This is a genomic window from Pseudomonas sp. CBZ-4, from assembly GCF_000346755.1.
Taxonomy (GTDB): Bacteria; Pseudomonadota; Gammaproteobacteria; order Pseudomonadales; family Pseudomonadaceae; genus Aquipseudomonas.
In genome coordinates this window covers 1-51,191 of sequence record NZ_ANNV01000162.1, presented here as the reverse complement: position 1 = coordinate 51,191, position 51,191 = coordinate 1, and the positions used below count along the sequence as shown (strand labels likewise).

General features: G+C 63.0%; 34 protein-coding genes. 12 read left to right on the top strand and 22 right to left on the bottom strand.

What is annotated here, in order from left to right; all coding sequences use genetic code 11:
• Positions 1-50: 50 nt before the first annotated feature.
• From B348_RS0123630 to B348_RS0123600, 7 genes are all read right to left on the bottom strand, one after another.
• Entirely contained in the window at positions 51-557 is a 507-nt protein-coding gene (locus tag B348_RS0123630; RefSeq protein ID WP_017738504.1) for a GNAT family N-acetyltransferase, read from the bottom strand.
• Complete coding sequence (locus B348_RS0123625; RefSeq protein ID WP_017738503.1) at positions 554-1,192, bottom strand: LysE family translocator; 639 nt, start codon at positions 1,190-1,192, stop codon at positions 554-556. Before B348_RS0123625 ends, B348_RS0123630 begins: the two co-directional genes overlap by 4 nt.
• A 24-nt stretch (positions 1,193-1,216) precedes the next feature.
• Positions 1,217-1,630 carry an NUDIX domain-containing protein gene (locus B348_RS0123620; RefSeq protein ID WP_017738502.1) on the bottom strand — a complete coding sequence of 138 codons (414 nt, stop codon included), beginning with the start codon at positions 1,628-1,630 and terminating at the stop codon, positions 1,217-1,219.
• Positions 1,631-1,816: 186 nt separating this feature from the next.
• Entirely contained in the window at positions 1,817-3,157 is a 1,341-nt protein-coding gene (locus B348_RS0123615; RefSeq protein WP_017738501.1) for an HD domain-containing phosphohydrolase, read from the bottom strand.
• Positions 3,158-3,329: 172 nt separating this feature from the next.
• Positions 3,330-3,635, bottom strand: coding sequence for a HigA family addiction module antitoxin (locus B348_RS0123610; protein ID WP_017738500.1), 306 nt, complete (start codon positions 3,633-3,635; stop codon positions 3,330-3,332).
• A gap of 8 nt (positions 3,636-3,643) precedes the next feature.
• Positions 3,644-3,922: a type II toxin-antitoxin system RelE/ParE family toxin gene (locus tag B348_RS0123605; RefSeq protein ID WP_017738499.1), complete on the bottom strand. Its 279-nt coding sequence runs from the start codon at positions 3,920-3,922 to the stop codon at positions 3,644-3,646.
• A gap of 167 nt (positions 3,923-4,089) precedes the next feature.
• Complete coding sequence (locus B348_RS0123600) at positions 4,090-4,362, bottom strand: type B 50S ribosomal protein L31 (protein ID WP_017135901.1); 273 nt, start codon at positions 4,360-4,362, stop codon at positions 4,090-4,092.
• Between the two features lie 181 nt (positions 4,363-4,543).
• On the opposite strand from B348_RS0123600, the gene B348_RS0123595 reads away from it, so the two are divergent.
• The 6 genes from B348_RS0123595 (at position 4,544) to B348_RS01000000130270 (ending at position 14,654) form a co-directional block, all read left to right on the top strand.
• Positions 4,544-6,163: an FMN-binding glutamate synthase family protein gene (locus tag B348_RS0123595; RefSeq protein WP_017738498.1), complete on the top strand. Its 1,620-nt coding sequence runs from the start codon at positions 4,544-4,546 to the stop codon at positions 6,161-6,163.
• A gap of 11 nt (positions 6,164-6,174) precedes the next feature.
• Positions 6,175-6,459, top strand: a complete 285-nt coding sequence (locus tag B348_RS0123590; RefSeq protein ID WP_017738497.1) for a putative quinol monooxygenase — start codon at positions 6,175-6,177, stop codon at positions 6,457-6,459.
• 64 nt (positions 6,460-6,523) lie between these two features.
• Positions 6,524-6,820, top strand: a complete 297-nt coding sequence (locus B348_RS0123585; protein ID WP_017738496.1) for a cupin domain-containing protein — start codon at positions 6,524-6,526, stop codon at positions 6,818-6,820.
• 124 nt (positions 6,821-6,944) lie between these two features.
• Entirely contained in the window at positions 6,945-8,057 is a 1,113-nt protein-coding gene (locus tag B348_RS0123580; protein WP_017738495.1) for an OpgC family protein, read from the top strand.
• A 69-nt stretch (positions 8,058-8,126) separates the two neighbouring features.
• The gene (locus B348_RS1000000132065) at positions 8,127-10,298 is read left to right on the top strand and encodes a dermonecrotic toxin domain-containing protein (RefSeq protein ID WP_017738494.1); all 2,172 of its coding nucleotides are present in this window, start codon (positions 8,127-8,129) and stop codon (positions 10,296-10,298) included.
• Between the two features lie 21 nt (positions 10,299-10,319).
• A complete protein-coding gene (locus tag B348_RS01000000130270) occupies positions 10,320-14,654 on the top strand; it encodes an NEL-type E3 ubiquitin ligase domain-containing protein (protein WP_256204496.1) in 4,335 nt (1,444 codons plus the stop codon).
• Between the two features lie 3 nt (positions 14,655-14,657).
• Here B348_RS01000000130270 and B348_RS0123570 read toward each other — a convergent pair whose 3' ends face one another.
• The gene (locus B348_RS0123570) at positions 14,658-16,076 is read right to left on the bottom strand and encodes an amino acid permease (RefSeq protein WP_017738492.1); all 1,419 of its coding nucleotides are present in this window, start codon (positions 16,074-16,076) and stop codon (positions 14,658-14,660) included.
• A gap of 292 nt (positions 16,077-16,368) precedes the next feature.
• On the opposite strand from B348_RS0123570, the gene B348_RS0123565 reads away from it, so the two are divergent.
• A complete protein-coding gene (locus B348_RS0123565) occupies positions 16,369-19,452 on the top strand; it encodes a transglycosylase domain-containing protein (RefSeq protein WP_017738491.1) in 3,084 nt (1,027 codons plus the stop codon).
• Here the strand turns inward: B348_RS0123565 and B348_RS0123560 are convergent.
• Positions 19,432-23,985, bottom strand: a complete 4,554-nt coding sequence (locus B348_RS0123560; RefSeq protein ID WP_017738490.1) for a hypothetical protein — start codon at positions 23,983-23,985, stop codon at positions 19,432-19,434. The genes B348_RS0123565 and B348_RS0123560 overlap by 21 nt on opposite strands.
• Before the next feature lie 173 nt (positions 23,986-24,158).
• Here B348_RS0123560 and B348_RS0123555 point away from each other — a divergent pair, with 173 nt between their 5' ends.
• On the top strand, positions 24,159-29,003 hold the full coding sequence (locus tag B348_RS0123555; protein ID WP_017738489.1) for an NEL-type E3 ubiquitin ligase domain-containing protein: 4,845 nt from the start codon (positions 24,159-24,161) through the stop codon (positions 29,001-29,003).
• Between the two features lie 6 nt (positions 29,004-29,009).
• Here the strand turns inward: B348_RS0123555 and B348_RS0123550 are convergent, their stop codons facing one another.
• From B348_RS0123550 to B348_RS0123525, 6 genes are all read right to left on the bottom strand, one after another.
• Positions 29,010-30,224 carry a hypothetical protein gene (locus B348_RS0123550; protein WP_017738488.1) on the bottom strand — a complete coding sequence of 405 codons (1,215 nt, stop codon included), beginning with the start codon at positions 30,222-30,224 and terminating at the stop codon, positions 29,010-29,012.
• Positions 30,225-30,243: 19 nt separating this feature from the next.
• Positions 30,244-30,726: a CS1 type fimbrial major subunit gene (locus tag B348_RS0123545; protein ID WP_017738487.1), complete on the bottom strand. Its 483-nt coding sequence runs from the start codon at positions 30,724-30,726 to the stop codon at positions 30,244-30,246.
• Between the two features lie 4 nt (positions 30,727-30,730).
• The gene (locus tag B348_RS0123540; RefSeq protein ID WP_017738486.1) at positions 30,731-31,471 is read right to left on the bottom strand and encodes a hypothetical protein; all 741 of its coding nucleotides are present in this window, start codon (positions 31,469-31,471) and stop codon (positions 30,731-30,733) included.
• A gap of 26 nt (positions 31,472-31,497) precedes the next feature.
• Positions 31,498-32,697 carry a hypothetical protein gene (locus B348_RS0123535; protein ID WP_017738485.1) on the bottom strand — a complete coding sequence of 400 codons (1,200 nt, stop codon included), beginning with the start codon at positions 32,695-32,697 and terminating at the stop codon, positions 31,498-31,500.
• A gap of 52 nt (positions 32,698-32,749) precedes the next feature.
• Positions 32,750-35,263: a CS1-pili formation C-terminal domain-containing protein gene (locus tag B348_RS0123530; RefSeq protein ID WP_017738484.1), complete on the bottom strand. Its 2,514-nt coding sequence runs from the start codon at positions 35,261-35,263 to the stop codon at positions 32,750-32,752.
• 125 nt (positions 35,264-35,388) lie between these two features.
• Positions 35,389-35,889: a CS1 type fimbrial major subunit gene (locus B348_RS0123525; protein WP_017738483.1), complete on the bottom strand. Its 501-nt coding sequence runs from the start codon at positions 35,887-35,889 to the stop codon at positions 35,389-35,391.
• A gap of 461 nt (positions 35,890-36,350) precedes the next feature.
• Here B348_RS0123525 and B348_RS0123520 point away from each other — a divergent pair, with 461 nt between their 5' ends.
• A complete protein-coding gene (locus tag B348_RS0123520; RefSeq protein WP_017738482.1) occupies positions 36,351-36,872 on the top strand; it encodes a PadR family transcriptional regulator in 522 nt (173 codons plus the stop codon).
• Entirely contained in the window at positions 36,869-37,636 is a 768-nt protein-coding gene (locus tag B348_RS0123515) for a siderophore-interacting protein (RefSeq protein WP_017738481.1), read from the top strand. The genes B348_RS0123520 and B348_RS0123515 overlap by 4 nt, the downstream gene beginning before the upstream one ends.
• A 125-nt stretch (positions 37,637-37,761) precedes the next feature.
• Here the strand turns inward: B348_RS0123515 and B348_RS0123510 are convergent, their stop codons facing one another.
• Together B348_RS0123510 and B348_RS0123505 are read right to left on the bottom strand one after the other, a co-directional pair.
• Positions 37,762-38,388 carry a Pr6Pr family membrane protein gene (locus tag B348_RS0123510; protein ID WP_017738480.1) on the bottom strand — a complete coding sequence of 209 codons (627 nt, stop codon included), beginning with the start codon at positions 38,386-38,388 and terminating at the stop codon, positions 37,762-37,764.
• A gap of 4 nt (positions 38,389-38,392) precedes the next feature.
• Positions 38,393-38,626: a VF530 family DNA-binding protein gene (locus B348_RS0123505; protein WP_017738479.1), complete on the bottom strand. Its 234-nt coding sequence runs from the start codon at positions 38,624-38,626 to the stop codon at positions 38,393-38,395.
• 151 nt (positions 38,627-38,777) lie between these two features.
• On the opposite strand from B348_RS0123505, the gene B348_RS0123500 reads away from it, so the two are divergent.
• Both B348_RS0123500 and B348_RS0123495 read left to right on the top strand, forming a co-directional pair.
• Positions 38,778-40,796: a TonB-dependent receptor gene (locus tag B348_RS0123500; RefSeq protein ID WP_017738478.1), complete on the top strand. Its 2,019-nt coding sequence runs from the start codon at positions 38,778-38,780 to the stop codon at positions 40,794-40,796.
• Positions 40,797-41,285: 489 nt separating this feature from the next.
• Positions 41,286-43,697 carry a glucose/quinate/shikimate family membrane-bound PQQ-dependent dehydrogenase gene (locus B348_RS0123495; protein ID WP_026137012.1) on the top strand — a complete coding sequence of 804 codons (2,412 nt, stop codon included), beginning with the start codon at positions 41,286-41,288 and terminating at the stop codon, positions 43,695-43,697.
• A 187-nt stretch (positions 43,698-43,884) separates the two neighbouring features.
• On the opposite strand, the gene B348_RS0123490 is transcribed toward B348_RS0123495, so the two are convergent.
• The 5 genes from B348_RS0123490 to B348_RS0123470 all read right to left on the bottom strand — a co-directional run bounded on the left by B348_RS0123490 (position 43,885) and on the right by B348_RS0123470 (position 50,747).
• Entirely contained in the window at positions 43,885-44,304 is a 420-nt protein-coding gene (locus B348_RS0123490; protein ID WP_017738476.1) for a group 1 truncated hemoglobin, read from the bottom strand.
• Entirely contained in the window at positions 44,304-45,161 is an 858-nt protein-coding gene (locus B348_RS0123485) for a DUF3034 family protein (protein WP_017738475.1), read from the bottom strand. Before B348_RS0123485 ends, B348_RS0123490 begins: the two co-directional genes overlap by 1 nt.
• Before the next feature lie 11 nt (positions 45,162-45,172).
• Complete coding sequence (locus tag B348_RS0123480) at positions 45,173-47,521, bottom strand: bifunctional diguanylate cyclase/phosphodiesterase (RefSeq protein WP_017738474.1); 2,349 nt, start codon at positions 47,519-47,521, stop codon at positions 45,173-45,175.
• Entirely contained in the window at positions 47,505-48,188 is a 684-nt protein-coding gene (locus B348_RS0123475) for a methylamine utilization protein (RefSeq protein ID WP_017738473.1), read from the bottom strand. The genes B348_RS0123480 and B348_RS0123475 overlap by 17 nt, the downstream gene beginning before the upstream one ends.
• A gap of 222 nt (positions 48,189-48,410) precedes the next feature.
• Positions 48,411-50,747, bottom strand: a complete 2,337-nt coding sequence (locus B348_RS0123470; RefSeq protein ID WP_017738472.1) for a bifunctional diguanylate cyclase/phosphodiesterase — start codon at positions 50,745-50,747, stop codon at positions 48,411-48,413.
• Positions 50,748-51,191: the final 444 nt, after the last annotated feature.

Sequence of the window (51,191 nt, the reverse complement as noted above, 5' to 3'; positions counted from 1 at the left end):
TGCAAGCTGACACACCGCTATCGCAGGAAAGCCAGCTCCCACAGGGGTTATCACTGGCCCGAAAGTTCGCGCCACATGTGGATTTTGTCGAAGTACTCCACGCCCACCCGCACCGCCAGCGGTTCCAGGCCGTATTGGATGAAACCGCAACGCTGGTACAGCGCAAATGCCGCGTCATTGCCGGCGGTGACGGTCAGTTGGATGACCTTGAGGCGCGGCTGTTTGCGTGCTTCATCCAGTGCCGCCTCGACCAGTTGACGGCCCACGCCCTGGTGCTGATGGCGGGCATTCACATACATGCCAAACAACGTCACCTTGTGCCGCGCCTTCTCTCGAGGCTCGTACGCCAGGCCGACGATACCGACCAGTGCATCCCCGGCAAAAGCACCGAGCAAGCAATCCAGCGGGCTGTCCAGGCGCTTCTCCCACCAGCTCAGGGGCATCGCTGCCCGCTCGGCCACGCTGGAGGTGAACGCCTGGGGATAAACGCCATACGCCTCCAGCATCAACGCCCGATAAGCCTCGGCATCCTGGGGCCCCAGCGTGCGGATGATCATGCGTTGCGGCGCTGCTCAAGCATCAGCCGCACCGCCAGCGCCGCCAAGACAAAGCCCATGAAATAACGCTGCACCGCCAGCCAGGTCGGGTTGTTGATAAACCAGCTGGCGATGCTCGCAGCAAACATCGCGATCAGCGCGTTGACCATGAAGCTCACGCTGATCTGGGTGAAGCCCAGCATCACGCTCTGGGTGAACACCGAGCCGTGCTCCGGGGTGATGAATTGCGGGAATACCGAGAGGTAGAACACCGCGATCTTCGGGTTCAGCGCGCTGGTGAGAAAGCCCATGGTCACCAGCTTGCGCGCGGAGTCGGGCGGCAGTTGCTGGGCTTCGAAGGGCGAGCGCGCGCCAGGTTTAACCGCCTGCCAGGCCAGCCACAACAGGTACAGCGCGCCGGCCCACTTGAGTACTTCGTAGGCCATCGGCACCGCGAGAAACACCGCCGTCAAACCCGCCGCAGCGGCGAACAGGTGCACAAAGAACCCCGCGACCACGCCCAGCAACGAGACCAAACCCGCCTTGCGTCCCTGGCAGATCGAACGGGAGATCAGGTAGATCATGTTCGGGCCGGGGGTCAACACCATCAGCAGGCACGCGGCGGCGAAAATCAGCAACTCGTTGAGTGGGATCACGGTTCAGTCCTTTGCGCCTGCACGTCAGGCGGTGGTGGTCAGCGATGCGCGATAAAACGGCAGGATCAGGTCACGTGTCAAGGGCGCCAAGTGCAGGCCGCCATCGCCGGCCGGGTCGATCCAGCGGACCTCTTCGATCTCCGCAGCGGGGTGTACCGGGACGTCGATATGCACCTGGAACAGTTGCGCTTCCACGGTGAAACCCGGCTCGTTGGCTGCCGGTGCCGAGAAGTGACCGAGGTAGACGGCGGCGCTCGGGTCGATACGCAGGTTGAGTTCTTCGTGCAGCTCGCGCGCCAGGGCCTCGGCTGGTTGCTCGCCAGCATCGATCTTGCCGCCCGGTTGCATGAACGCCTGGGTGCCGCGCTTGCGCACCAGCAGGGTCTGGCCGTCGCTGCCGATCAGGAGGGCGGCGGCGATGCGGATAGTGGTTGGCATGGGAGGGCTTCCTTGGCTGCGAAAAAGGCTGCAAGGATCACATGATCGTCGGGAACGCCGCAATCCAATGTGGGAACCGGGCTTGGGTGGGAGCTGGCTTGCCTGCGATAGCATCACCTGGGTCTACCTGAACAACCGAGTTGCCTGCATCGCAGGCAAGCCAGCTCCCACATTTTTGACTGCGTTTCAACTTGGAATCACGGTTTGGTCCTTGATGAACACGCTGTACCGCGCACCTTCCATGGTCTCGAACGCAATCAACTTATCCACCAACGGCAAGTTCAATACCTTGCCCGCGTTGAGCAGCAACATGCCGTTATCCGCATTCAAACTGCGCGCCAGCACCATGCCCTCCGCAAGCTCCCGGGTGCCGAGCACCTTGACGTTGGGATCCCCCAGGGTCACGTCATTGAGGTAAGTGGCACACACCTTCACAAAATCCTCGACCATCACCGGGTCATACAGGCGCCCGGCGTATTTGCGGATGTACAGCAAGGCCTCGTCGCTGTTCATCTGCCGCTCCAGGATCAGGCCCTTTTGCAGCTCGATAAAATCCACCGCCAGTTTCAACAGGCGCGAACCGGCGGGAATCGCCTCGCCCTTGAGGTGATCCGGGAAACCACTGCCGTCCCAGCGCTCCTGGTGATGGCGGATCAGCCGCGCAGCATCTTTCATCGGGTCCAGGGTCATCAGCAGTGACTCGCTCTGGGTGGCGTAGGCGCGATAACGCTCGCGGTCACTGCTGTGCAGCAGGTCCGAGGGCGAGGCCATCATGCTGTCGCTCCAGCTCAACTTGCCGATGTTGTAGAGCGCGGCGGCCATGGTCAGGTCGCGGTTGCTGGCGTCATCCACGCCGTGGGCCACGCACCAGGTGCGCACCAGGTCGATGATCTGCCGGTTGGTCTGCTTGGCGCGCGGCAGGCGCAGGTTGGCCAGCAGCGAGAACACTTCGGTGCCGGTGGCGTAGCTGTGTTTGAGTTCTTCGTAGGCCAGGTCGAGCATGTCGGCGGTTTGTTGCAGCTCGCTGGTGCGCGCGGCCACGTGTTTTTCCAGGGACGCGTTGAGCCGCTTGAGCTCGTCGTTCTGTTGCCGGGTCAACTGCTCCAGGCGCAGGCGTTCACGCTCGGAATGCTGGTGGGCCAGGGATTGGCGCAGGGCCAGCAGCAACTCCTCGTCGTTCCAGGGTTTGCTGAGGTAGCGGTAGATCTCGCCTTCGTTGATGGCTTTGACGATCAGGGTCAGGTCGGTTTCGCCCGTGAGCAGGATGCGCACGGTGTGCGGGTAATACTGGTGGATATGCGCCAGCAACGAAGCACCGTCCATGTCCGGCAGGCGCGCGGCGCTCATCACCAGGTCGATCGGTTGGCTGGCGAGAATCGCCAGGGCGTCAGCGGCGCAGGTGGCGCTGTGCAGGTCGAAGGGCTCCAGCCGCAGCAGTTGGGTGAGGCTGTGGAGGACGTCCGGGTGGGCATCGATCAACAGCACCCCGGCACAGTCGGCATCGGTAAAGGTAACGGACTCTCCCATGGGACACCTCGGATCGGCGGTGTGCGTTCCTTAGGGTATGGGCCTGCCTTCCTGGCGTTTACTGAGTAGTTTAGTAGGTTTTTGGCAGGTGATGGCTTTTCAGTATCACTCGCTAAAAACAGGCATTAAAAACCCGACTCTCTGGCCGGGTTTGCATGGGGCTGGCCCAATATCATGCGCAATGCGCCACTTTCTCAACTTCCTTGGAGATTTGAGCACCCTTGGCGATTTCCGCAGTGCGCAGATCATAGGCAGTCTGCAGGTTAAGCCAAAACTGCGCGGTGGTTTCCAACGCAGCGGCCAAGCGAAGTGCAACATCTGCGCTGATGCTGCGACGCATCAATACGATGTCATTCACCGTGGGCGCGGATACGTGCAGTGCCCGTGCAAGGGCGGCAGCGGTAAGGCCCAACGGCTCCAGGTACTCCTCCTTGAGAATCTCTCCGGGGTGTACGGGTCGCATGCCATTTTTAAACATGATTCACCTCAGTGGTAATCCACAATTTCAACGTTTTCCGGGCCGTGAGGCCCCCAAATGAAACAGACCCGGAATTGAGCATTGATTCGGATACTGTGCTGCCCCTCTCTGTCGCCATACAACGGCTCCAACCTGTTTCCAGGTGGTGACCGCAAGTCAGCGAGGTCAACCGCCGCATCGAGCATGCTCAACTTTCGCTCGATCACCGAAACGATGGCGGACCAACGCCGGGTGCGACCGGTTTCAAACAGGGTTCTGGTATCGGCGCATTTGAAGCTTCTTATCATCGCTTAATGCTTAACGTTATTCGTTAACAAGAAACTCTACATGGGTTTGCGAGATATTCAACCTGCCTTTAAATAGACACTGGGATGTAGCGACGAGCGGTCAGCGCACACGCATAAAAAAACCGCTCCAGAAACAGGAGCGGCCTTCGCGGTAAAACCGGCACGCCTCACGCGTCGGCTTTTTTCGGGCTTGAGCCAAACGACGCAAAACGCTTGTTGAACCCGGCAATCCGGCCTTCGACCTGGGTCTTGCGCTGTTGCCCGGTGTAGATCGGGTGCGACGCGCTGGACACGTCCAACGGGATGTAGGGGTAGGTGTTGCCGTCGCTGTGTGTGTGGGTGCGGTCGCTGTCGGCGGTGGAGCCGATCAGGAAGAACACATCAGCGGCGGTATCGTGGAACAGCACAGTGCGGTAGTCGGGATGGATTCCAGCTTTCATAGGGCCTCCGGGGCAAAATCAGTGTTATACAGTAACACAAATAATGCACCCAAACGAGAACCGATTACAATAAGAATAGACCCGCGGATTCTATGCAGAATAATCCCTTAGGTTGTCTGTGGTTTCCTTACTGGCGCAGAATGGCGGATCGACCTCAAGAGTCCGAACCCAAGGAAACCGTATGAGCCTGTCTTTGCTAAGCCGTTACGCCTTCTTTGCCGTGTGCGTCATTTTCACCCTCGCCAGCCTTCCGTTTATCCAGCATGAATGGCTGTGGCCGATCACCGTGGTCACTGGGATTCTCAGCCTGATCGGCATTTTCGACCTGCTGCAAAGCCCCCACGCGGTCCGCCGCAACTACCCGATCCTGGGCAATATCCGTTACCTGGTGGAAGCCATCCGCCCGGAGATCCGCCAGTACCTGCTGGAATCCGACAGCGACGCCCTGCCCTTCTCTCGCGCCCAGCGCTCGCTGGTGTATTCGCGCGCCAAGAACGAATCCGCCGACAAGCCGTTCGGCACGCTGATCGACGTGTACCAATCGGGCTTCGAATTTATCGGCCACTCCATGCGCCCCGCGCCGTTGAGCGATCCCAACGCGTTTCGCGTGATCGTCGGCGGCCCGCAGTGCAAGCAGCCGTATTCGGCGTCGGTGTTCAATATTTCGGCGATGAGTTTCGGTTCCCTGAGCGCCAACGCGATCCGCGCACTCAACCAGGGTGCCAAGCTCGGCAACTTCGCCCACGACACCGGGGAAGGCAGCATCAGCCCCTATCACCGTGAACACGGCGGCGACCTGACCTGGGAACTGGGCAGCGGCTACTTCGGCTGCCGCACCAGCGACGGCCGTTTCGACCCGGAGCGCTTCGCCGTGCAGGCGCAGAACCCGCAAGTGCGCATGATCGAAATCAAGATGAGCCAGGGCGCCAAGCCGGGCCACGGCGGCATCCTGCCCAAGCACAAGGTCACCCAGGAAATCGCCGAGACCCGCGGCATCCTGATGGGCGAAGACTGCATCTCGCCGTCGCGTCACAGCGCGTTCTCCACGCCGATCGAGTTGATGCAGTTCATCGCCCAACTGCGCGAACTGTCCGGCGGCAAGCCGGTGGGCTTCAAGTTCTGCCTGGGCCATCCGTGGGAGTTCATGGGCATCGCCAAGGCCATGCTCGAAACCGGCATCCTCCCGGACTTTATCGTGGTGGACGGCAAGGAAGGCGGCACCGGCGCCGCCCCGGTGGAGTTCACCGACCATATCGGCGTACCGCTGCGTGAAGGCCTGCTGTTTGTGCACAACACCCTGGTGGGCCTGAACCTGCGCGACAAGATCAAGCTCGGCGCCAGCGGCAAGATTGTCAGTGCGTTCGATATCGCCAGCGTCTTGGCCATCGGCGCCGACTGGGCCAACTCGGCCCGCGGCTTTATGTTCGCCATCGGCTGCATCCAGTCCCAGAGTTGCCACACCAACAAATGCCCGACCGGTGTAGCTACCCAGGACCCACTGCGCCAGCGCGCACTGGTGGTGCCGGACAAGGCCCAGCGGGTGTTCAACTTCCACCGCAACACCCTCAAGGCCTTGGCCGAAATGCTCGCCGCCGCGGGCCTCGATCACCCGTCGCAGCTGTCGGCCAAGCACCTGGTGCGGCGCATGTCGGCGACCGAGATCAAGCTGTTCTCGCAGTTGCATGTGTTCCTCAAGCCCGGCGAATTGCTGACCGGCGAGGTGAACGGCGAGTTCTATTCGCGCATGTGGCAGATGGCCCGCGCCGACAGTTTTGAACCCCATGAAGTCGTTGCCGCTTAAGGAGCCGCACTGTGTTGAAGGTCATCGCCGAAGATTTCATCAAACCCGAACACGTGGAAACCGTACGCGCGTGGTACGCCGAACTGGTGGAAAAAACCCGCCAGGAGCCGCTGTGCATCGCCTACGATCTGTTCATTGATCAAAAAGACCCCGGGCACTTTGTCTTCATCGAGCAATGGCCCGACCAGGCAGCCCTCGACACCCATTGCCAGACCGAACACTTCACCCGCCTGGTGCCGCAGATCAATGCCTATCAGGCCAAGCCGTGCACCGTGCTGTTAATGGATGCGTTCTAGCCCCAACCACTTTTCCCCTGCTGAACCGGACCACCGACGGCATCGCTGAAACAAGGACATTCACATGCCGTTACTCGACTTCGCTGCCATTGCCGGACACCTGCCCGGCACCTGGAAATCCACGCGACTGGGCCAGGTCGGCCCGGCGCAGATCAAGGTGTTGCGCATGGATGCGCAGCCCTATGAAGAAGAAACCCACGACTACAACGAAGGATTGCTGGTGACCAGCGGCCATCTGCTCTTGAGCATCGCCGGCCAGGCCATCCGCGTCGAGGCCGGCCAGATGTACCTCGTCGAAGCCGGCGTTGCCCATGGGGTCCTCGCTGGCAGCCAAGGCACCCTGGTGATCATTGATGTCTAGAGACATTCAGTAATACCCAACCTTTGCAATTGCTTACAAATACCGCCAACCTGCGCCCGCCCGACGGGAGGCGCCCTCGCACCTGCCCGTCATTACTCAAAATTCTGTACAAGAGCCCGCTGCCATGCTGAACGGACGCGACCCGCGCATCGATTTTTTTCGGGGCCTGGCGTTGATCTTCATTTTCTGGGATCACGTCCCCCACAACCCCCTAGGCCAGATCACCCTGCGTAACCTCGGTTTCAGTGACGCGGCGGAAGTCTTCGTGTTCCTCGCCGGCTTCGCCTCGGTAATGGCCTATGGCAAAGTCCTGCAACGCGAAGGCTACTGGATGGCCTGCCTGAAAATCCTGCGCCGCACCTGGGTGCTGTACGTGGTGCACATCTTCTTGCTGGCGATGCTGATGGGCATCGTGTTTTTCGCCAACAGCCATGTGGAGACCCGCGACCTGGTGCAAGAGATGGGCATGACCCACTTCATCACCCATCCGCAACAGGCCCTGCTCGATGAGTTGCTGCTGCGCTTCAAGCCCAACCTGATGGACCCGTTGCCGCTGTACATCGTCTTGCTCGCCAGCCTGGCGCTGGTGTTGCCGCTGATGCTGCGCTGGCCCATGGCAGTGGTGGCGGTGTCGCTGACGGTGTATCTGCTGGCGCCGTGGATGGGCTGGAACCTGCGGGCAATCGAGGACGGCGTGTGGTACTTCAACCCCGTGACCTGGCAGTTGCTGTTTGTGCTGGGCGGCGCGGCAGCCATTCGCAGCGGGCAGGCCAAGCCGGCCCAGCGCCAACCCTTGTTGCGCCAGCCGCTGTTTGTCGCGGCGGCGGTGTACGTCGTGGTCACCGGCCTGATAACGGTGGCGTGGCGCTGGCCCGAGATCCATGACGCGCTGATGCCGGCATCGATCAGCGACCTGATCTACCCCATCAGCAAGACCGACCTGTCGCCCGTGCGCCTGTTGCACTTCCTCGCCCTGGCCTACGTCACCGCCAAGCTGCTGCCCACCGCAGGCTGGACGCAAAACCCGGTGGCTGCGCAGGTGTGCCGCATGGGACGGTTCTCGCTGGAGATCTTCTGCCTCGGGGTGCTGCTTGCACCGTTGGCCGACATGCTCAACGCCATGGCCGGCGATGCGCTGCTGATACAACTGCTGACTGCGCTGATCGGGGTTGTCCTGATGGCGGCGCTGGGCGCCTGGCTGGAGTTGAACAAGCGCCTGAGCCAGCGCACTACATAGCTAGCGCCCACCACGCGAAAGCGAGTGCTTCCATTCTTTTCCCGATTTTATTCTGAAAGGAAGCACTCGATGCCCAACCACCCCTTTGCCAACGGCTTGTCCGGCCACTTGCAGTCCAGCGAATCCTGGGGCCAGCAACAGGCCCTGGCACTGCTGCGCCAGATAATTGCGCAATCGATGAGCCCGCTGACGTCCGCACAACGGCTCGAATACCTCAGGCTGCAACGTGCCGCCCACGACGCATTCAAGGCAGTGGACGCGGAAAACACCCGGCTGATCAAAGACTTCAAAGACATCGGCGTGGCGCAACTGCGCAACAAACTCGGCGGCCTCGACCCCCACGCCATCACGCTGCACACCCGCTACCTGGAAAAGCTCGAACCGCCCCTGCCCTGGGAACCGCGCAAAAGCACCCTCGGCGGCTTGGCCCAAGGTGCACGTTTTCGCCGTGACGTGGACGAATGGAAGTACCGCACCCATGTTTCAAGCCTGTCGCTTTGGGACGCGGCCTGCCTGAACTTCGACTTCGCCACCGGTACACCCCAGGCCTCGGGGCACCGGTATGTCGATGCGTCGTACCTGACCGGCGTCAGTGAAAAGCGGCTGAGCGTCAGCCAATTCATCGCCATCAGCCGCGAATTGGACCTGGGCGGCCAACTGCAAGCCAGGCTGTCCAGCGCCCTGGGCCCCGGCGGCAAACTGCACGGCTTGATCGAGACCAGTGCGCGCACCCACCTGCTGTTCGAAGCGCTGGAGGCGTATCGCGACCGCGCCACTACGGGCCTGACGCAACCCCTGTACGACAAGCTGGTCGCGGCGATCGATGGCAGCGGCACGGCACTGCCCTTCGAGACCCTGAGCATGGACCTCGATAAAACCATCCTGCCGGCGGTGCCCTTTGCCCTGTCGGGCACGAGCATCCCGTTGCCCCTGTTGCTAATCAAGGTGGGAAGCCTAGGGGTGGTGTCCTATTTCCCGTTCCGTCCCGGTGGCGCCTTGCGCTATCACACGGATGCCAAGGTGGCCGGCGCGGCGTTTCTCGACGACATCAAGGCCAGCCACCGTGACGGCGACCTGGGCTGGTTCGCGCGACAACTGCCGGTCACCGAGATCAACCTGTTCACTGAGCTGCTGCGTGACGAACCACGGCCTGAGGGCCTGAGCCCGGTGGCGGGGTTTCTCTATGATTCATTCCACAGCGTATTTCCAGAGCAGACCCTGGACCACCTGCGATTCGTCAACGACCCCAGGCCCAGCCGCCCGTCGAACCTGGTGCAGGCCCTCACCTATCGGCACATCCAGCATTACCAGAGCAACCTCGCCACCCTCGCCACCCAGCGCTCGGCGCGCGACCTGCAGGCGGTAATCGACGGCGCGGCAGCGATTGCCAGTGAACTCATGGAACTGCTGATAACCCCGGTACCGGGTGGGGTCAGCGGCTTGAACCGGGTGATGCAGGTCGTGGTGTTCGGCAACCTGACCTACAGCCTGATCATCGGCGTCAACGAAGCCGCCAAGGGCCAGGCCAGTGACTTTGCCGCCGCCATGGCCGACGTGGCGGACCTGGCCGTGAACGGCCTGTTGATCTCCACCGCCGGGCGCGTCCACCGCCAGCGCATCGAAGGCCTGATGCAGCGCATGGGCGGCCCGCGCAAGGTCACCCACAGCGACGGCACGCAGGCGCTATGGAAACCCGACATCACCCCCTACGCCGTCGCGGACCAACGCCTGCTCGACGGCCAGACGGCCAACGCCCAAGGCCTCTACCTGATCAACGGCCACCACTACGTACGCGTGCAACAAGGTGATCAACAACGCGTGGCCGAGGTCGCGGCCGCCCCCGAAACGCAAGGTTTCGTGCTCAAGCGGCGCAACGGCAACGGCAATGGCTTCGCCGCGCCGATCACGTTCGACCCGAAGCGGCAAGCCTGGGTCCTCGACCTGCACGGCGCTGGCCAACTCTCGGACTACCAGTTGATCGAGCAGATGCTACCCAACGGCGAGGCCGCGGTGCCCCCGGCACACCTGCGCAACCTGCTGCGCAGCACCGCCGTGTCCCGCGCCACACTGGACGCGATCTGGACGGGCGAACCGCCGCCGGTCAATCTGATCGAAGCCGTCCGGCGCGTGCAGATTGATCGGGTGATAGAACAACTGAGCTCAGGCTTCCACCATCGCGGCAACCTGCCCGCCCATGCCGGCAGCGCCCTGTTCGCCCTGTTGACGCAACTGCCGACATAGCCCGCTGACGCCGTGATCCACGTGCGCGACCAGCACGGCCACCTGGTTGAAAGCCATGCGGCCAATGAAACGGCCACGCTGGCCATCAACCTCAGGCGCAGGGACGACGGCACCTACCTGGCCCTCGACGCACCCGACACCGACGTCGCCACCCAAGAGTCCTTGTTCGAGTCGATTATCCGCCAGCAACCCGCCACTTCGACCCTGGGCAAGGAAGGCAGCCCGAACCTCACCGAGGCCCAGCGCATTGCGCGGCTACGCGTGCAGATCGGTGCCCTGGCCGGCCAAAAGCGCACCGCACTGTTCACGGCCATGACCCACTACGCAAGCCATGCGCGGCACCAGGTGCCGGCCGGGGATGCGGCACGCTCGTTTGTACCGATCAAAAATGCATCCACGGGCGTGGAGGTCACTGCGCTGTTGAGCAAACTGCAAGCACAATTCGCCCCCTTGAGTCCGCCCAACCTCAAACAATTGCTGGTGAAAACGCCCCTGAGCGCAACGCAGCAAAGCACCTACCTCAAGGACGGCAAGTTGCCGGGCAACGTACGCGAACACCTGGAACAACACCGCACTGCGTTGCGCATAGATGCTGTGATCGACGGCCTGTACCACCCTCGCACGTTCAACTCGGACACCGACCTATGGGCCCGAGAGTTTGCCGCCAGCCTGCTGCTGGAGCGTTGCAAGCGCCCCCTGGTGATCACCGAAATGGCCGGAGGCACCCCCAAGGACCGCTACAAGAACACCGGCCCCGAAGACACCACCGTCGAACTGCTGCACTACGGCGACGGCCGCTACGAAGCCTACGACATGCGCAACGCCGGGTCGATCCCGGTGTCACCGGCCGTGGACAGTTTCTACCTGGCCATCGGCTCGGTGCTGCAACCCCACGAGCGCAGCCTGCTGGGCATGAGTTCCGCCACCGATGCCCAGGGCCTGCGCAACACCCTGGGTGACCTGATGAGCGAACGCCGCAGCCCTGCCGGGTTAGTCAGCCTGCTTGACTATTCGCTCGCGCAATACGAGAAAAAGCTGGTGTTGCCCACCGACCTGCAACCCAACCCCGAAGGGCTGTATGACCACAACGGCGAACAGTTGATGCCACTGTACGGCTCGTTCTACCCGGTCACCTTCGACCAACAACGGCGGGTATGGCGGCTCAAGCACCCGCAGAAAGTCGGCGTCGATACCCCACGCCTCAAGCACAACCGGCATGGCGCCTGGCGCCTGGAAAGCGAAAACCCGCTGACCTGGGACGACTATCACCTGGTATCGCGCCTGGGGACTGAAGACTTCAGCGTCGATCAGCCCACCGCCGCGCGCCTGCTCAAGGTCACCGACACGCCACCCCGCGCCTTGCGTGAAGTGCACTGCGCCGGGCTGCCCCCGCCGCCCTTGTTGAAAGACAGCAGCAAGCGCTTTGGTATCGAGCGCAAAATCCTGCATTTCATCAAGGCGATGACCACCTATTCGGCCACCCGCAACGCCAAGCCCTCCTTGCAATTACTGCTGGTCTGCGCGCTGCCGCAATGGCCCGCCAGCCATGTGCTGGAGCTGCATGATGAGGCCGGACGCACGATTGCCCATTACCCGGCGGCGAATGCCGGCGCGCCGCACAAGATCCGCCTGTCCGACACCCACAGCCGCAGCCAGGAACCCCTGGCCCACCTGGTGCGCAACGACGACCTGAGCCGCGCCCTGCTGGGTGAGCTGCCGCAAAGCCAAGAGGAACGCCTGTTCAAGCTGGCGAAAAAAATCGCCGAGCACGCCTACCGCGAACGCAGCCAACTGTTCGACACGCTGTACGCCCAAGGCGAACGCAACGGCAACCGCCTGCACACGCGCATGCGCGCCCATTATCCGCAGTTGCCCGCCAGTGCGATCCAGGCCCTGATCGACCATGCGACCCCCCATGAAATCAAGCAACTGAGCGAGACGGATGGGGTCCCGCTGCGCTTGCAAGAACAGGCAAGACTGACCGCCAACGACATGCGCCTCAACCGGGCGTTCGAGGGGTTGTACCTGTCCACCGTCGCCAACCCCGACAGCGAAAAAATCATCTTGCATGTGCTCAAGCTGCTGCCCGGCTGGCCCACCGATGTCCGCCTCGATATTCACCAGGGCAGCGCCACCGGACCGTTGCTCGAGAGTGCCGGGTACCTGGCCGGCAGCGAGCGCAAGAAACTGGCGCGGGTGGATGCGCGCTATCAGGCGTATGACGCCGAAGGTCAACTGATCAGTGACCCGGTAAACACCGCTACCGATCTGCTCACCGCCGTCTGGCGCGTATTGAACGATACCCAGCGCAAAGCCCTCGGGCTCGACGACAGCGGCGAACTCTCGCCCCTGCGCAACGCCATTGCTGAACTGGCACTCAGCCAACGCATCGCGATCAAGGGCCTGCTCGGCCTGCCGCATATCCCGTATTGGCTGCAACCGCCCATGCCAGTCAACAGTACGTTCACGGCCTATCCGTTCAGCATGCGCAACTGGTGGCCGCTGAGCCTCCTGTTCTCGGTGGACATGGTGAGCAAGGTCCGCGAGGTATACCCCAGGATGTCCAGGGACGACGCGCTCGATCTGACACGCAACATGCGGCTCAGCGAACCGCAGGTGTTGCAGGAACTGGAGCGGCGAAAAATGGAATACCAGGCATTGGAGCTTGAACTCAATCGCTGGGCTGCTGCCGACTACCCCGGCGACCACGAACTTTTAGGCTGGATGAACCCCAACCTGCGCATCGCCATGATTCCGCAGATTCTCAAAGCCTGGCGCCAGGAGTCACTGGATTATCATCCTGGCCTGCTGCATGCCCACAGCCTGGAGTTGCGACTGGACGGCAATCAATTGCCGAACATCGACTTCATGCCTGCGATCAAAGGCTTCGAGCACATTGAATACCTGAAGATCGCAGGCACTGCGTTCCCCCCGACCGGCAACGCGTTCCTGCGCCAATTCCCCAACCTCAAGAAGCTCCACCTGGACTGCGGCCTGACGCAGTTGCCCAGCAGCATCACCCAGATGACGCAACTCGAGATCCTCGACCTGAACAACAACAACATCGTGCTAGACACGCAATCGCGGCAGCAGCTGGCCGGGATGACTCACCTGGCACGGTTGAACCTGAGCCACAACCCGCTGAATCTGAGCCCGGATGTCTCTGCCATGACTCGCCTGCACAGCCTGGACCTGCATCGCACCGGTATCAGCCAATGGCCCATCGGGGCGGAGCGCCTGCCCCAGTTGCGGGACCTGCGACTGCAAGAAAACAACATCGCGACGATTCCCGATGTGCTCTTCACCGACCCTCAAATGCGCCCTGCCAACCAGGGCACGTTCCTGCATGACAACCCCTTGAACGCAGACGCGCAGCAGCGTCTGGCCGAATACCGTGATCGCACCAACCAGGCGCTCGGCGGGGCCATGCCCGGCATCCACCATGTGCCGCCCGCATCGAACCCCGTGGACAAATGGCTGGTCGGGGTTCCGGCGGCCGAACATGCACAACGAAGAACCCTGTGGGAGCAACTGGAGAATGACAATGCCCCAGGCAGCGCAAGGCCTGACGACACGTTTCGGGTCCTGCGGGACTTGACCGAAGCGGACGACTACGTGAACAAGCTGCATCGCCGACCGGCCCTGATCGCCCGCGTCTGGCGCCTGCTCCAGGCCATGGCCGAATCCTATGAGCTGCGGCAAAGCATCTTTCTCAACACCTACGTGTCCGGCACGTGCGGTGACGGTGCCCTTTTGACATTCATCGATATGGAGTTGCGGCACAAGCAGCACCAGGCCATGGCGCTACCCAGCTCCAACCAGGCGAACCGGGAGTTGCTGGCACTGGCGCAAGGTCTGTTCTATTTACGCAACCTGGACCAGTTTGCCGAGGACCATCTGCAAGCGCTGCATCGCAATCACAGGCCTCCAGCACCCGAGCCGGACGATGTTGAGGTCAAGCTGTTCTTTCGGCTTGAACTGGCGGAGGAGTTCAACCTGCCCATCCTGAAGGAGAGCCGGCGCTACTCGCCAGGCGACCACGTGCTGCCGGAAGACCTGGAAAGAGCGCGTAAAACATTGCGCGACGTGGGGAAGACCAGCGCCTTGGAAGACGCTCTGCTGACGGAAGAGTTCTGGGTCCAGTACCTGGTACGCCATGTCCCGGAACCCTTTACCACCATCGAAGAAACAGCGCGCTACAAGCTCGAAGCACTGAAACAGGAAGTGCCCGACACGCGGTCCATGGACTATCAGGAACGGCGCCAGTCGATCAAGGAGGTCAAGGAAACCGAGCTCAACCGACTGATCAGCCAGTTGACCCGTGCGGCCCAAAGCGGGGCGCAACGGGTCGACTGAAGGTCAAGCCGAAGGTGAGGTGACAGCACCGGCGTTGTTGGGCTGCAACTTGAACACGTAGAACAGCACCGTCAGCAGCACCAGGAACGCCGGCCCTACGTACAGCGCCACGCGGGTGTCCGGGAAGTACGCCATCAGGCCCACCACCAGCACCAGGAACGCCAGGGCCAGGTAGGAGCTGACCGGGTACAGCCACATACGGTACTTGAGTCCCGCCTGCTCGGCCGGGCTCAAGCCTTTGCGGAACTTGAGCTGGGCCAGCAGGATCATCAGCCAGGTCCAGATCGCGCCAAAGGTGGCGATGGAGGTCACCCACACGAACACCTGGTCAGGTACCAGGTAGTTGAGCAGCACGCCCAGCAACAAGGCGAAGATCGACAGCAGCAAGGCCTTGCGCGGCACGCCATTGCTCGACGTGGTGCCGAACGTGGCCGGGGCCTGGCCGTTCTGCGCCAGGCTGTAGAGCATGCGCCCGGTGCTGAAGATGCCACCGTTGCACGACGACAGCGCAGCGGTGATCACCACGAAATTGATGATACCGGCGGCGGTCTTGATACCCAGGCGCTCGAACGTCATCACGAACGGGCTGCCCTGGGTGCCGATTTCATTCCACGGGTAGATCGACAGGATCACGAACAATGCGCCGACGTAGAACAACAGGATGCGCCAGAACACCGAGCCGATGGCACTCGGGATGGTCTTCTGCGGGTTCTTCGCTTCGCCGGCCGTCAGGCCGATCATCTCCACGCCCAGGTAGGCGAACATCACCATTTGCAGGGACATCAGCACGCCTTGCACGCCGTTGGGCATGAAGCCGCCATGGCTCCACAGGTTGGAAATACCCAACGCGACGCCGTCATTGCCAAAGCCGAAAGCGATGATGCCGACGCCGCCGATGACCATCGCAATGATGGTGACGATCTTGATCAGCGCGAACCAGAACTCGAACTCACCAAAGGCTTTCACCGCGACCAGGTTGATCGTGCCCATGCTGATCAGCGCCGCCAGGGCCCAGATCCAGCGCGGCGTATCGGGAAACCAGACGCCCATGTACACCGCCACGGCGGTGATCTCCGCGACGCAGGTCACCAGCCACAGGAACCAGTAGTTCCAGCCGGTGAGAAAGCCCGCCAACGGGCCGAGATAGTCCTGGGCATAACGGCTGAACGAACCGGCGACAGGGTTGTGCACCGCCATCTCGCCGAGGGCGCGCATGATCACCAGGATCGCCAGGCCGCCGATGATGTACGACAGCATGATCGCCGGGCCGGCCATCTCGATGGCCTTGGCCGACCCCAGGAACAGGCCGACACCGATACAGGCGCCCAGGGCCATCAGGCGGATGTGCCGTTCACCGAGTTCGCGTTTGAGCGGGCCGCCTTGAGCGGTCTCGCCATGGGGCAGTGGGTTGCCGACTGGCATAGGGGTACAACCTCATCTTGTTATTGGAGTGTCCGTCTCGAGACAAGCTCGGCGGGGCGTGCAGTATAAAAACTGAAGGTCAGGGCCTTTCACTATAAAACAGGGGTAATTTAGTGAAACAACGCGACATAACGCCACTTTACAGGAGCATATGACCTGCCCGCAGCGGCAAAACGCCGCAGCACACCTCCGAGAAGCGCCCTACAAACAAAACACAATTCCCTCACAAGCAGCCCCCAGCGACTAAGCTTCCAGCAAGTCCGATCAATCTGCGTGCAGGGATCAATCGACTATGGGCGCACTGTGGCAAACCGACTCGAACCAGGCTGCGCAGCATCGCAGCAGTGAGACCCCGGCGCCGTTGCCCGCGAAAAACCCCCGCTACACCCGCCGCCTGATCTGGCTGGTGCTGCTGATGGCGTTGATTGCCCTCGGCTTTGCCGCCGCCAAGGAAGTACGCACCTCGCGCCTGCAAGCCGAACACTTGAGCCGCCTGGCCAGCGACCTCACCTACCGCGTGCAACCCGGCCCCAGCGACGCCATGGTCTACCCCGGTGCAGGACCGTTTGACCGCCGCCTGGGCTACAGCGACCTGGAGGGCTTCCTCGCGCGGCTGCTCAAGCGCGGTTACCTGGTTGAATCCCAGGTGCGCTTTTCCCCCGGGCTGATGGATTACACCGCCAAAGGCCTGTTCGTACCCTATGCCGAAAAAAGCCAGGCCGGCCTGGCGATCACCGACTGCCGCGCGCAGCCGCTGTATCAATACACCTACCCGCAGCAACTCTATGCCCGCTTCGCCACGATCCCGCCGCTGGTGGTGGACAGTTTGCTGTTCATCGAAAACCGCGACCTGCTCGACCCCGCCCAGCCCCAGGCCAACCCGGCGGTAGACTGGCCACGCTTCGCCAAGGCGGCCTGGTCGCAACTTGCGAAAATCCTCCACCTGCCCGGCCAGAGCGCAGGCGGCAGCACCTTGGCGACCCAATTGGAAAAATACCGCCACTCCCCGGACGGCCTGACGCTGTCCGGCGGCGAAAAACTGCGGCAGATGTTTTCTGCCGGTGTGCGCGCCTATCAAGCCGGGCCGGACACGTTGGTGGCGCGGCAAACCATCGTGCGCGACTACCTCAACAGCGTGCCGCTGTCCGCCGTGCCCGGCCACGGCGAAGTACACGGCATGGCCGAGGGTTTGCGGGTATGGTTCGGCGCCGACTTCAATCAGGTGAACCAGGCACTGCTGGGCCCGGACCTTGCCCCCAAGGCCCTGGCTCTGCGCCAGGTGCTGGCGCTGATCATCGCCCAGCGCCGGCCCTCCCATTACCTGGCCCGAGGCCGCGAAGAACTGGCGCAACTCACCGACAGTCATTTGCGCCTGCTGGCGCAAAACGGCGTGATTGATTCCGCCCTGCTCACGGCGGCGCTGGCGGCGCAGGTCACCTACCGCGACTGGCAGTTGCAACCCACCGTGCAACCGATCGACACCAACAAAGGCATCAGCGTCGCCCGCAGCCGCCTGGCCACCTTGCTCCAACGCCCGCTGTACGACCTTGATCGCCTGGATCTGTCCGCCACTTCAACCCTGCAAGGCCCGTTGCAACAGGACGTCACCGCCTACCTCAAGCAACTGGCCGACCCCGAGTTCGCCCGCCAGACCGGCCTGCTCGGCGAACGCCTGCTGACCCCGGCCAGCACGCCCCTGGTGCGCTACAGCTTCACCCTGTTCGAGCTCACCCTCGACGGCGCCCGGGTGCGGGTGCAAACCGACAACACCGACCAACCCTTCGACATCAACGAAGGCAGCAAGCTGGAACTGGGCTCCACCGCCAAGTTGCGGGTGCTCACCACCTACCTGCAAATCATCGCCGAACTGCATGGGCAGTACGCCGCACAGGCCCCGGCAGCCTTGAAAAACCTCCAGTTCGACCCCCAGGACCGCCTGAGCCGCTGGGCCGTCGACTACCTGCTGCAAAGCCCGGACAAAAGCCTGGCGAAGATGCTCGACGCGGCGCTGGACCGCACGTACTCCGCCAGCCCCGGCGAAAGCTTTTTCACCGGCGGCGGCCTGCACCACTTTCATAATTTCCGCAGCCAGGACAACGCTCGCAACCCCACCCTGCGCGATGCCCTGCGCGAGTCGATCAACCTGCCGTTCATCCGCCTGATGCGCGACGTGGTGCGCTACACCACCTACGCCGGCGCCAACAACAGCGCGCAACTGCTCAAGGACGACAACGACCCGCGCCGCCAGGAATACCTGGCGCAATTTGCCGACCGCGAAGGCACGGCATTCCTGCAGAAATTCTGGAAGAAGTACCAGAAGAAGGACACCCAGGCCCGGCTCGACACCTTCCTCGACAGCCTGCGCCCTACGCCCATCCGCCTCGCCGCCGTCCACCGCTACCTGTTGCCCGAGGCCAGCCAGGACAGCTTCAACCGTTTTGTGCGCTCGCACCTGGTCAACGAAAAGCTCAGCGACGAGCGCCTTGAGCGGCTGTACCAAAGCTATCGCCCCGGCGCCTACGACCTGCCCGACCAGGGCTATATCGCCAAGGTCCACCCGTTGGACCTGTGGTTGCTCGGCTACCTGCTCAACCACCCCGAAGCGACCTTCAGCGAGGTGGTCAAGGCCAGCCAGTTCGAGCGCCAGGAGGTCTATAGCTGGCTGTTCAAGAGCCGCCATCAGAGCGCCCGCGACAGCCGCATCCGCACCATGCTGGAGATCGAGGCCTTTCTGGATATTCATCAGCGCTGGCAGGCCGTGGGTTACCCCTTCGATCACCTGGTGCCATCCCTGGCCACCGCGATTGGCAGCTCTGGCGACCGCCCGGCGGCCCTGGCCGAGTTGATGGGGATCATCCTCAACGATGGCGTACGCAACAAAGTGCTGCGTATCGACAGCCTGCACTTTGCCGCCGACACCCCCTATGAAACCCGTCTGGTCAATGACCCGGCCCCCGGCAAGCGCGTGCTGCCGATAGAGGTCGCCCAGGCCTTGCGCGGCGCGCTGTCCCAAGTGGTGGACGCCGGTACCGCCAAACGCGTGGCCGGCAGTTTCAAACTGGCCGACGGCACGCCGCTGGCCATGGGCGGCAAGACCGGCACCGGCGACAACCGCATCGAGGCCATCGGCGCCGGCGGGCGAGTGATCAGTTCGAAGTCGCTGAACCGCACCGCGACCTTTGTGTTCTATCTGGGCGAGCAGCACTTCGGCACGCTCACTGCCTACGTGCCGGGGCGCACGGCGCAGCAGTTCACCTTTACCTCGGCGTTGCCCGTGCAGGTACTCAAGGGCATGGCGCCGATTCTGTTGCCGTACCTGCAACCGGGCAGCCATACCCTGTGTGCGCCACTGGCTTCAATCGACACTGAAAAATAGCCTGCGCGCCAGCTGCAATTGGATCTCTGCACGGTGCACCTGCAGTTTCCGCACCCGCCCACTCTGACCACTGCGCATGCGGGAAAACGCCTGGGCTTCGACCTGGGCCTGGGCCTGGCGGCCCATGCGCACCTGCTCGACGGTCTTGAGGTGAGCGGCGGTGAAGTGGTCATCGAGGTCACCTTTTTTTTTATAGTGGAAATGGGCAAACGCGAGGGTCTCGCCTGTGCGCGCATTGTTGACCGCGTACTCCTGCAAGTATTCCGGGGGCGGCCCTTTAAGCGGGGAACGCGGGCCACGGCGGACAATCATGACTTCATGGTGCTGGTCGAGGAACGCCACTTCGTCTTGAGTCAGCGGCTGGTTTTTTTTCGCGAGGGTTGCGCGGATTCGCGCGGTTAACCCGGCCTCGTTCAACCGCACCACGGCCGCCCGCAATCGGCTTTCGAGACTGCGCGCCCTGGCCTGTTGCAACGCCGCCAAGCGGGCGTGTTCCAGGCTGCGCAATTTCTTCTGGATCGCGTCCGCCACCCACAAACGGCGCCGCGCCTGGGCTTCCAACAAGTGTTGCGGTGACGCGGGTTCCTTGACCTGCAAGGCCGTCACCTCGACCTTGGTGATGTCTGCTTCAACGTCCTGCAACAATACGTCGGCGGTTTTCAACAAACTGCCCAGCTCCGGGTCGGTACGCGGGGTTTGTGGCGCGAGCTGCTGCGCCCACACGCCGTCCGGCTCTTCGGTGAAGGTTCCGATGACACTGCCGCTCGCATCGGTTACCTGCGCGGTCCTGCTGCCCTCGGCCTCGGTACCGACCACGATCAAATCGCGGTTGCGCGTACGGATGATCTTCTTGCGCCGGGTCACCACCGCGGGTGGCGAGGGCTGCGCAGGCGCCTGCGGTGATGTCGGTTCCAGCAGCTCGCCCAGGTCCCGCTCCACCTGTTCGCGCAGGGTGCCGAGCAAGGCCTGCAGCTTGCCCAGGTACTCGGCGTCGAACCGGTCCGGCTCGGTGGCCCGCCAGAGGTCAATGCGGTCGTCGGTCTGCGCCAAGACGTGGTCCACGCTGTCGAGCAATTCGATCTGCTGGGCGTCGCTGGCGTGCAGTTGAGGCAGTTCGGCCAGGGAACGTGTGGCCCAGCGGGCACGCTCAAACGTATGCATCAGGCTGTCCAGCAACTCGGGGTCATACAAGGTGCCGGGGACATCGACAGCCAACCCGGCCAAGGTGCCCAATTGCAGGGATTGCAGATCGAGGATCGAGGGCCGCTGCGCGATTGTCTCGGCGGCCTGGCGGGCCTTGTCACGTCCGAACCTGGGGACTTGCCGCAGCTCAGCAAAGCAGTTCGCCTCCTGGGTGCGCCAGTGAATGGTGCTGTCGTAACTGGCCGCCAGCTCACGCATGCCCCGGTTCAACTCGGCGTGGGCCTCCTCGCCCCCGCTCAACAAGGGCAACAGCCGGGCATTGGCTTGCTGTACCTGGGCGCGCATCTGGCTATCCAAGAGTTGCAAGGTGAGCAGCGTCGAATACAGCAGCTCACTCAGTTCCTGTTCATAGCGCGGCCGTGGCGCCAGCTCACGCAAGCGCCGCAACAATTGCACCTCATTGCGTGAGTGCTCGACCTTGCTTTCCAGGGCCTTGCAGTAGCTGGCCAGGACACGCGTGCGCTGCGCATCATCCATTGCGTGCGAGGATTGCTCGGCGAGATTGCGCGCGATTTCCATGGCCCGCTGGGCGCGTGCGCTCGCGGTGATGGCTTGGCGGTACTGCGCGTCCAGCACCTGGGAGTCGGCCGGTGCTTGCGCGGTACCATCGGCCCCGCCGCTGAGGCGCAATTGCAGATCCACATCCCACACCCCCGGGGCGACGGCTTTGAGCCAGGGGCCAAGGCGATTGCCATCGGCACTGGTCACCCGCACCCGCCCGTCCTCCATCCGCACGCGGTATTGACGGCCGCGCACCAGCGCATCCCATTGCGGCGGGGTCTTTTGTGCGTCACGTAACAGGCCTTGCCACGGCCCGCTTGTGTGCGCGCCGGGCAGGTTTTTTGGCCAGGGTTCGGCAAAGGTTTTGACGCTCATTCCCTGAAGCCGCGCCAGCAATGCCGGGGTCAGGGCATTGCGCGCGTTGGCCCAGCCGGTGGGCGCCGTGAAGCCGACGGGAGGCAGCCTGAGCACAGGGGCCACAGGGGCCGGGTCCGCCACGGCCAAGGGCGCAAAAACCGGGTGTTCGAGTGCCACATGCTGGCGCACATCCTGGGGTGTGGCCTGGTGCGCAAGCACCACCATCAGGTTGGCCAGCATGTCCATCAACGCGATGTTGCGGGCCTGCAGGTCAGTGCCTTGCAGCGCGGCGATATCCTGCTCGGCAGTGTCCAGCAACTGCACCAGCCAGCCCACCAGCATCAGTGGCCCCGACAGCAACGGTTGCAGGGTGCCAAACACCATCCAGCCAATCTGCTTGAGGCTGGCCCAGCGTTGCTCGGCGTTGGACACCGATTGCCGGTCCGCCAGCGTCACCAGTGCCTCGGCCATGGCGCTGAACAACTGGTGCGCCGGGTCGAGGCTGGAGACGGTCTTGCTCAACTGCGCAGGCGCAGGTTTCTGGTACGCGGTGAATTCGTCCCCCGGCAGGAAATGCCGCACATGGGGCTCATGAAAACCATTGTTGGCGTACACCGCCCGGCGTTGCGCGTCGATCCAGGTCAATACGCTGTCCTGCAGTGCGCCGGGTTGCCGGATCGCGTCAAACAACGCCGCCTCCGAGGTAAACGCTTGCAGAGTGGGCTCGAACAGCGGGCGATACAACAGGTGGCACCCGTCCTCGCCCTGCTGCGGGCCGATGATGAACATATTGGCCACCCGGTCTGCGGTGGCGGTCGCCGTCGCCTTGAACGCCAACGGCCACAGCGCCATCGCCCGGCCATCGACCTTGCGCTCGTCGGCGCTGGCGTGCAGAGCCGCCCGCAGCCGACGAAAACCGTCACGGGTCATGCCCTGCTCACCCTTGATCTGCCACTCCAGCGCCTGCATCGGCAATTGAATGCGCAGCTGCTGGCTGAAGCGCCGACAACGGCGGGTGGCGTCCGCCTGATCATCGATCAGGTGTTTTTTCAGCAGCGCCGGGTAGGCCTGGCCGACATCCGCCTCGGTCACGCAGGCCTTGAGCAGCGCATACGTCAGCCAGGCTGGGGCCGTGGCGTCCTTGAGGCGAATCGACTTGGCGGTGTAGCCATGCCCGGCGAGGTTTTCCAGGGCCAGGCCGGTCAGGCTTAGGGTCTCACGGTGCACTTCACCGGCGATGAAGCCGCCGGGCACCGGCACTGCGGCGGCGATGACCCGCTCGAAGGTCAACGCGATATCGGCGGGATGAATGTTTGCCGTGCGGGGCTCTTTGCCCAGGCAGGCTTTCAGGCGCGCGTCGGCATAGCTGCGCAACGTGGGAATATCGTCCAGAAAATGCTGGTAGCCGTGCTGCTGGCGGTCCAGCACCAGGGCCTGGAGCAGCTGCGCGTAGTCGATGCACGCGTCGCTGTCGGCATGGGCCAGCCACGGCGGCAGGTGGTCACGCAGGTAGTGCTGGCGGGTGCTGAGGTCGGGCTCGAACCAGCGGCGGCTGTCGGTGATGATCGCCAGCAGCCGCTGGTAGTCCTCGACGCTGCGCGGCACCTTGAGATCGAGGCTGGCGATTTCCAGCAACTGGCGCTGCAAATAACTGGCGGCCAGGGCGTCGAAAGGATCGCCCTGGGCATCCAGCGCAAACCATTCGCCCGCCAAGGGCGCAAGCAACGGGCTGGCATGGGCCGGCAACAACGCTTGTACCGCGCCGAGGTCATCCAGCACCTGCACGCCACTGGCCGGACTGAACAACACCACCCCAGGACCGGACGGCTGGCTGAACAGCAGCAACGGCAACATCTGCGTAGCGCCGCCGCTGCGCACATGCACCGTCTGCACCCGCAGCGCCGGCCCGTGGGCACTCCACAGGCGATTGGGCCGGCGGGGGTACAACCGCGATTTAGGGAGCACCACGGCAAACTGTTGCGCGCCCATGCCGGGTGGCCGGGGGGTGTCGTAGAGCAGTTCCAGCAGTGCATCGGACAGGTGGCCCCAGCGCGTCAAATTCACTGGCAACGCTTCACGCCACCAGGCTTGCAGGCGCCGCGCGTACAACCCCAGCAACTGGGTGCCGCAGCGGTTGATCAGCACCTCCACCTGCGCCAGGCTGAGATGGTTCGGCACATAGATCTCGCGCACCCGTGTCGCCACCCGATGATACTGCTCCACCAGCAAGGTCGGTCGCCCGGCGGCGAAGCGTTCCAGGACCCACGCGGTGACCGAGCGAAATGGCCCGCTCGGCCCGGCTATTTCAAGATGCCCCGCGTTGAACTTGCCCTCGGCGAAATGCACATCCAGGTAGGCCTGGGCGCTGTCAGCAGCCACTGTGGCGAGGGCAGGCGGGGTGTCAAACACGCTGCGGATCTGGTCAACATGTGTTTGGCGCAATGAAATCGGGCGGGTGTCGGTGGTGGTCATCAACGCAATTCTCGGTGGAGTTCAAAGGCCCACCGTAGCGCCCTCCCGCCCCTGCCTCGCACTAGACAAATACCCCACAGGCCGATGCCCGCCATGCCGTAACTATCTAACCCCAGCCGCCCGCCCCGCCCTCCTAGGCTGTTGGCCTTGTCTACGACTCAAGGTCCATCACCATGCCTGCCACACCGGATAAAGGCCCGCATTACGCACTGATCAAAAACACCCTGCCCGACTGGCTGCACGCCACCGCCTGGCACCGGGCACAAGCGCTGGGCCGGGCGTCCCTGGAGCGGCTGCCCGAACTGAGCCACGCTCCCGCCGCCCTGCACGCCCCGCTCAAGGCCGCCAATGCCCAGGCCTGGGCCGCGCAAAACAGCGTCGATCAGCGCTTGAAAGACCTGCAGGATGTGTACACCTTTGCCGAGCCCTTGCTGGTCGCTGCACTGCAACACCAGTACGGGCTGACCCTGGACGTGCGCGCCACCCATGTGTTTCTGGTCAGCAGCCGCGGCACCATTCTTCAGGGCAGCACCAGCCGCACCCTGTCTCTGCTCAACGCGGCCCTGCAAAACTTTGCCAGCAACGAACGCTTCACCGACAGCTCGCGCTACATCAGCCAGCCGGACGCCCGCGGTCAGTTCAACATCGAAGCGCACCACACGCGCATGAGCATCGAGCAATTCGTCACGCTGTGCCGCGAGCTGGACCTCGGCGCCCACTACGCCAAGCACTTGCAAACACATGTGCAACCGGCACTGGAGGCCGACAGGAACAGCCTGCAAGCCCAAGTGATCGCCAGCCAGCAAGCCGCCCTGAACGCGGCAGCGCATCTGGCCCGACTGCGCGGCGAGATCGACCCTGCGACCTTTCACCTGCTGCAACGCACCGTGAAGGGTGAGCGCGCAGTGACGCAGTTCTATCGATTGCGCCTGATGGGCACCCTGCTCACCGGCGTACTGTTGATTGCCAACGACCTCGACCTGGCGCGGGATGTCGCGCCGGTGGTGGCGTACATCCCCCATGACCCCCACGGCGCAATACAGGCCTACCCCAGCACCCTGGCCTTTCGCGAGGCGTTGGCGAAAAAACTGCAAGACCCGACCTACCGCCAGTTCTTCAGCCAATTTGTCGACCGCCAACAGCAGCGTGCATTTATCCACGGCCTGCAGCAACGTGCGCCCTACAGCGCCAGCCGCATCGACGGCGAACTGTGGCCGCAGCTGTACCAGGCCGCTCTGAACAAGATCCTCAACGATGGCCGCGAGCAGGCGGTGTCCACGGCGCAGGCCGACCGCCGTGCGCGCTGGGCCTGGTGGGACACGTTCAGTCATATCCTCGAGAGCGCGCTGAATGTCGTGCTGTTGGTTGCGACCCCATTCGTGCCCCTGCTGGGGGAAGTGATGCTGGCCTATACCGCCTACCAACTGCTGGATGAAGTGGTCGAAGGCGTGGCCGACCTGGCCTGGGGCCACGCCAAGGAAGCCGCCGGGCACCTGGTGGGCATCGTCAGCGACGTGGTGCAACTGGCGACGTTCAGTGTTGGCGGCAAGCTGCTTGAATCGGCCTTCGTCAATCAGCTCAAGGCCGTCGAGGTCAACGGCAAGACACGGCTGTGGAACCCGGACCCGAAGCCGTATCAGCACGCCCTGCAGTTGCCTGCCGACTCCACACCCGACGAGTTGGGTGTACATACCCATGCCGGACAGCAGATTCTGCCGATGGAGGGCGCGCACTACGTGCTCAAGCCGGATGGGGCCAGCGGCGACTATCGCATCCAGCATGCCACCCGCGCCGAAGCCTATGCGCCGCCGATCCGCCGCAACCCCAGCCCCCGCGCCTGGAGCGATGCCCGACGCCTGCGCGAACTGGGGCCGTTCAGCCCTGCGCAACAGCAACAGATCCTTGCCACCAGCGGCCTCGACCACGACACACTGCGCGCCGTGCAAACCGACAACCTGGCCGCCCCCCTGCTGGAGGACACCCTCAAGCGCATGCGCCTGAACCAGCAGGCCGCCGAGATCCCCGAACAACTGCGCGCCCACAAGCCGGTGGACCAGGACACCTACTGGAGCCCCCATATCGCCCGCGAACTGCCGGGTTGGCCGCAGGACTGGGCAATTCTGGTGTATGAAAAAGCCGACCTGAGCGGCGACCACCTGCGCTTCGGCGAGGCCGACGCCACTCGGTCCCTGGCCATCAGCCGTGATGAGTTGAACCTGGGCCTGTTGCCCGAACGCCTGGTGGACAGCCTCGACAGTAGCGAACTCACCCCCCTGCTGGGCACGCTGCCCGAGGGCCGCACGCAACAGATAGATGCCCTGCGCAACCGACTGGCCGACCACCTCGCCCAACGCCAGGGCTCATTGTTCGCCTACTTCTACCGCCACAGCGAAGACCTTGTGAGCGAGCGCGGCCTGCGGCTGCGCGAAGCGTGCCCTGGGCTGCCGAAAAGCCTGGTGGACCACGTGCTCGGCCAGGCCTGGCCGGAAGAACTGAACCTGTTGGACACGCACAAGCAACTGCCCTTGCGCCTGAAGAACCTTGCTCGCGAATGGCAGTTGCAGGCCAGGGCGGCCCACGCCTACCAGGGCTTCTACGACCCCCAACTACTGGGACCGGATACCGAACAGATGCTCCTCGACACCCTGCGCATCTACAGCGACAGCCTCGAAGACTGTCGCATCGAAATACGCCAGCACACGTCGATCGCCAAACTGCGGGCGAGTGCCGGCCCGCAAAATGCCCGGACCCAAAGGCTGCTGCTCAAGACCGACGGGCACTATGAAATTCATGACAACGGCCAGGCACGGGAGCAGCCCGCCACTGATCTGTTCAACGCCGTGCTCGACGCCTTGCCCCCGGCCAAAACCCAAGCCCTGGGCTACACACCCGGTGACGGCGCAGCGCTCAAGCGTTGGATGATGGACACCCTGCGTGCACCGCCACAGCGCCGGCAGGTGCTGACGGACACAGCGCTGGATCAAACGCCCTCCAGAGACACCCAGGCACTCCTGCAAAAACCCATGCACCGTGCCGCCTCATGGTTTTGCGACCTGTTCCCCAACTCTCTGGAACGCCGGGTCAAGGCGCTGTACCCCTACGCTGATCCAGCCGTCATCGATACGTACCTGCAAAGCCTCGACGCCCCCCTGCAATTGCGGCGCTTCGCCGCCCGCGAGAGCGAGAAGGACCGACTGCAGGAGGACCTGTTGGAGTGGGTCAACGCCGCGCCGGGCGACGAGCCGATAACGCTCAGCCAACAGCGCCTGACACTGGCCAGGGGCATGCTGCGTGCCTGGGAGGCCAACATCGAAACCACCGCCCAGACGTTTTCCATACGTGGCGTGCAACTGCCGGGCGAGCTGGGTAGCCTGCCGTTGTACGCCAACTTCGATCATCTGCTGCACCTGGAGTTGGCCGGCAACCAACTGCTCGACAGCGACATGGCCCTGCTCGACCACTTCCCCCGCCTGATCAGCCTCAGCCTGCGCGACAATCAACTGACTCGGCTGCCGCAAGCCCTGCGGACCATGACCTCTCTGACCCACCTGAGTTGCAGGGACAGCACGATCCAGTGGGACGCGGCCGACCTCGCCCAACTCGCCGAACTGACCCGACTGCAACGCCTGGACCTCAGCGACAATCGCCAGTTGACCCGTGCCCCGAACCTTGCCGACCTGGCGCAGCTGCACACCGTCTCATTGAACAACACCGGCATCCAGGAATGGCCCGACGGCCTGTTCGAGCAAACCAGGCCCAGGGGGTTCGAGCTGGACCTGCAAAACACGGCGATCAACCACGTGCCACGGTTTTTGCCCTGGTCGCCCGAAGCCGAAGTCGTGACCTGGGCACGCCTGGACCGCAATCACCTGACCGCCGATGCCGAGCAGCACCTGATCAGCTACCGCCTGGCCGCAGGCCTGGACCCCTATCGCACCTACCCCCCCAAGGGAGACAGCGCGTATTGGGTGGAAAAGACGCCGCCACAGCACCAGCCAGAGCTGAAAGACCTGTGGCAGGACCTCGAGAGGGAACAGGGTGCCCAGGGGTTTTTCGAAGTCATCAAAAGCCTGGAGTTTGCCGACCTCTTCGAGACCCTGGCCAACGGCGAGCACCACGCGTCCGGCCGCGCACAAATGACCGACAAGGTCTGGCGCATGCTGCGGGCCATGCACGACGACCACGCCCTGCGCTCGCGCCTGTTTCTCATGGCCAGCAACCCGGTGAACTGCGCCGACGCGGGGGCACAGGTGTTCAACAGCATGGGCGTGGAAGTGCGGCTGGCGGAAATCTACCGCAACCCGAACCCGGCCTTGCGCGAACGCGAACTGGTGGAGCTGGCCCGAGGCAAGTCCCGGCTGGACCGGCTCAATCGGTTCGCCCAAGCCGACATTGCCCAACGCATCAAACCCATCGCCGAGGGTGGCCAAGGCTTGCGCTACAGCAGCGAGGTGGTCGGCGGCGTACCCGGCACGGTGGATGAAGTGGAGGTCTACCTGGCGTACCAGACCGCCCTGCAAGAGCGCCTGAAACTGCCGTGGATATCGCCGCACATGAGCTACCGAAGGTCGGCCAACGTCAGCCCGATCCAGCTGGAAAACGCTCTCGACAGCGTACAGGTGCCGGAAGCCGGCGACGGGTTGATGCAGGGCGTGATGCAGCAACCTTTCTGGGACCTGTACCTGCGCGAGACCTATGCGCCAATGTTCCAGGCCAGCCTCGACCACGCCAATGCCCTGCTTGACCCGCTCGACGATTTGTCGTTCGCCCAGAACCAGTGGGCCAACGCGACCGCCGAGCAACGGCTGGCCCAACAGCCGCGTCTACTGGCCCTGGCCGATGCCCTCAACGTGCCCCACGCCGAGGTACTGACTGGTCAACCGATGAGCACGGCGACCTATGAACGCATCCTCGCCGCCGGCTTTACCGACGACCTGCCCAGCCAGACGGACCTGGCCCGCCGCCTGACCCGTGAGGCGTTGCAGCGGCTGGAGGCCCATGAAGCGGGTGGCGCCTGACGCGGCCTACAACTGCGAGTCCCAGACTACGGTGACGGTGCCGCCATAGGTGCTGCCCGCCTGTTCAAGCATCTGCGCCACCGCATCGGCCTTCACTTCGAAGTGCAAGGTCGAGGGCTTGCGGTCGATGTAGCGCGACGGCTGGAACAACTCGCTGCCACTGCCATCCAGGCGCAAAGGCAGGCGATTGACTGCACGCCCACCGGCATCGGTGAGGCCGTTGGGCAGCGACACGGCGATGTCCAGCGGCACCTGATGACCGGCCGCGTTGCGCAGGCTACAGGTGTTGCCCATGGGCTCGGGGCATTCGAGGGTCATCTTGAAGGGCGCACTGGTCCACAGGCTGACGGTCTGGTCGCGGAACAGCCGGCTGGGTTTGCGCCCGTTCTGCAGCCAGGCTTGCCAGCCGCCCTGGGGTTCAAGCTGGATGCGATTGCCGCCGGGGGGGACCTCGACTTTGAGCTGGTGGTCCACGTCCAGGGTGAAGTTGAAGGTCAGGACCCCGTCATTGGGAATCATGATGTCGCCGAAATCAAAGTCGGCATTCGGCCCAATGCTGTAAGTGATGCTGCCGACGTACTGGCCGGCGTCCATGTTCAACGGGTTGGGGGTCCGCAACTCGTAGGAGTACTCGAAGGTCTCGTAAAAAAGCCCCTGGATATCCTTGACCGCCGGCCGGGTGCAGGCGCCGATGTTGAGCGGGGTGATCCACGACCACAGCAAAAAACGCGCACTTCCCGTCGCGTAACCCGTGCCGAGGCAAGGCGGCCCGGGAAACGCCCAGCGATAGGTCCCGTCTTTCCAGACCGACTGATCATGCCCTCCCGGCAGCAAATACTTGCCTCCAATCCCGGCAATTCTGATTTGAACAGTCTCGGTTTTCGCCGTGACGGTGTTCGTTACCGTCAGCTCGCGCCATTCGGTGGGCACCTTGAACATCGCGCCCTTTCGCGGGTCGCTGTGATTGCCTTGGATGACGGCGTTGGACACGAACTGAATGTCGGTCGTACGAATACTGAAAATCCCCAACTGCTTGCACCGCTCAGGAATATGCCAGGGGCAGATGCCGCTTTCCGGCGTGGTGTTCTTGAACGTATTGACCATCGGGGTCGAGGGGTCGGGGCGAAACTCCGCGGTCATCTCTTGCACCAGCGCCTGGGCCGGAGCCATGCATAGCGACAACAGCAGCGCCACGCACCAGCGTGCACGCAACGCACTCATCAAAAAACACTCCCGCAGCTCAGGGCGCAATCGCATCAAACACCATATGCACCGTGCCGTAATAATTGCCCGGTCGATAATCGTCCACCGGCTTGATTGCGGCGATTTCCAGGCCCACGCGCTTGCCCGGGCGGGCATCAGCGCTGGCGACCACTTCGCTTTGTGTGAGGCTCAGTTCGACGTTGTTGAACGTCACGCGCAGGTCCACGCGGTCGGTGCCGTTGGACAGGTACGCTTCCTGGTCCAGCCGGGCACCGATGGCGCCACCGATGTTTTTCACGTCGAACGGCGCACGCAAGGTGGCCAGTTGCGAACTCACCGGGTTGAAGGCCAGGCGCTGTTCGCGTTGCACCAGTTGCGGGTCCACCGGCAGCACGTAGAAGTCGGCCGTGGGGATCGTCACGTAGACCTCGAAGGTCTCGCGCTCGACGGCGGCCTCGACGCGGGAAACCGATAGCCCCAGGACAATGACCAGCACAATCAGGGCGGCTACTTTGTACATGGGCTCACCCCTTGACCGCGATGGGGCGGCTCTTGTCGCCTTCGATCAGGCTGAAGCGGTATTCGCGGCCAGCCTCCTTGTCGAAGCCGTAACTGCTCCCGGCACGGATGTGATGGCGCAGGGTCGGCCGACATTCCTGGGGGGCGGCGGCGGCACAGTCCTTGAACTCGTCCACCACCACCACGCTGTTGCCGTTGTTGCGCAGGGTGTAGCGCTGGCCGCTGTCCAGGAGCGCGGTGTCGAAACGGGTGTTTTTGGGGCGGACGAAAAACACCGTGCCGTACCCGGCGAGCACGCGCACGCCGGCGGCGAGGCTGGCCTTGTAGTCGGCGCGTTCTTCGTCCGTTACGGCAAAGTCGTCCTCGGCCTGGGGCACCACCGGCACGAAGCGCACGCGGAAGTAACGCTCCTTGTCGCGGTCGCCCATGAACAGCAGGCGCGTGCCCTGGGTGCCGTTGGCCGGCACGATCAGGCGCGCCGGGCTGGCCATCAGGCCGTCGCGAGCGGTGGCGCCGGCCTGGTCCTTGAGGGGCACTTCGCGGTAAGTACCGTCGGCGTCGTAGATCATTTCGAGGATGTTGACCTTGACGAAGGCCGTCGACGTGCCGCCGTTGAACACCCGTTTCATGTAGGTACTTTTATCGCCACTGAGGTAGTCGTACACCACCCCGACATTGATTTGCGGGCCCGCCAGGGCGCCGACAGAAACCAGCCACAGACTGCACAGCATCAACACACGTTTCATTGACTCAACCTCATGGAAAAAATGTTTCAGGCTTCCGAATCCCAGACCACCGTGGCAGTGCCCGTATAGGTGCTGCCGGGCTGTTCGAGCATCTGCGCGACGCCGTCGGCCTTGATCTCGAAATGCAGGGTGGAGGGTTTGCGGTCGATGTACCTCGACGGCAGGAACCGTTCGCTGCCGCTGCCATCCAGGGTCAATGGCAGGCGGTTGACCGGGCGCCCGGCGGCGTCGGTCAGGCCCGGAGGCAGGGTCACGGCAATGTCCAGCGGCACCTGATGCCCGGCGGCGTTGCGCACGCTGCACGTATTGCCCATCGGCTCGGGGCATTCGAGGGTCATCTTGAATAGGGTACTGGTCCACAGGTTGATGGTCTGGTCACGGAACAGCCGGATCGGCTTGCGCCCGTTTTGCAGCCAGGCTTGCCAGCCGCCCTGGGGTTCGAGTTGGATGCGGTTGCCGCCAGGGGGGGCTTCGACCTTGAGGATGTGGTCCACCTCCAGCACAAAATCGAGGGTGGCAAGATTCTCGTTCGGCAGCACCCGGTCACCGAAATCAAAGTCCATGCCGGGACCTACGGTGTAGGTCTGGCTTCCGGAGTACGTGCCAGCGGGCATGGTCAAAGGGTTGGGCGTGCGCAACTCGTAGCCGAAATGCACATAGCGATAAAAATAATTGGGGATGTCGAACAATGCCTGAGTGGCACAGGCGCTTGCATTCTCCGGCACCAGCCAGAACCAGACGATATGGATATCGCTGCCCGTCAGGCCACCAGAAGGAAGACAAGGCGCCGGGGCCTTGTGCCAACGGCCGGTACTCCACAACTGCTCATGGTTGCCACCCCCCGTGATCGCCACCACGCTCGCGCCCAAGTCATGCCGACCACCGATACCGGAAATGCGTATTTCCAATTGAGCGCTGTCGCCTCGGTCGTTCGTCACCGTTACGGTTCGCCATTCCGAGGGAACCTTGAGGTACGCACCTTGGCGTGGGTCGGGATGATTGGCCTGCACCGGTCCGCCGCTCGTCTGAATGATCGGCCCGATCGGCAAGTTGAGACTGAACAAACCGCGGGGCTCGCAAAACCCGATGAAGTGCTCGCAATAGCCACTGCTGGGCGTCACGTTTTTGAAACGATTGACCAGCGGGTTAGAAGGGTCCGGGCGAAACTCTGCACGGATTTCGGCATTCCCCGCATACACCGGCGATACCACGAGCAGCAAAACCATGCTGATTACAAACCGATGGAACGTATTCACAATTTGGCTCCGAGACATGGCATCAGCCCGCCGCACGATGGGTGAAAGTGACATCCGCCAAGGTGTCCGGCGTGCACTGCAAATCGCCGATCATCAATACATCGCTCTCCCGCCGCGCCGTCGTGGGGTCCAAGCGGAACTGACACAGCAACTGGTTGGCAAAACGCACCTCCAGGGTCGGCGCGCCGGCGGTCATCTCCATGGAGAAGAACCCGTCAACCTCACTCACCGCACGGCTGGCGTGGTTGATCACGTGGTGCCCGCGCAGGGGCTGGCCTTTTTCATCCACCAGGCGGCCAAGCACGGTGACCGTTTTCATCACGCTGACCTTGCGGTATTCCACACCGCCCTTGTTCAGGTGGTAGTTGCTGCGTGCCGGCTGGATAGTGGCGGCGGGTGGGGAATTGCCATCGAAGTCGAACGCCAGGGTGCTGCTCTTGTACGCGGTGATCGGTACAAAATTGCGCCCCGGCCGCAGGCGCGCACTGCCGCCGGAGAGGTCGTCGGCGCGCAGGGTGATGTCGTCGAGGTCGGTTTCCACGTCCACGATCATCCCTGCGCCGCCGCCCTGGGGCTGGCTGCTGAGCACCATCCGGCTGCCGCCCACCGCCACGGTGCTGGCCAGATTGAGGCCGCCGCTCAAATTGTTGTTGAACGAGGAACGCTGCACGTAGGTGTCGCCGTAGAGCAGCTCGTTCTGGAAGCTGGCACGCCCCGATAACCCGACGCCGTAGGTGTCGGCAGTCGCAGTGCCGGAAACGCTTTGCAGCAGGTGGTCCTGGAAGCTTTTCTGGTAGGTCAGCGAACCGTTGTTGTCACGGCTGCCGTCCCGGGCGGTGCGCGTGCCGAGGCTGGCCGACCATTGTTCCCCCGGCGCCCCCAGCGCCACGCTGACGCTGAGGTCGATGCCACGGTTGCGTTGATCGCCGGTGCTGGCAGTGGCCGGGCGGTCGAACACCGACAGGCGCCAGTTGGCATCGCTGCCCAGGAAGGTGCCGCGCTGGGTCCAGCCCACATCCAGGCCCAGCCCTTCCAGGTTGCCTTGACTGTAGGAAAGCCGCGAGTTGATCGAGCTTTTATTGCTCACGCGATGGTTGAGGGACAGCGATGTGTTGCTGGTCTGGCCGACAAACACGTTGCGCTGGCGCAGCCGCGTGCCGTCCGGCAGCAGCTCGTAGGTGCGGGTGGGGTCCAGCCAACTGCGGTTGTGGCTGAACACCACGCTGCCCACGCCGTAGCTGTAAAGGGTTTGCAGGTCCATGCCGGTGCCGTGGTCCTGGGTCTGGTAGACGTTGGCATACAGGCTGAGGCTGTTGCCCAGGGTCCAGTCGATGGACGTGCCGTACTGCATTTTTTCGCGCACTTTACGCGCGGACAGGCCGAGGATCGCCCGTGGGTGCAGCAGGTAGTTGAGGCCCGCCCCGTAGGTGATGAAGCCCGTGGGCTGTTCATCCCAGTTGCTCAATAGCCTGGATTCGCGCCCGACAAAGGTGTTGTAGCGCCAGCGCTCGTCGGCGTTGCGCCAGTTGTTGGGTTTGTAGATCAGCTCCTGGGTGGTCGAGGTGGTCAGGCCGTCTTCGATCAGGCGCACCTCCACTTCGTAGATACCGCCTGGCAAGGGCCGCGTATCCAGGGTTTGCAGGCCGGCGGCGACGGGCTGGGTGTTGATCAGCAGGCCATTGCGGTAGATCTCCACGGAGGCCTGACGGCCGGCCGTGACGTACACCGGGTACACGCTGGGCTTGGGGTTGTTGATCAACAGGCTGTCGGAGCTGCCGTACATCAGGCCGACCGCTGTGTCCGGGTTGGCGCCGAAGGAGCGGATCTGCCGGGTCAAGCCATTGGACCCGGGGGTGAAATACCCCAGGCGCAAAAAGTCGCCCTCCAGCTCGCGCTGGGTATATAGCTCATGCATGGCGTGGTAGAGGGTGGTGTCGGTGCCGCCCAGGCGCGACAGCTGCAGGTTCATCGCCTGGGTCCAGTTGCCAATGCTGGAACTGGCCTCCAGGCCGAAGCGCCCGCCTAACTCTTCGTCCTCGCCACCGGTAATGTTCAGTTGGTTATTGACGATCAGACCGAGGCTGCCGGTGTTCGGCTGATCGTAGTATTGCTTGAGTTGGGCCATGCGCTCGACGTTTTCCGTGAGGATGGAAACCAGCGAATTTTCCAGGCTGTAGTGCACGGCCAACAGTTGTGACGGGCAACTTTGTTGGCATCCGCCCAAGGCCATGCCTTGTTGCAGAAGTTGTTCCCAATTGGCCCGGGTCGTTGCGGAAACAGGGCTATCACCCGTGTCGGTAAACTCCAGCAGGGTAATACGGTCGTCGCGCCCCAATATAATCATGGCTTCGCCGAGAAACTGTTGATCCAGCTCTAAGCGAACCGCCAGGGGCACATCGAAAAAGTGTTGTTCGAAATCTTCAGGCAGTCCTTGGGACTGTGACAGCAAGTTGCCCGGCGTGGTGCCGGGCGCGGCCCAGGCACTGGCGCACAGCAACAGTGCAAGTGCGCCCGCAATTGGCGTTCTCGAAAACATGGACGCAATACTCATTCGGTACGGACAGTCGAGACTGTTTAAACCAGGCCGGCTTTCGGGGAGGAAGAGACCGGCCTGTCTTTTCAACCGCCTGCGCTCGGGCGAGCGCAGGGTCTACCCATGGCTTACGGTGCCGGGGTGCGGGGTACCGCGTCGAAGATCACGGTGTAGCTGGAGGTGTACAGACCGTTCTGGGTGTCGGCCGGACGCGCGGCGGTCACCACCAGGTCAGCCTGGGTGCCAGGGGTGGATTGTGGGTCATCCACCACTTCCTGCGGGGTGGCGGTCAGGACGACGCCGTTGAACATGTTGGTCAGCGCGATGCTGTCCGAACCGTTGTACAGCGCAGCGGCGGTCGGGCCACCTTCGATGTAGGCATGCACCGAGCCGTCGGTGTTTTTCACGTCGAAAGTGGCTCGCAGGTTGCTCAGCTCACCGCTGACCGGGTTGTAGTTCATGACTTCCGCTTTACCGAACTCCGGGTCGCGCGGTTGGGCATGGAACTGCTTGGTCGGGATGGTGGCCGAGATGTTGATGGACGAGCGTGCGTCATCGGCAGCCATCGCCATCGGAGAACTCAGGGCGATTGCAACAAACGGTGCCGCTGCGGCAAGTTTCTTGAACATGGTGAATACCTGTCATCTAAATAAGAATTTTGGAAAGTGAATTTCCAACTTATTGCATTGCACGGCAGCTGCCTGTGCAACGCAGGACAAGTATCAAGTTGACTTCCGAAAAAGTAAGCCGTCCGTTTCGTTTAACCCCGTAGCTCTGTTACACCTCGATACACCGGAAAAATATAGCACTTTGCCAAAACTTTAAATGCATCCGTAAGACGCAGACTACGCGAGACTTAATGAGAATGGTTTAACCAAGAAACTATACGTAAGACGAGGATTACAGCAACTAAAAAACAACAACATATACAACGAATTAGAACTTACAGCACAACTTGAGTAGTTGCTCTAGTCAATCGACGAATGGCGCGTCCAAGCCCTGCGCAGGGGCGACCGTTTGTCGGGCGCTCTTGCACCGGCCTCAAGATATATCTTACGTTATATCTAGACACACACAGAGGCTCCCACCCATGCGAGACCATCCTCACCAGCGCGACGGCTTTGACCCGCGCGCAGGCCGCGGTCGCGGCCCCCGGGTATTTGCACCCGGCGACTTGAACCTGCTGCTGCCGGCGCTGATCGCCGAGCAGCCGTGCCACGGCTACGACCTGATCCGCCGTATCGAAAGCCTGTTTGACGGCGCCTACAGCCCCAGCCCCGGCGTGATCTACCCAACCCTGACGTTCCTGGAAGAGAGCGACCTGATCGTCAGCGATCCTGACGGCGGAAAAAAACGCTACACAATCACCGACGCCGGTCGTCTCTTCTTAAGCGAGCAACAGGTGGCGTTGGACGGTGTGCGCATGCGCATCGACGTGAGCAAGCGCTCACTGCGCGGCCATGACCGCCCGCCCGAGATCCACGAGGCGGTGCACAACCTGCGCCACGCCTTGCACTCGCACCACGGGCGCTGGAGCCCGGAAGAAATCGTTCGTGTCGCGGCGCTGCTCAATCGCACCGCTCAAGCCATTGCCGACGGGAAAGACCAATGAATAGCCAAGTGATCCACCGTGTCAGTCACGAAATCAAACGCCGCCGACTCGAAGTGTTGCGCGTAGTCGATATCACCCCGCGCATGCGCCGCGTCACGTTGGGCGGGCCGGAACTGGCAGGCTTTGTCAGCCTGGGCAGCGACGATCACATCAAGCTGCTGTTCCCGCAGAACGCAGCGGAACAGGCCGCACTGGAAAGCCCGACGTTCAGCATCAAGGGCGACGGCCCGCAACCGGCGATGCGCGACTACACGCCACGGCGGTTCGACCTGGACATCGGCGAACTGGACATCGACTTCGTGCTGCACGGCGATGGCCCCGCGTCCACCTGGGCCGAGCGGGTACAGGTCGGCCAGCACCTGTACATCGGTGGGCCACGGGGCTCGATGATCGTGCCGGATATCTTCGACAGCTACCTGCTGATCGGCGACGAAACCGCCCTGCCCGCCATTGCGCGGCGCCTGGAGGAATTGCCGGCGGGGCGTACAGTGTTGGCCGTGATTGAGATTGCCGATGCGGCAGAAAAACAGGCGCTGCAGAGTGCTGCCGGCGTTGAGGTGATCTGGGTGATTCGCGGCCAGGATGACCTGCTGGAGACCGTACAGAAACTGACGCTGCCGAGTGGTTCGCTGTACAGCTTTGTAGCGATGGAAACCAAGCTGTCGCGCCAGGTGCGGCGCGTGCTGTTGGATACGCACAAGGTCAACGAAGAATTCCTCAAGGCCGTGGGTTACTGGCGTGCGGAGGGCAGCGAAGAAGAATAAGCCTGGCTCGGTCAAAAATGTGGGAGCGGGCTTGCCCGCGATAGCGGTGTATCAGCAACAGAGGTATTGACTGACCCACCGCAATCGCGGGCAAGCCCGCTCCCACATTTGAACCTTTTTTCACCTCAGGTCTGGGGTGATTTCAAGAGCTTATCCAGACCCACCACCCCTAAAGCAATCGCCACAAACCCCACCAGAATCCCCCCGGCATTCACAAACACATGTGGATAACCCAGCGTGTCCACATCAATGAACGGGTACTGATACTGCCCCAGCAAATGCCCACGCAGCAGCACATAGGCGAAGTACACCAGCGGGTAAATCACCCAGGCGCCGATATGCTTGAGCTGCAACGTGCCCTTGGGCACGCACCGCCACCAGTAGATCAAGAACAACACCGGCATCACGTCGTGCAGCAATTCGTCGGCGATGAATTGAAAGCCTTCAGGCTGCCACAAATGCCGCAGCAACAGGCTGTACGCCAGGCCCACCACGGCGATGCTCACGGCAATGCCACTGCTGACCTTGGGCGCGAGGAAAAACCGCTTTGCCGCCGAGTCGCGCTTGACCAGCGCATAACTCAACACCACCACGGCCAGCGTGTTGGTCAGCACCGTGAAGAAACTGAAGAAGTTGACCAGCCCGCCCAACAGGCTGGCGCCGGACGTCCAGCGCGAATAGAAAATCAGGTACTGCTGGATCGCCAGCCCCACCCAACCCGCCAGCGCCGCTGCCGCGACAAAGCGCTTCACCGGCTCAATCCAACGGACGTTTGGTGCGCATCAGCTTGACGTACAACCCTTCGACTTTCTCCCGCGCCCACGGGGTTTTACGCAGGAAAGTCAGGCTCGACTTGATGCTCGGGTCGCTCTTGAAGCAGCGGATATCAATGCGCTCGGCCAGGCCGTCCCATTCGTAGTGTTCCACCAGGGTGGTGAGGACGTGTTGCAGGGTCACGCCGTGGAGTGGGTCGTTGCTTGTCGCGGTCATGCCGGGCCTATGAAAAAAAGGGTCACGAAGGCGCACACCTTATCACCCCGCCCGCCCAGTGCTAAAAAGTTCCCGTTCCCAGACGAAAAAGAGATGTTATATTGTAACTATCCATATCAAATCTTTTCGCCGTTTTGCCAAGGAATGTCCGATGTCCCTCTCTTCTCTGTGGCGCTTGTCCCCGCTTGCCGCCGCCCTGCTGATCAGCTCCCACGCCCAGGCCCTTGAGCTGCAACCCCAAGTCATCACCGGCAACCCGCTGGGCAGCGAACAACTCGCTTCGCCCACCACCGTGCTGGAAGGTGATGACCTGACCCTGCAACAAAAAGGCAGCCTTGGCGAAACCCTGAACAAGCAGCCCGGCGTGTCGTCGTCGTACTTTGGCCCGGGCGCCAGCCGGCCGATCATCCGTGGCCAGGACGGCGACCGCATTCGCATCCTGCGCAACGGCGTCGGCGCACTGGATGCGTCGTCGCTGTCCTACGACCACGCGGTACCGCTGGACCCGGTCAACGTCGACCGCATCGAAATCGTCCGTGGCCCGGCGGCGTTGTTGTACGGCGGCAGCGCCATCGGCGGCGTGGTCAACACCTTCGACAACCGCATCCCCACCGAAGCCATCGAAGGCATCCACGGTGCCGGTGAATTGCGCTACGGCGGCGCCGACACCACCCGCAGCAGCGCGGGCCGCCTGGAAGCCGGCAACGGCACGTTCGCCCTGCACCTGGACGCCAACGCGCGGGAATTCAACGACCTGAAAATCCCAGGCCAGGCCCGCAGCCGCCACGCCCCCGAGACCGAAGATGCACCCGGCAAAAACGGCCGCCTGGGCAACAGCGACGGACGCCAGGACGGCGGCGCCGTGGGCGGTTCCTACACCTGGGATGACGGTTATGCCGGCCTGTCCTACAGCAGCTATGACGCGAACTACGGCTCCCCCGCCGAACAGGACGTGCGCATCCGCATGAAGCAGGATCACTACGCGTTCGCCTCGGAAATCCGCAACCTGCAAGGGCCGTTTACCTCGGTCAAAGTCGACGCCGGCTACACCGATTACGAACACCGCGAAATCGAAGGCGGCGAAACCGGCACGATCTTCAAGAACAAGGGTTATGAAGCCCGCGTAGAAGCCCGTCACCAGTCCATCGGCCCGTTCAACGGCGTGGTCGGCGCGCAAGTGACCCGCAACGAATTCTCCGCCCTGGGCGAAGAAGCCTTCGTGCCGCAGACCGACACCAACGCCGGCGCGCTGTTTATCCTCGAAGAAATGCAGGCCACCGAGCGCCTCAAACTCAGCCTCGGCGGGCGCCTGGAACACACCAGCGTCGATCCGGATGCCAAGGGCAACGCGCGCTTTGCCGGCGCGGACAAATCCAATGACTTCACCGCTGGCAGCCTGTCGTCGGGCGCGGTGTACACCCTCACGCCGATCTGGTCCGTCGCCGCGACCCTCGGCTACACCGAGCGCGCACCGACCTTCTACGAGCTGTACGCCAACGGCGCCCACGTCGCCACCGGCACTTACGAGTTGGGCGACGCCAACCTGAAGAAAGAAAAAGCCGTGTCCAGCGACCTGGCCCTGCGTTTTGACAATGGCACCCACAAGGGCAGCTTCGGCGTGTTCTACAGCCACTTCTCCAACTACATCGGCCTGCTGGGCAGTGGTCGTACGTTGAACGACGAAGGGGAAGAAGACGCGGATGGCATCCCTGAGTACAAATACTCCGGCGTACGCGCGCGTTTCGCCGGCTTTGAAGCCCAGGATCACTGGAAACTCGGCGAAAGCGCCTACGGCAAGTTCGCCCTGGAACTGTCGGGCGACTACACCCGCGCCACCAACCTCGACACCGGCGAAGCCTTGCCACGTATTGCGCCGCTACGTTTGAACAGCGGTTTGCTGTGGGAACTGGACCGCTGGCAGGCGCGGATCGACGTGGAACATGCGGCGGGCCAAGGCCGTGTGCCGGATAACGAAAGCGGCACCGACGGCTACACCACCCTGGGCGCCAGCGCGGGTTATCGCTTCAATGTCGGTGGCAGCCAGTGGCTGGCGTTTGTGAACGGTGAAAACCTGACCAACCAGACCGTGCGTTATGCCAGCTCGATCCTGCGCGACATCGCGCCGGCGCCGGGCAGAAGTGTGCAGGTCGGCATCCGCACCACGTTCTAACCCACACCGAAATCCCCCCTGTGGAAACTGGGCTTTTCTGTGGGAGCTGGCTTGCCTGCGATAGCATCACCTCGGTATCACTGATACACCGAGGTGCCTGCATCGCAGGCAAGCCAGCTCCCACACAAGCCAGCTCCCACAAAAGCCCACCCACACCCGCCTTTTTGCAGCGACGTTCTGTCACTGTTACCAATTCAGAAATGATGCATATCGCGATTCGCCCTTTCTCTCCAACACAACTCCCTTTATCCTTCCCGGCAACAACCTGAAACGTTTCACGCTCCCGGTCGATCCCATCTTGCCGAATATCCCCCTTCGCAAAGACAGCGCTGTCTTACACCCCTCCGCGCCTGGGAATAAATCGCCCGCCTGTGGATAACCCGCTTTATCCACAGAAAAACCGAATATCGCTGAACCAAGCCTGTGCTGAATCGTCATCTACAGTGAAGCACGGGGTTACATAATTCCAACGTAACGGAGAAACACACTATGAGCACTGATGGTGCTTCAAGTCCAAGCCGCTTGCTGCCCAAGCTGCTAGGCGTCTTGCTGCTGATCATGGGCCTGGCCTTGCTGGCCGGCGGCGTCAAGCTGAGCATGCTCGGCGGGTCGTTGTACTACCTGCTGGCCGGTATCGGCGTCGGCCTGACCGGCATTCTGCTGCTGGCCAACCGCCGCGCCGCGCTGGGCCTGTACGCACTGGTGTTGTTCGCCAGCACCGTGTGGGCACTGTGGGAAGTCGGCCTGGACTGGTGGCAGCTGGTGCCGCGCCTGGCCCTGCTGTTCGCCTTGGGCATCGTCATGTTGCTGCCGTGGGTCCGTCGCCCGCTGCTGCGCGGCCAACCGGCGCCACTGGGCACCGGCGCGCTGAGCGTAGCCGTGGTGCTGGCTGGCGCCGCTGCGGTTGCCAGCCAATTCACCAACCCGGGTGAGATCAAAGGCCAACTGGACCGCGACGCCGTCCCTGGCATGGCCAGCGCTGCGCCGGCCCAGCCTGATGGCGACTGGAATTCCTACGGCCGTTCGGCGTTCGGCGACCGTTACTCGCCCCTGGCACAGATCACCCCGCAAAACGTGAGCAAGCTGGTGCCGGCATGGACCTACCGCACCGGCGACCTGCCTGGCCCGAACGATCCAGGCGAGACCACCGCGGAAAACACCCCGCTGAAAGTCAACGGCATGCTTTACGTGTGCACCCCGCACAGCCAAGTGATTGCCCTGGACCCGGACACCGGCAAGGAAATCTGGCGCTTCGATCCGAAGATCAGCAGCATGGGCGCCGAGAACTTCAAAGGCTGGGCCCACATGACCTGCCGTGGCGTGTCGTATCACGATGACGCAGTCTACGCTTCCGAGCAGAGCCCCACCGGCAGCGCCAGCCCGGCGGCTGCACCGAATGCCTGCCCGAAACGCATTTTCGTACCGACTGCCGACACCCGTCTGATCGCCCTGAACGCCGACACCGGCAAGATGTGCGAAGACTTCGGTGACAAAGGCCAGGTCGACCTGCGCGCCAACATCGGCGGCTTCGCCCCGGGCGGTTACTACTCCACCTCGCCACCGGCCGTGACCAAGAACCTGGTCGTGATCGGCGGCCACGTTACCGATAACGTTTCCACCGACGAGCCGAGCGGCGTGATCCGCGCGTTCGACGTACACACCGGCAAGCTGGTGTGGAACTGGGACAGCGGCAACCCGGACGACACCACTCCGTTGGCCGAAGGCAAGACCTACACCCGCAACTCGCCGAACATGTGGTCCATGTTCTCGGTGGATGAAAAACTCGGCATGCTCTACCTGCCGATGGGCAACCAGATGCCCGACCAATACGGCGGCGACCGTACCGAAGATTCGGAAAAATTCAGCGCCGGCCTGACCGCCCTGGACATCGACAGCGGCCACGTGAAATGGACCTTCCAGTTCACTCACCATGACCTGTGGGACATGGACGTCGGCGGCCAGCCGTCGCTGATCGACATCAAGACCGAAGCCGGCGTGAAGCAGGCGGTCATGGCGTCGACCAAGCAAGGCAGCATCTACGTGCTCGACCGTGCCACTGGCCAGCCCGTGGTGCCGATCCACGAAATCGCCGTACCGCAAGGCGCAGTCGCTGGCGACCACACCTCGCCGACCCAGCCCAAGTCCGACCTGAACTTCATGCCGCCGCCGTTGAAAGAACGCGACATGTGGGGCGTGACCCCGTTCGACCAACTGCTGTGCCGGATTGATTTCAAATCCATGCGCTACGATGGCCCGTTCACCCCGCCATCGCTGCAAGGTTCGATCGTGTACCCAGGCAACTTCGGCGTGTTCGACTGGGGCGGCATCTCCGTCGACCCGGTACGTCAACTGGCCTTCGTCAACCCAAGCTACATGGCGTTCAAGTCCAAGCTGATCCCGGCTGCCGACATTGCCAAGCAAGGCCCACGCGTCAGCGAAACCGAAGGCGTGCAGCCGAACAAAGGCGCGCCATACGGCGTGATCCTCGAAGCGCTGCTGTCGCCACTGGGCCTGCCGTGCCAGGCACCGGCCTGGGGTTATGTGGCCGCGGTCGACCTGACCACCCACAAAACCATCTGGATGCACAAGAACGGCACCGTGCGCGACAGCTCGCCGGTTCCAATCCCGCTGAGCATGGGCGTGCCTAGCCTGGGCGGCACATTCACCACCGCCGGTGGCGTGGCGTTCCTCAGCGGCACCCTGGACCAGTACCTGCGTGCCTATGACGTGAAAAACGGCAAGCAACTGTGGGAAGGCCGCCTGCCAGCAGGCGCGCAAACCACACCGATGACCTACACCGGCAAGGACGGCAAGCAATACGTGCTGGTCGTGGCGGGCGGTCATGGTTCCCTGGGCACCAAGCAGGGTGACTATGTGATGGCGTTTAAACTGCCGGATTAAGCTTCACCAGCAGCCATAAAAAGGCGGCGACCTGTTGAGGGTCGCCGCCTTTTTCATGTCCGGTGCAATTCAAAATGTGGGAGCTGGCTTGCCTGCGATAGCGGTGGGTCAGAGAAAGCTGTTCTGCCTGATACACCGCTATCGCAGGCAAGCCAGCTCCCACATTTGGACATCATTGTCTGGGGGGTCAGTGTTCGATCACTTCTGCGCGCATCACCGCCAACCGGGCGATCAGGCGATTCTGTACCGGCACCGAAATCCCCTCTTGGTCCATCGCCTTGATCAAGTCTTCCACCAACGCATTAAAGTCACTGCGGCTCACATTCTGCCCCTTGTGACTCTCCGCCATGCTGTCCCCGGTATAGGTGCACGGCCCGCCCGCCTCCACGCAGAACTGTTCGATCAGCTTGTTGCGCAGCCGCTGGATATCAATCCGCCGAAACCGCTCGACGATGCGTTCATCCCGGGCGATGTTCAGCAACAGGCCTTCGACAATCCGCGTGATGCCGGGCATGGCGCCCAGCTCGCGGTACAGGCTGTCATCCTTTGGCGGTTGTTGCGCGCAGGCACTGAGGCACACGACGAGAACCAGCGGTAACCAGCGCATCAGAAACTCCCCTGCACGGACAGATAAGTGCCGTTCTGCTTGTCCAGCGTGGCGATTTCACCAAGGCGCGCGTAGGCCAATACAAACGACACATGCTTGTTCGGGAAGTAGCCGACAAACACATCGGCCCAATCGCTCTCACCGGCAAACGACAGGTTGTCAGGCTTTTCGCGGTACTCCACACCCACCGCCCAGCGCGGGTTGAACAGCAGCGCCACCGAGCCTTCCTTGAGCAGGCTGCGGCTGTCACGGCGGTCGCCGCCAAAGCCGAGCAGGCCGGTTTCGTTGGCGCGGCTGTAGCGCAGGCTGCCGTTGACCAGCACGTTGTAGCCAAAGGCCGCGCCCATGAACAGGCGGCTGGCGGCGAGGTAGCCTTCGACGTCGCTGTTGCGCTTGGCGCCCACCAGCTTGGGGATGTCGAAATTGGTCTGGTGCTTGTATTCCAGGCCCAGCGAAACTTGGGGCAAATCGTCGTAGATCACATCGCCAAACAACCGCACCTTGAGGCCGAGCACGTCCTGGCCGAGGTTGTCTTCGGGCAGGTTGAGCTTGTGCACCAAGGTGCCGAGATCGAAACGCTGGCGGGCGAAAGACACTTCGACGCGGTTGTCATAGGCCAGCGCCAACCCGGCCACGTCCAGCCGATAGTCCGGCAGGTTGACCGTGGTGGCGAAGGCCGTGGCGCCCCATTCGTGTTTTTCGCCGTAGCCGGCCAGCACCGCCCACGGCGTGATCCCGCCGCCCGCCGTGCCTTCGATGCTGCTGGCGCCACCGGTGGCGATCAGGCGGCCGTTGTCGGCCAGCGCCGTTTGCAGGGTCAGGGCGCCAAGGCAACCGATCAGAAAAGAACAACGCACGCGTAAGCCACTCAATGAACCAGGGAAGTTTGCGCACTGAGGGGCAACGCCACCCAGGCTTCGAAAGCGTCGGCGCTCAACGGCCGACTGATCAGGTAACCCTGGGCCGTGTCGCACTGCCAGCGTTCCAGCAGGCGCAGGCTGTGGGCGTATTCGACGCCCTCGGCGACCACCTTGAGGCCCAGGTTGTGGCTCATCTCGATAGTGGAGCGCACGATCACCGCGTCTTCACTGGTTTCATCGAGGTTGCGCACGAAGGATTGGTCGATCTTCAGCTCTTGCACCGGCAGGCGCTTGAGGTGCGCCAGCGACGAGTAGCCGGTGCCGAAGTCATCCACCGACAGGCTGATGCCGCAGTCGCGCAACAGGTGCAGGACTTTCAGGGCTTTTTCCGGCTCGCGCATCACCGCGCTTTCGGTGATTTCGAACAGCAGTTGTTCGGCCGGCAAGCCATAACGCCGCAACAACGCCGAGACTCGATGGGCCAGCTCGTCACCGAGCAAATCATCGGCCGAGATGTTCAACGACAGTTGCAGGCACAGGCCACGCCGGTTCCATTCGCACAGTTGGCGAATGCCCTCCTCGATCACCCAGTGGGTCAACAACTGAATGCTGCCCGAGCGTTCGGCCAAGGGGATGAATTCTGCCGGCGACACCATGCCGAACAGCGGGTGCTGCCAGCGCAACAAGGCTTCGGCCTGGCGTACGTGGCCCTGGCGGATGTCGAGTTTGGGTTGGTAATGCAGCAGCAACTGGCCTTGGTTCGGCGCGTGGCGCAGGTCGCGGATCAGGGTGATCTGGCGGCGGTGCGCGAGGTCGCGGCCGTGTTCGTAGATCTGCAAGCGGCCGGGCATTTGCGCGGCGTCCTTCATCGCAATCGACGCGCGCTCCAAGAAGGTGTGCGCGCTTTCGCCGTCGGCCGGATAAGCCGCGATGCCCAGGCGGCAATCCAGCGCCAGGTCATGGCCGTTGATGCGGCGCGGGCGCAGCAGCAGTTGTTGCAACTGGTCGGCCAGGCCCACCGCTTCGTCGCAGCCGGCGCCTTCGAGCAGCAGCAGAAATTCGTCGGCGATCAAATGTGCCAGGGTATCGCCGGGACGCAGCGCGGCTTGCAGGCTGCGGCTGACTTCCAGCAACAGCTGGTCCACCGCATCCGGCCCGGCGGTTTCGCTGGCGACGCGCAGGTTGTCGATGCCCAGGTAGATAAGGGCCATTGGCCGGTGCGTGGCGATGGCACTGCCCAGGCGCTCCATCGCCAGCGCGCGGTTGGGCAAGCCGGTGAGGCGATCATGCAAGGCGTTGTGCGCCAGTTGCTGTTCGCGCTCGGCGATGCCGCTTTGCATCGAATTGACCGCGTTGGCCAGGCGCCCCAGTTCGTCACTGCGTTGCAACACCACGGGCGTCTGGTAATCGCCCTGGCCGATGCGTTCGGCGGCGAGGGCCAGGGCCTGCACCGGACGTGACACGCCACGGGCCAGCAGCAAGGCACCGATCAGCGAGGCAATCAGCGCGATCAAGGCAATGCCGAGGATTTTTTCATCCAACGGCGCAAAGGCCTGCATCGCCGCGTCCAACGGGCTCTGCAACAAGGCCAGGACCTGGCCGTCGGCATCGCTGGCCAACACCAGCGACTGGCTGAGAAAACTGTGTTCCAGGTGCTCGGTGGTGGCCACGCCGTGTTGGCGGCCCTGCTCCAGCATCAGGTTGGTGAGACTGTCGCGCAGCACCTGGGGTTGGGTGCTGACCAACTCCCCCGGTTGCTGGCGGTCGATGGTCAGGAACGACACTTCCAGGTTGCTCAGCGAACGCAGCTCTTCGGCGAACGCGCTGTCCATGCGCAAGCCCATCACCACCCGCGCAATCGGCAGCGGCGCCAGCACCGGCGCTTCCACCAGCAGGTGCGGCATGCCTTGCAGCGGCACCATCAGCATGGTCTGGCGATTGCGCCGCGCGTCACGCAGGGCCTGGTCGTAACGGAAAATCGAACCCTCGGGGACATCGTCGAGGGTACTGGCGAGGACGGTGCCATCCATGCCCAGCAGGATCATGTCGCTGGCATTGATGCGCTTGCCGTGGTTGAACAGCACCGAGCGCATGGTCGCCGAATCGCCGCTGGCCACCGCATCGCGAAAACCGAAGTCCGCCGCCAGCAGTTGCACGCCATCGGCCAGGCGCCGGCCACGCACGTCGAGCAAGCGTTCGAACACCCGCGCGCCGACGTCCAGTTGCGCCTTGGCCTGACTGCGCACGGCGTCGCCCGTCGCCGCTTTCACGCTGAAGTACAGCGCGCCGATCACCACCAGCAACAGCAGGATCAGCACACTGGCGACACGCGCCTGGAAACTACTGCGCAGTTTCACGGGCGGCTCGATTGAAGGCATCGCCAAACGCAGTTGGCGTGGGTGTGGGCGGCAGGTCGGCGGACGGTGGTTCCAGGCTCAGCTGCACGGCGTGGCTCAGGCCCGCCGCCGGAAGGTTCAGCGTGCCGCCGTCCAACGGTTGCATGTCGGCCAATTGCGGGTGCCACAGGGTGACGTGGTAGGCACCGGCCGGCAGGTCGTCCAGGCGCACGCGGCCCTGGGCATCGCTGACGCCGAAGCGCGGGTCGTCGGTGACGTAGACATAGCCGAGCATCCAGTCGTGAATATTGCAGCCGAGCACCACCACGCCGGGCTTGTCGAACAGCAGCGGGTCGGTGGGCGTACCTTCGTACAGGCGCAGTTCGAAGCGCTTGGCTGGCGAAAACGAATAGACCTGGTGACGGATATTGTCGCTGTTGGGGAAACGCACCTGGGTGCCGGTGTGCACCGCCAGCACATGGGGCGCGAACTTCTGGCCGCGCTGGTCCATGTCGGCCTTGAGCGTGCCGGCCGGCGCGCCGACCGGGCCTTGCAGGGTCACCACGGCGTCGCTGACCGGTGTTTGGTCGGCCTGGCGCAGCACCACATCAAGGGTCGCCGCGCGCGCCAGGTCATGGGCCGAGAGCAGCAAGGCGGCAAAGGATAACTGCAGGAAAATCCGATTCATCAAGGGTCCGCGCGGCAATAGAAAAAGAGGCGGCCTGCCTTGGCACTGAAACTGGGGCAATGCGTGTCACGACGCAGATGATGCCGCAAATAAGGCAAATTGCCATCATTGATTTTGCGGCAAGGCCTGACCGTTGGTCGGCAAAAACCTATGCAACCGGTCAAGGTATGTAGAGCTTATCGGCGCGACGCAAAGAATCTGTAGGCGCGCAAAAGGCCTTTTCTAGAGCGGCACCCGCTCGCGGCGCATCCACATCTCGAACGCCATGGCGTTCAATGGCCGGCTGATCAGGTAACCCTGGGCGGTGTCGCACTTCCACTGCTTGAGCAGCTTCAGGCTCGGCGCGAACTCCACGCCTTCGGCCACCACCTTGAGCCCCAGGTTGTGGCTCATCTCGATGGTGGAGCGCACGATCACCCCGTCACCGCTGGTGCTGTCGAGGTTGCGCACAAAGGATTGGTCGATCTTCAACTCCTGCACCGGCAGGCGCTGCAATTGCGCAAGCGACGAATAGCCGGTGCCGTAGTCGTCCACCGACAGGCTGATGCCACAGCCGCGCAGTTGCTCCAGCACGTTCAGCGCCTGTTGCGGGTTGTGCATGATCGCGCTTTCGGTGATCTCGAAAATCAGTTGCTCGGCGGCCACAGCGTATTGCATCAACAAGGCGGTGACGCGAATCGCCAGGTCATCATCGGCCAGGTCATCCACGGAAATATTCACCGACAGCTGGATATGCAAACCCCGCTGCCCCCACTCGCCGATCTGGCGGATCGCTTCTTCGATCACCCACAGGGTCAGGCTGCCCATGCTGCCGGTGCGTTCGGCCAGGGGAATGAATTCGGCGGGCGAGACCTGGCCCAGGGTCGGATGCTGCCAGCGCAGCAAGGCTTCGGCCTGGCGCACATGCCCGTGGTTGAGGTCGAGCTTGGGTTGGTAGCACAGGAACAATTCGCCCTCGACCACGGCGCGGCGCAGGTCGCGGATCAGGGTGATCTGGCGCTGGTGGGCCAGTTCGCGGTGCTGCTGGTAGATCTGCAAATGCCCCGGCAGGCTCGCCGCATCATGCCGGGCAATCGCGGCGCGGCTGATCAACTCTTCTACCTGCTGGCCATCGGCGGGGTACGCGGCGATGCCGATGCTGACTTCATGGCGCACTTCGTCATGGCCGATGCGCTGGGTTTCGGTGAGCAGCGCGTAGAGGCGGTCGGCGCGCGCGACGGCGCGGTCGATCTCGGTGTTTTCCAGCAGCACCAGGAACTCACTGCCGGTGATGCGGGCGGCGGTGTCGCTGGCCAGCAGGCTCATGGACAGGCAGCGGCTGGCTTCGCGCAGCATTTCTTCCACGCCCTGGGGGCCGAAGCCTTCGTTGATCACCCGGTAGTTTTCGATGCCCACGTACAGCAACACCACGGGCCGGCGCGCACTGATCGCACTGCCCAGGCGTTCCATGGCCAGCGCGCGGTTGGGCAGGCCGGTGAGCGGGTCATGCAAGGCGTTGTGCGCCAGTTGCCGCTCGCGCACGGCGATGCCGCTTTGCATGGCATTGAAGGCGCGGGCCAGCAGGCCGAATTCATCGTGGCTGCGCACCCGCACCGGCGTGCGGTAGTCGCCGGCACCAATACGCTCGGCCGCTTCCACCAGCGCATTCAACGGGCGCGACACGCGCCGTGCCAGCAACAGCGCACCGGCCAGCGACACCACCAAGACGGCCAGGGCAATCCCGAGGAACTGCCGGTCCAGCGGCGCAAAGGATTCCAACACATGATCCAGCGGGCTTTGCAGCAGCACCCGCACCTCATCCCCTTCGCCGGTGTTGGCCAGCGACAGTACCTGGTTGAGCATGCGCTGGCCGTGGAAACCTTCGATGTAGGCCTCGCTGCTGACCTGCGCCTGGCGCAGCGTAGCGACGATATCGGGCTGCACTGCATCGGGCTGCGTGGTGAACAACGGTCCGGGGCGGCCGTCCTGCACGGCGAGGAACGACACTTCCAGGTTGCTCATGGAACGCAGTTCGTTGGCAAACTGCGCGTCCATCGGAAAGCCCATGACAACGCGCGCCACGGGCTGCGGATTGAAGACGTCCTTTTGCACCAGCAGGTACGGTCGCCCATCCATGGCCACGATGAGCATTTGCAGGCCACTGCGGCGCGCATGGCGCAAGGCGTTGCCCTGGGGGAACGGCGTGCCGCGGGAGAACAGTGGCAGGGTGCTGACCATCACGTTGCCGTCGAGGCCCAACACAAACACTTCGCTGGAACCGATACCGGTGCCGTGGCGGTCTAGCGCCGCCAGGATCGGCGCAGGCTTGCCTTCGGTCACCGCTTGCTTGAAGGGCTCGTCCGCCGTCAGCCAGTCCAGCCCGTATTGCAGGCGGCGGCCGCGCAGGTCGAGCAGGCGCTCGAACACCTGGCTGCCGGTCTCCAGCTGGACCTCGGCCTGGTTCTCCACGGCACGGGTGGTGGCGGTCTTGACGGCGAAGTAGGTGGCCGCGACCACCACCAACAGCAACAGCGCGAGCACCCCGGCGATACGGGTCTGGAACGTATGGCGCCACCTCATCGCTGTGCCCTCTGGCAGGGTGCGTCTGTTTCTGCCACTACGTCCCTGTGTCATAGGCTTCCCTGGCAACTGCTGACTCGGCGTCAAAAAAACATCCATTTGCATTGGATATTCGATTTAAGCAGATTAGCTGGGAGCTGGGATAAGTACACCCAATAAAACAAGGAATATTGCTGTCAAGTTATTGGCGGCACGCGCTTGACTTTGGGCTTTGCCGGGGCGCGGAGCGCCCGTGGAGGCGTTCCCACGCGGAGCGTGGGAACGATCAATCCAGCAGAACGATGAAGATCCAATGTGGGAGCGGGCTTGCCCGCGATTGCGGTGGGTCAGCCAACACAACTACTAGACCTGACAAAACCCGAAGCTCTGGCTCTGGCTTTTGATTTGGCTTTTGATCTTGGGCGCCCCGTTAACCACGCTGGCCGAACGCAGGCTTGAATTCGT

Excerpts from the sequence above, each read along its gene's own strand:
- B348_RS0123475 (WP_017738473.1), bottom strand. The coding sequence starts at position 48,188 with ATGAATCGGATTTTCCTGCAGTTATCCTTTGCCGCCTTGCTGCTCTCG.
- B348_RS0123515 (WP_017738481.1), top strand. The coding sequence starts at position 36,869 with ATGAATAGCCAAGTGATCCACCGTGTCAGTCACGAAATCAAACGCCGC.
- B348_RS0123520 (WP_017738482.1), top strand. The coding sequence starts at position 36,351 with ATGCGAGACCATCCTCACCAGCGCGACGGCTTTGACCCGCGCGCAGGC.
- B348_RS0123565 (WP_017738491.1), top strand. The coding sequence starts at position 16,369 with ATGGGCGCACTGTGGCAAACCGACTCGAACCAGGCTGCGCAGCATCGC.
- B348_RS0123610 (WP_017738500.1), bottom strand. The coding sequence starts at position 3,635 with ATGTTTAAAAATGGCATGCGACCCGTACACCCCGGAGAGATTCTCAAG.
- B348_RS0123600 (WP_017135901.1), bottom strand. The coding sequence starts at position 4,362 with ATGAAAGCTGGAATCCATCCCGACTACCGCACTGTGCTGTTCCACGAT.
- B348_RS0123560 (WP_017738490.1), bottom strand. The coding sequence starts at position 23,985 with ATGACCACCACCGACACCCGCCCGATTTCATTGCGCCAAACACATGTT.
- B348_RS0123620 (WP_017738502.1), bottom strand. The coding sequence starts at position 1,630 with ATGCCAACCACTATCCGCATCGCCGCCGCCCTCCTGATCGGCAGCGAC.
- B348_RS0123570 (WP_017738492.1), bottom strand. The coding sequence starts at position 16,076 with ATGCCAGTCGGCAACCCACTGCCCCATGGCGAGACCGCTCAAGGCGGC.
- B348_RS0123555 (WP_017738489.1), top strand. The coding sequence starts at position 24,159 with ATGCCTGCCACACCGGATAAAGGCCCGCATTACGCACTGATCAAAAAC.
- B348_RS0123630 (WP_017738504.1), bottom strand. The coding sequence starts at position 557 with ATGATCATCCGCACGCTGGGGCCCCAGGATGCCGAGGCTTATCGGGCG.
- B348_RS0123580 (WP_017738495.1), top strand. The coding sequence starts at position 6,945 with ATGCTGAACGGACGCGACCCGCGCATCGATTTTTTTCGGGGCCTGGCG.
- B348_RS0123585 (WP_017738496.1), top strand. The coding sequence starts at position 6,524 with ATGCCGTTACTCGACTTCGCTGCCATTGCCGGACACCTGCCCGGCACC.
- B348_RS0123550 (WP_017738488.1), bottom strand. The coding sequence starts at position 30,224 with ATGAGTGCGTTGCGTGCACGCTGGTGCGTGGCGCTGCTGTTGTCGCTA.
- B348_RS0123595 (WP_017738498.1), top strand. The coding sequence starts at position 4,544 with ATGAGCCTGTCTTTGCTAAGCCGTTACGCCTTCTTTGCCGTGTGCGTC.
- B348_RS0123490 (WP_017738476.1), bottom strand. The coding sequence starts at position 44,304 with ATGCGCTGGTTACCGCTGGTTCTCGTCGTGTGCCTCAGTGCCTGCGCG.
- B348_RS0123525 (WP_017738483.1), bottom strand. The coding sequence starts at position 35,889 with ATGTTCAAGAAACTTGCCGCAGCGGCACCGTTTGTTGCAATCGCCCTG.
- B348_RS0123615 (WP_017738501.1), bottom strand. The coding sequence starts at position 3,157 with ATGGGAGAGTCCGTTACCTTTACCGATGCCGACTGTGCCGGGGTGCTG.
- B348_RS0123495 (WP_026137012.1), top strand. The coding sequence starts at position 41,286 with ATGAGCACTGATGGTGCTTCAAGTCCAAGCCGCTTGCTGCCCAAGCTG.
- B348_RS0123530 (WP_017738484.1), bottom strand. The coding sequence starts at position 35,263 with ATGTTTTCGAGAACGCCAATTGCGGGCGCACTTGCACTGTTGCTGTGC.
- B348_RS0123500 (WP_017738478.1), top strand. The coding sequence starts at position 38,778 with ATGTCCCTCTCTTCTCTGTGGCGCTTGTCCCCGCTTGCCGCCGCCCTG.
- B348_RS1000000132065 (WP_017738494.1), top strand. The coding sequence starts at position 8,127 with ATGCCCAACCACCCCTTTGCCAACGGCTTGTCCGGCCACTTGCAGTCC.
- B348_RS0123505 (WP_017738479.1), bottom strand. The coding sequence starts at position 38,626 with ATGACCGCGACAAGCAACGACCCACTCCACGGCGTGACCCTGCAACAC.
- B348_RS0123545 (WP_017738487.1), bottom strand. The coding sequence starts at position 30,726 with ATGTACAAAGTAGCCGCCCTGATTGTGCTGGTCATTGTCCTGGGGCTA.
- B348_RS0123535 (WP_017738485.1), bottom strand. The coding sequence starts at position 32,697 with ATGGTTTTGCTGCTCGTGGTATCGCCGGTGTATGCGGGGAATGCCGAA.
- B348_RS0123470 (WP_017738472.1), bottom strand. The coding sequence starts at position 50,747 with ATGAGGTGGCGCCATACGTTCCAGACCCGTATCGCCGGGGTGCTCGCG.
- B348_RS0123605 (WP_017738499.1), bottom strand. The coding sequence starts at position 3,922 with ATGATAAGAAGCTTCAAATGCGCCGATACCAGAACCCTGTTTGAAACC.
- B348_RS0123540 (WP_017738486.1), bottom strand. The coding sequence starts at position 31,471 with ATGAAACGTGTGTTGATGCTGTGCAGTCTGTGGCTGGTTTCTGTCGGC.